Annotated in this window: 47 protein-coding genes; 14 read left to right on the top strand and 33 right to left on the bottom strand. The window is 72.6% G+C overall.

The annotated features are described in order from the left end of the window. Positions 1-28 precede the first annotated feature (28 nt). The gene (locus Psi01_RS01755) at positions 29-1,420 is read right to left on the bottom strand and encodes an LVIVD repeat-containing protein (protein ID WP_204062118.1); all 1,392 of its coding nucleotides are present in this window, start codon (positions 1,418-1,420) and stop codon (positions 29-31) included. A 266-nt stretch (positions 1,421-1,686) separates the two neighbouring features. Between Psi01_RS01755 and Psi01_RS01750 the strand changes: the two genes are divergently transcribed. Then, on the top strand, positions 1,687-2,331 hold the full coding sequence (locus tag Psi01_RS01750) for a DUF305 domain-containing protein (RefSeq protein WP_204062117.1): 645 nt from the start codon (positions 1,687-1,689) through the stop codon (positions 2,329-2,331). Between the two features lie 148 nt (positions 2,332-2,479). Here Psi01_RS01750 and Psi01_RS01745 read toward each other — a convergent pair whose 3' ends face one another. Both Psi01_RS01745 and ahcY read right to left on the bottom strand, forming a co-directional pair. Beyond that, the gene (locus Psi01_RS01745) at positions 2,480-3,727 is read right to left on the bottom strand and encodes an adenosylhomocysteinase (RefSeq protein WP_204062116.1); all 1,248 of its coding nucleotides are present in this window, start codon (positions 3,725-3,727) and stop codon (positions 2,480-2,482) included. Positions 3,728-3,820: 93 nt separating this feature from the next. Continuing rightward, positions 3,821-5,248, bottom strand: a complete 1,428-nt coding sequence (gene ahcY / locus Psi01_RS01740; protein WP_204062115.1) for an adenosylhomocysteinase — start codon at positions 5,246-5,248, stop codon at positions 3,821-3,823. Positions 5,249-5,348: 100 nt separating this feature from the next. Here ahcY and Psi01_RS01735 point away from each other — a divergent pair, with 100 nt between their 5' ends. Genes Psi01_RS01735 through Psi01_RS01725 form a run of 3 tightly spaced genes read left to right on the top strand, consistent with a single transcriptional unit; the run spans position 5,349 to position 7,605 of the window. Then, complete coding sequence (locus tag Psi01_RS01735; RefSeq protein WP_204062114.1) at positions 5,349-5,735, top strand: MerR family transcriptional regulator; 387 nt, start codon at positions 5,349-5,351, stop codon at positions 5,733-5,735. A 35-nt stretch (positions 5,736-5,770) separates the two neighbouring features. Then, a complete protein-coding gene (locus Psi01_RS01730; protein ID WP_204062113.1) occupies positions 5,771-6,934 on the top strand; it encodes a sensor histidine kinase in 1,164 nt (387 codons plus the stop codon). Continuing rightward, entirely contained in the window at positions 6,931-7,605 is a 675-nt protein-coding gene (locus Psi01_RS01725) for a response regulator (protein ID WP_204062112.1), read from the top strand. The genes Psi01_RS01730 and Psi01_RS01725 overlap by 4 nt, the downstream gene beginning before the upstream one ends. Before the next feature lie 115 nt (positions 7,606-7,720). On the opposite strand, the gene Psi01_RS01720 is transcribed toward Psi01_RS01725, so the two are convergent. The 5 genes from Psi01_RS01720 to Psi01_RS01700 are packed head-to-tail and all read right to left on the bottom strand — an operon-like array spanning position 7,721 to position 11,755. Beyond that, the gene (locus Psi01_RS01720; protein ID WP_204062111.1) at positions 7,721-8,662 is read right to left on the bottom strand and encodes a cation diffusion facilitator family transporter; all 942 of its coding nucleotides are present in this window, start codon (positions 8,660-8,662) and stop codon (positions 7,721-7,723) included. Positions 8,663-8,703: 41 nt separating this feature from the next. After that, positions 8,704-9,810 carry an SIS domain-containing protein gene (locus Psi01_RS01715; RefSeq protein ID WP_204062110.1) on the bottom strand — a complete coding sequence of 369 codons (1,107 nt, stop codon included), beginning with the start codon at positions 9,808-9,810 and terminating at the stop codon, positions 8,704-8,706. Continuing rightward, positions 9,807-9,980 (bottom strand): Trm112 family protein, encoded by a 174-nt coding sequence (locus Psi01_RS01710; protein WP_203875317.1) that lies wholly within the window; start codon positions 9,978-9,980, stop codon positions 9,807-9,809. The genes Psi01_RS01715 and Psi01_RS01710 overlap by 4 nt, the downstream gene beginning before the upstream one ends. 4 nt (positions 9,981-9,984) lie before the next feature. Then, positions 9,985-11,337 (bottom strand): phosphomannomutase/phosphoglucomutase, encoded by a 1,353-nt coding sequence (locus Psi01_RS01705; RefSeq protein ID WP_204062109.1) that lies wholly within the window; start codon positions 11,335-11,337, stop codon positions 9,985-9,987. Between the two features lie 49 nt (positions 11,338-11,386). Beyond that, the gene (locus tag Psi01_RS01700; protein ID WP_203875315.1) at positions 11,387-11,755 is read right to left on the bottom strand and encodes a DUF3499 domain-containing protein; all 369 of its coding nucleotides are present in this window, start codon (positions 11,753-11,755) and stop codon (positions 11,387-11,389) included. Positions 11,756-12,045: 290 nt separating this feature from the next. Here Psi01_RS01700 and Psi01_RS01695 point away from each other — a divergent pair, with 290 nt between their 5' ends. Next, positions 12,046-12,441 (top strand): metallopeptidase family protein, encoded by a 396-nt coding sequence (locus Psi01_RS01695; RefSeq protein WP_204062108.1) that lies wholly within the window; start codon positions 12,046-12,048, stop codon positions 12,439-12,441. A gap of 15 nt (positions 12,442-12,456) precedes the next feature. Here Psi01_RS01695 and Psi01_RS01690 read toward each other — a convergent pair whose 3' ends face one another. The 4 genes from Psi01_RS01690 to Psi01_RS01675 all read right to left on the bottom strand — a co-directional run bounded on the left by Psi01_RS01690 (position 12,457) and on the right by Psi01_RS01675 (position 19,544). Next, positions 12,457-13,878 carry a DUF5719 family protein gene (locus Psi01_RS01690; RefSeq protein ID WP_204062107.1) on the bottom strand — a complete coding sequence of 474 codons (1,422 nt, stop codon included), beginning with the start codon at positions 13,876-13,878 and terminating at the stop codon, positions 12,457-12,459. Beyond that, a complete protein-coding gene (locus tag Psi01_RS01685; protein WP_204062106.1) occupies positions 13,875-16,736 on the bottom strand; it encodes a glycosyltransferase family 2 protein in 2,862 nt (953 codons plus the stop codon). The genes Psi01_RS01690 and Psi01_RS01685 overlap by 4 nt, the downstream gene beginning before the upstream one ends. 172 nt (positions 16,737-16,908) lie before the next feature. Beyond that, the gene (locus Psi01_RS01680; RefSeq protein WP_203875305.1) at positions 16,909-17,169 is read right to left on the bottom strand and encodes a WhiB family transcriptional regulator; all 261 of its coding nucleotides are present in this window, start codon (positions 17,167-17,169) and stop codon (positions 16,909-16,911) included. 230 nt (positions 17,170-17,399) lie between these two features. Further along, complete coding sequence (locus Psi01_RS01675; RefSeq protein ID WP_204062105.1) at positions 17,400-19,544, bottom strand: sulfite exporter TauE/SafE family protein; 2,145 nt, start codon at positions 19,542-19,544, stop codon at positions 17,400-17,402. A 252-nt stretch (positions 19,545-19,796) separates the two neighbouring features. Between Psi01_RS01675 and cofD the strand changes: the two genes are divergently transcribed. Both cofD and Psi01_RS01665 read left to right on the top strand, forming a co-directional pair. After that, a complete protein-coding gene (gene cofD / locus Psi01_RS01670) occupies positions 19,797-20,765 on the top strand; it encodes a 2-phospho-L-lactate transferase (protein ID WP_204062104.1) in 969 nt (322 codons plus the stop codon). Next, the gene (locus Psi01_RS01665; protein WP_204062103.1) at positions 20,762-22,084 is read left to right on the top strand and encodes a coenzyme F420-0:L-glutamate ligase; all 1,323 of its coding nucleotides are present in this window, start codon (positions 20,762-20,764) and stop codon (positions 22,082-22,084) included. Before cofD ends, Psi01_RS01665 begins: the two co-directional genes overlap by 4 nt. 231 nt (positions 22,085-22,315) lie before the next feature. On the opposite strand, the gene Psi01_RS01660 is transcribed toward Psi01_RS01665, so the two are convergent. The 7 genes from Psi01_RS01660 to Psi01_RS01630 form a co-directional block, all read right to left on the bottom strand. Next, positions 22,316-24,016 (bottom strand): substrate-binding and VWA domain-containing protein, encoded by a 1,701-nt coding sequence (locus tag Psi01_RS01660; protein WP_239126935.1) that lies wholly within the window; start codon positions 24,014-24,016, stop codon positions 22,316-22,318. A 132-nt stretch (positions 24,017-24,148) separates the two neighbouring features. Then, positions 24,149-26,743, bottom strand: a complete 2,595-nt coding sequence (locus Psi01_RS01655) for a bifunctional FO biosynthesis protein CofGH (protein ID WP_204062101.1) — start codon at positions 26,741-26,743, stop codon at positions 24,149-24,151. 281 nt (positions 26,744-27,024) lie between these two features. Continuing rightward, the gene (locus Psi01_RS01650; RefSeq protein WP_239126934.1) at positions 27,025-27,954 is read right to left on the bottom strand and encodes a DNA-3-methyladenine glycosylase family protein; all 930 of its coding nucleotides are present in this window, start codon (positions 27,952-27,954) and stop codon (positions 27,025-27,027) included. Between the two features lie 10 nt (positions 27,955-27,964). Continuing rightward, positions 27,965-29,059: a mannose-1-phosphate guanylyltransferase gene (gene manB / locus Psi01_RS01645; protein WP_204062100.1), complete on the bottom strand. Its 1,095-nt coding sequence runs from the start codon at positions 29,057-29,059 to the stop codon at positions 27,965-27,967. A 14-nt stretch (positions 29,060-29,073) separates the two neighbouring features. Beyond that, complete coding sequence (locus tag Psi01_RS01640; protein ID WP_239126933.1) at positions 29,074-30,198, bottom strand: glycosyltransferase family 4 protein; 1,125 nt, start codon at positions 30,196-30,198, stop codon at positions 29,074-29,076. 90 nt (positions 30,199-30,288) lie between these two features. Continuing rightward, complete coding sequence (locus Psi01_RS01635) at positions 30,289-31,227, bottom strand: lysylphosphatidylglycerol synthase domain-containing protein (RefSeq protein WP_204062099.1); 939 nt, start codon at positions 31,225-31,227, stop codon at positions 30,289-30,291. Continuing rightward, positions 31,224-32,063, bottom strand: a complete 840-nt coding sequence (locus Psi01_RS01630; RefSeq protein ID WP_204062098.1) for a class I SAM-dependent methyltransferase — start codon at positions 32,061-32,063, stop codon at positions 31,224-31,226. Before Psi01_RS01630 ends, Psi01_RS01635 begins: the two co-directional genes overlap by 4 nt. Before the next feature lie 67 nt (positions 32,064-32,130). On the opposite strand from Psi01_RS01630, the gene Psi01_RS01625 reads away from it, so the two are divergent. After that, positions 32,131-33,081, top strand: coding sequence for a lysylphosphatidylglycerol synthase transmembrane domain-containing protein (locus Psi01_RS01625; RefSeq protein WP_204062097.1), 951 nt, complete (start codon positions 32,131-32,133; stop codon positions 33,079-33,081). On the opposite strand, the gene Psi01_RS01620 is transcribed toward Psi01_RS01625, so the two are convergent. From Psi01_RS01620 to Psi01_RS01600, 5 genes are all read right to left on the bottom strand, one after another. Then, positions 33,027-34,109, bottom strand: coding sequence for a glycosyltransferase family 4 protein (locus tag Psi01_RS01620; protein WP_204062096.1), 1,083 nt, complete (start codon positions 34,107-34,109; stop codon positions 33,027-33,029). The two genes, Psi01_RS01625 and Psi01_RS01620, sit on opposite strands and share 55 nt — an antisense overlap. Before the next feature lie 3 nt (positions 34,110-34,112). After that, complete coding sequence (locus Psi01_RS01615) at positions 34,113-35,042, bottom strand: glycosyltransferase family 2 protein (protein ID WP_204062095.1); 930 nt, start codon at positions 35,040-35,042, stop codon at positions 34,113-34,115. Positions 35,043-35,110: 68 nt separating this feature from the next. Then, on the bottom strand, positions 35,111-36,061 hold the full coding sequence (locus Psi01_RS01610; protein WP_204062094.1) for a permease-like cell division protein FtsX: 951 nt from the start codon (positions 36,059-36,061) through the stop codon (positions 35,111-35,113). A gap of 30 nt (positions 36,062-36,091) precedes the next feature. Then, positions 36,092-37,030, bottom strand: a complete 939-nt coding sequence (locus tag Psi01_RS01605) for a permease-like cell division protein FtsX (RefSeq protein WP_204062093.1) — start codon at positions 37,028-37,030, stop codon at positions 36,092-36,094. 91 nt (positions 37,031-37,121) lie between these two features. Then, complete coding sequence (locus tag Psi01_RS01600; protein WP_204062092.1) at positions 37,122-39,332, bottom strand: hypothetical protein; 2,211 nt, start codon at positions 39,330-39,332, stop codon at positions 37,122-37,124. 224 nt (positions 39,333-39,556) lie between these two features. Between Psi01_RS01600 and Psi01_RS01595 the strand changes: the two genes are divergently transcribed. From Psi01_RS01595 to Psi01_RS01585, 3 genes are all read left to right on the top strand, one after another. Further along, positions 39,557-41,053 (top strand): glycosyltransferase family protein, encoded by a 1,497-nt coding sequence (locus Psi01_RS01595; protein ID WP_239126932.1) that lies wholly within the window; start codon positions 39,557-39,559, stop codon positions 41,051-41,053. Between the two features lie 172 nt (positions 41,054-41,225). Further along, complete coding sequence (locus Psi01_RS01590; RefSeq protein ID WP_204062091.1) at positions 41,226-42,815, top strand: LCP family protein; 1,590 nt, start codon at positions 41,226-41,228, stop codon at positions 42,813-42,815. A gap of 222 nt (positions 42,816-43,037) precedes the next feature. Next, positions 43,038-44,669 (top strand): acyltransferase family protein, encoded by a 1,632-nt coding sequence (locus Psi01_RS01585; RefSeq protein ID WP_204062090.1) that lies wholly within the window; start codon positions 43,038-43,040, stop codon positions 44,667-44,669. Positions 44,670-44,687: 18 nt separating this feature from the next. Here Psi01_RS01585 and Psi01_RS01580 read toward each other — a convergent pair whose 3' ends face one another. Both Psi01_RS01580 and Psi01_RS01575 read right to left on the bottom strand, forming a co-directional pair. Beyond that, entirely contained in the window at positions 44,688-45,350 is a 663-nt protein-coding gene (locus Psi01_RS01580) for a response regulator (protein ID WP_204062089.1), read from the bottom strand. After that, positions 45,347-46,627, bottom strand: coding sequence for a sensor histidine kinase (locus tag Psi01_RS01575; RefSeq protein WP_204062088.1), 1,281 nt, complete (start codon positions 46,625-46,627; stop codon positions 45,347-45,349). The genes Psi01_RS01580 and Psi01_RS01575 overlap by 4 nt, the downstream gene beginning before the upstream one ends. 337 nt (positions 46,628-46,964) lie before the next feature. Between Psi01_RS01575 and Psi01_RS01570 the strand changes: the two genes are divergently transcribed. From Psi01_RS01570 to Psi01_RS01560, 3 genes are all read left to right on the top strand, one after another. Continuing rightward, positions 46,965-48,566 (top strand): alpha/beta hydrolase, encoded by a 1,602-nt coding sequence (locus tag Psi01_RS01570; protein ID WP_204062087.1) that lies wholly within the window; start codon positions 46,965-46,967, stop codon positions 48,564-48,566. A 148-nt stretch (positions 48,567-48,714) separates the two neighbouring features. Continuing rightward, positions 48,715-49,845: a glycosyltransferase family 4 protein gene (locus tag Psi01_RS01565; protein ID WP_204062086.1), complete on the top strand. Its 1,131-nt coding sequence runs from the start codon at positions 48,715-48,717 to the stop codon at positions 49,843-49,845. After that, positions 49,830-50,561 (top strand): acetoacetate decarboxylase family protein, encoded by a 732-nt coding sequence (locus Psi01_RS01560; RefSeq protein WP_204062085.1) that lies wholly within the window; start codon positions 49,830-49,832, stop codon positions 50,559-50,561. Before Psi01_RS01565 ends, Psi01_RS01560 begins: the two co-directional genes overlap by 16 nt. A gap of 52 nt (positions 50,562-50,613) precedes the next feature. Here Psi01_RS01560 and Psi01_RS01555 read toward each other — a convergent pair whose 3' ends face one another. From Psi01_RS01555 to Psi01_RS44000, 7 genes are all read right to left on the bottom strand, one after another. After that, positions 50,614-51,489, bottom strand: a complete 876-nt coding sequence (locus tag Psi01_RS01555) for a sugar kinase (protein ID WP_204062084.1) — start codon at positions 51,487-51,489, stop codon at positions 50,614-50,616. A gap of 30 nt (positions 51,490-51,519) precedes the next feature. Beyond that, positions 51,520-52,401, bottom strand: a complete 882-nt coding sequence (locus tag Psi01_RS01550) for a glycosyltransferase family 2 protein (protein WP_204062141.1) — start codon at positions 52,399-52,401, stop codon at positions 51,520-51,522. A gap of 205 nt (positions 52,402-52,606) precedes the next feature. Continuing rightward, positions 52,607-53,374, bottom strand: a complete 768-nt coding sequence (locus Psi01_RS01545; RefSeq protein ID WP_204062083.1) for a CDP-alcohol phosphatidyltransferase family protein — start codon at positions 53,372-53,374, stop codon at positions 52,607-52,609. Further along, positions 53,352-54,392 carry an iron-containing alcohol dehydrogenase family protein gene (locus tag Psi01_RS01540; protein WP_204062140.1) on the bottom strand — a complete coding sequence of 347 codons (1,041 nt, stop codon included), beginning with the start codon at positions 54,390-54,392 and terminating at the stop codon, positions 53,352-53,354. The genes Psi01_RS01545 and Psi01_RS01540 overlap by 23 nt, the downstream gene beginning before the upstream one ends. 5 nt (positions 54,393-54,397) lie before the next feature. Next, a complete protein-coding gene (locus Psi01_RS01535; RefSeq protein ID WP_204062082.1) occupies positions 54,398-55,132 on the bottom strand; it encodes a phosphocholine cytidylyltransferase family protein in 735 nt (244 codons plus the stop codon). Positions 55,133-55,235: 103 nt separating this feature from the next. Next, positions 55,236-55,886 carry a DUF5941 domain-containing protein gene (locus tag Psi01_RS44005; RefSeq protein WP_204062081.1) on the bottom strand — a complete coding sequence of 217 codons (651 nt, stop codon included), beginning with the start codon at positions 55,884-55,886 and terminating at the stop codon, positions 55,236-55,238. Continuing rightward, positions 55,886-57,493 (bottom strand): CDP-alcohol phosphatidyltransferase family protein, encoded by a 1,608-nt coding sequence (locus tag Psi01_RS44000; protein ID WP_204062080.1) that lies wholly within the window; start codon positions 57,491-57,493, stop codon positions 55,886-55,888. The genes Psi01_RS44005 and Psi01_RS44000 overlap by 1 nt, the downstream gene beginning before the upstream one ends. Positions 57,494-57,671: the final 178 nt, after the last annotated feature.

Here is a 57,671-nt window from a genome sequence, read left to right as displayed (position 1 = left end):
TCTGTCAGGGTCTACCGCTCCTCAGGGGTCACCAGCCGTGGTGGCCGTGGTAGGACTCCTGGGTCTGCACGTTCAGCCGGTCCACGCGGACGTGCCGGGCCGGGTCGGTGCGGCGGTCGTTGATCTTCACGACGTCGAATCCCTTGTGGAAGTCGCTGCCGTAGATGTAGCCGTTGTAGTAGTAGGCCGACCAGATGCCGCCTCCGCCGGGCAGGCTCTCCGGGCCGCGCTCGAAGTAGCCGATCTCCTTCGGCTTGGACGAGTCGGTGAAGTCCCAGATCGAGATGCCGCCCTGGTACCAGGCCTGGACCATGATGTCCTTGCCCTTGACCGGGATCAGCGAGCCGTTGTGGGCCACACAGTTCTCGTTGTCCGCCTGGTAGCGCGGGATCTTGAAGTAGCTCTTGAAGACGAGCTTGCCCTTGACGATGTCGTAGATGGCGTCGGCGCCCCTGTTCGGGCCGGTGGCCTCGTTGCAGGTGGCACCGCTGCCGCCGCCGAGCTCGTCGGTGAAGACGACCTTGGTGGCCGAGTTGTTGAACGTCGCCGAGTGCCAGAACGCGAAGTTCGGGTCGGTGACCCGGGCGGTCACCTTCGGGTTCAGGCGGTCGGAGATGTCGAAGAGCACGCCGTCGCCCATGCAGGCGCCCGCGGCGATGTTCTTCTCGGCGTAGACGGTGATGTCGTGGCAGCCGCTGGTGGGCAGCAGCAGGCCCGGCTGGGTCTCGTTGCCGCCGTCGGGGAAGATCACCGGAGTGGCCGCGACGGCCGCCTCCGCCGGGTTCCTCAGCGGGACCTTGATGACGGAGATCTTGTCATGCGGCGGCTGGCAGTCGGGGAAGGTCGCGTTCGGGTTGTAGGAGGAGACGTACAGGTAGACGTTGCGCCGCCGGTCCGAACCCTTGCCCGGGACCAGGGTCAGGGTGTGCGAACCGCAGTTGGTCTCGACGGACTTGATGTACTTGGGGTTGGTCTTGTCGCTGATGTCGAAGATCCGCACGCCCTCCCACGACTCCTTGACCGACGCGGGCTGCGCGGTGCTCTCACAGGAGTCGTTGTTGCGGGAGGAGTCCACGGCGCTGAACAGCAGGTTGCCGTAGACCGAGACGTCCATCTGCGAACCCGGGCAGACGACGGTGCCGACGACCTTGGCCTCCTTCGGCTTGCGGACGTCGTAGATGGCGAAACCGCCGTAGTTGCCGACGTAGGCGTAGCCGTCCTGGAAGGCGATGTCGGTGTTGATGGTGGTCGTCAGCCCGTCGGGCTTGGGCACCGTGGTCACGTGGGAGACGTTGGGGCTCGTGACGATCTGGTCGTTCGGCGGGATGTCCGCGGCCTGGGCCGGGGTCGCCGGCGCGAGCAGGACCGCGGCGGCCGCCGCGACTATTAAGGTCCGGCCGATTCTTCGGGGTGTGAGCACTCGGGACCTCCTGGCAGAGCAGATGAGGGCACACGGAAATGATCCAAATTGTCAGCCCGGACAGTCAGATCGGCCAGACGGCACCGTGTAAGGAGAAACATCTACTTTGACATCTTTACCCTGACAATCCGCAGTTGTACCGTGTAGCGTCCTGTCACCCCATCCCGCCTGAACCGTACGACAGGCGGCGGGAACGCTGTCTTTACCCGGCGGATCACCGCGGGTTAGGTTGCCAGGCACGAACCCTTTCCCGTGAAGGAGGCCGGGTGCGCGCCGCGCCGATCCCCGTGGCCATCTCCGTCCTGTCCCTCGTCGCCCTCCTCTCGGCCTGCAGCGCCCAGGCCGAGTCGCCCCCCTCCGCCAGGTCGACCGCCCCCATCGTCGTACCCGGCCGGCCCGGCGAGGCGGCCAGGACGATCAGCCCGAGCGAGGCCGCGACCATCGTGGCCGCCCCCTCCGCCAACGCCGTGGACGTCAAGTACGTCCAGGACATGATCGTCCACCACCGGCAGGCCCTCGACATGGCGGTCCTGGCCCCCTCCCGCGCCCGGTCGGCCACGCTGAAGGGCCTCGCCTCGCGCATCCGGGACGCCCAGGGGCCGGAGATCCAGTTCATGACCACCTGGCTGCAGCAGCAGGGGCAGCGGGTGCCCGACCACCACGCCCACCACGAGGGCATGCCCGGCATGGCCACGCCCGAGCAGATGGAGTCTCTGAAGGCCGCCTCGGGCGAGGAGTTCGACCGGCTCTTCCTCCAGCTGATGATCGCCCACCATCAGGGCGCGATCGCGATGTCCCAGCGGGTCTTCATCGGCGGTTCCCACATCACGATCCAGGAGCTCGCCGCCGACGTCACCTCGACCCAGAGCGCCGAGATCCGCCGCATGCTCGCCATGCAGGAGGGGATGTGACCCGCCGGACGTGACTTCGGGGACCCCGGGCGTGCCCCTCAGTCCGCCGTACGGTCCCGGAAGCACGCCGTACGGTCGGAAGCACGCCGTACGGTCCCGGAGCATGCTGTGACGGCCTCGGGGCCTCCGGCCCGCTCAGGAGCGCGCGTCAGGAACCCGCCCGCCAGGAGTGCAGATAGCGTTCCTGCTCGGGGGTCAGGTCGTCCACCTCGATCCCGGCGGCGGCCAGCTTCAGGCGGGCCACCTCGACGTCCACCTCCTCGGGGACGTCGTAGACCCCGGGCTCCAGCCCCGACGGCCGTTCCCGGACCAGCCAGGCGACCGCGAGCGCCTGGGCGGAGAAGGACATGTCCATCACCGCCGCCGGGTGGCCCTCGGCGGCCGTCAGGTTGACCAGGCGGCCCTCGGCCAGCAGCAGGAGCCTGCGGCCGTCGGCCAGGACGTACTCGTCGGTGTTCGGGCGGACCCCGCGGTGCACGGCCTGCGCCAGCTCGTCCAGGGCGCGCACGTCGATCTCGACGTCGAAGTGACCGGCGTTGGCCAGGATCGCGCCGTCCTTCATCACGGCCAGGTGCTCGCCCCTGATCACGTCGCGGTTCCCGGTGACCGTGACGAACACGTCCCCCTCCCGGGCCGCACCGGCCATCGGCCGCACGTCGTAGCCCTGCAGCGAGGCGTCCAGCGCCTTGACCGGGTCGATCTCGGTGACCACCACCCGGGCGCCCAGCCCCCTGGCCCGCTCGGCCACGCCTCTGCCGCAGTAGCCGAAGCCCGCGACCACCACCGTCTTGCCCGCCAGCAGGGTGTTGGTGGCGCGCATGATGCCGTCGACCGTGGACTGGCCGGTGCCGTACCGGTTGTCGAACATCCGCTTGGTCCTGGTGTCGTTGACCGCGACCATCGGGAAGCGCAGGGCCTCCTCGGCGGCCATCTGCCGCAGGCGGATGATGCCGGTCGTGGTCTCCTCGCAGCCCCCGAGGACCCCGTCGAGCAGTTCGGTCCGCTCGGTGTGCAGGATGTTCACCAGGTCGCAGCCGTCGTCGAGGACGACGGCCGGGGCGATGTCGAGCGCCTGGTGGATGTGCCGGTAGTAGGCGTCCCGGTCGACCCCGGCCCGGGCGTGGACCGCGATCCCGTAGTCGGCCAGCGCGGCGGCCACGTCGTCCTGGGTGGACAGCGGGTTGGAGGCGGCCAGCGCGATCTCGGCCCCGCCGGCCTTCAGCGCGCCCATGAGCACCGCGGTCTCGGCGGTGACGTGCAGGCACGCGGCCACGCGCAGCCCCTCCAGCGGCCGCTCGGCCGCGAACCGGGCCCCGATCGCGGTGAGCACGGGCATCGCCCGCGCCGCCCAGCCGATCCGCCGTTCCCCGGACTCCACCAGCGCGCTGTCCAACATCTCCCCTTGATCCGCGAAGGCCCCCGCGCTCGCGCGGGGGCCTTTCAGGCTGAACGATCCGGCTCGGTGACCCGGTATCGGTGGCCCGGTGACTCAGTAGCGGTAGTGCTCGGGCTTGTAGGGGCCCTCGACCGGGACGCCGATGTAGTCGGCCTGGGCCTTGGTCAGCTCGGTGAGCTTCACGCCCAGGGCGTCGAGGTGCAGGCGCGCGACCTTCTCGTCCAGGTGCTTGGGCAGCACGTAGACGCCGATCGGGTACTCCTCGGTCTTGGTGAACAGCTCGATCTGGGCGATCACCTGGTTGGTGAAGGAGTTCGACATGACGAAGGAGGGGTGGCCGGTGGCGCAGCCCAGGTTCATCAGCCGGCCCTCGGCGAGCACGATGATGGAGTGGCCGTCGGGGAAGGTCCAGGTGTGGACCTGCGGCTTGACCTCGTCCTTCACGATGCCGGGGATCTTCGCCAGACCGGCCATGTCGATCTCGTTGTCGAAGTGGCCGATGTTGGACACGATCGCGTTGTGCTTCATCCGGGACATGTGGTCGGCCGTGATGATGTTGAAGTTGCCGGTCGTGGTGACGAAGATGTCGGCGATCTCGACGACGTCCTCCAGGGTGGTGACCTGGAAGCCGTCCATGGCGGCCTGGAGGGCGCAGATCGGGTCGATCTCGGTGACGATGACGCGGGCGCCCTGGCCGCGCAGCGCGTCGGCGCAGCCCTTGCCGACGTCGCCGTAGCCGCACACGACCGCGACCTTGCCGCCGATCAGCACGTCGGTGGCCCGGTTGAGGCCGTCGATGACCGAGTGGCGGCAGCCGTACTTGTTGTCGAACTTCGACTTGGTCACCGAGTCGTTGACGTTGATCGCCGGGAAGAGCAGCGTGCCGGCCTTGAACATCTCGTACAGGCGGTGGACGCCGGTGGTGGTCTCCTCGGTGACGCCCTTGATGCGCGAGGCGATCTCGGTCCACTTCTTGTCGGCGGTGACCGTACGGCGGAGCAGATCGAGGATGATCTTCCACTCCTCCGGGTCGTCCTCGGCGGCGCTGGGGACGGCACCGGCCTTCTCGTACTCGGCGCCCTTGTGGACGAGCAGGGTGGCGTCGCCGCCGTCGTCGAGGATCATGTTGGGGCCCTCACCGCCGGGCCAGTTCAGGGCCTGCTCGGTGCACCACCAGTACTCCTCCAGGGTCTCGCCCTTCCAGGCGAAGACCGGGACGCCCTTGGGGTCGTCGACGGTGCCGTCGGGGCCGACGACGACGGCCGCGGCCGCGTGGTCCTGGGTGGAGAAGATGTTGCAGCTCACCCAGCGGACCTCGGCGCCGAGCGCGACCAGCGTCTCGATGAGCACGGCGGTCTGGATGGTCATGTGCAGCGAGCCCATGATCTTCGCCCCGGCCAGCGGCTGCGCGGCGGCGTACTCCTTGCGGACGGCCATCAGACCGGGCATCTCGTGCTCGGCGAGCTGGATCTCCTTGCGCCCGAAGGCCGCAAGGGAAAGGTCGGCGACCTTGAAGTCCATGTGGTTACCCCTCTACCGGAAAGTCAACGCCTGCGAGTCTAAACGCGGCCGGAGGGCGGACGCACCGCGAGGAGGGGTAAAGTGACATAAGATTGTCAGAATGCGGATTACCGAGGCCGCCAAGCGGCTGGGCATGTCTCCCAGAATGCTCCGTTACCGGGAATCGCTGGGCCTGCTCCCCCCTGTCCGGGAGCAGGGGGCGCACCGCCGGTTCGGGCCCGAGGAGCTGTCGGCCGTGGCCCAGGGCGTGGAGCTGGAACGGCGCTTCGACATCTCCCCCGGCGAGCTGTCCTTCGCGCTGCGGGTGCTGAGCGAGCCCGCGGTCGCGCAGGCCGTACGCGATCTCGGCCTGCGGATCGGCCGCCTGCAGGCTCCGCGCCGGGCGCTGGACTTCGAGAAGGAGAAGGCCCTGCGCCTGCTCCAGGGCCGCGCAGAGCCGGGCCGCGCAGAGCCGGGCCGCCACCTGCGAGATCGCTCCCAGGAGTGACGACAGCGGACTCACCGACGCCGGAGGATTCCCCCATGGACATCAAGCTGGGCCGGGCCGAGGAACGGCTGGCCTCCCTCGGCGTCGGGCGCCCCGCCTCATTACCGCTCGCCGACGCCGCCGTCGCCGCCTTCCTCGCGGTCGCCGCGTGCCTGGAGCTCATCGCGGGAGGCCACTCGATCACCACCCTGCCGCCCGCTGTGCTGGCCACCGCCCCGCTGGCGATCCGCCGCTCCCAGCCGTGGCTGGCCGTCGCACTGACCTTCACGGGGGCGGTCTGGCTGGTGCTGGCGGATGTGCGCATGCCCTCCGTCGCCATCGCGATCTCGGGAGTGCTCTCCTTCTACACGATCCTGCGCACACTCCGTCGCAGGGCCGCCTGGACCCTGACGGCGGGTGTCGGCGCGCTCCTGGCGGCGGCCGTCGCGGCCGTCGTGTACCTCTGGTCGTACGAGTACCTGCGCGAATGGGGGGCCGTGGCCCTCGCCCTGCTGGGCGTGATCGCGGCGACGGCGCTCCTGGCGGACGTACGGCGGAGCCGTACAGAGGTCGAGGAGGTGAGAGCCGACAGGCTGGAGAGCCTGAAGGAGCAGGCGGCGATGGCCGAGCGGGCCAGGATCGCCCGGGAGATGCACGACATCGTGGCCCACTCGATCTCGATGGTCGCCGTCCAGGCCGAGACCGCGCCCTACACGATCCCCGGCCTCGACGAGCGGGCGAAACAGGAGTTCGCCGACATCGCGACGAGCGCCCGGTCCACCCTCACCGAGATGCGCCGCCTGCTCGGCGTGCTCCGCGCCGACATCCCGGACGCTCCGGAGACCGCGCCGCAACCGGGGCTGGCGCGGCTTCCCGAGCTGATCGGGCAGCACGACGGCGAGGTCGACCTGGACGTGGTCGGCGAGCCGGTCCAGCCGCCGCAGGCCGTGGACGTCTCGGCCTACCGGATCGTCCAGGAGGCGCTGACCAACGTCCGCGTCCACGCTCCGGGGGCCCGGGTCTCCATCGAGGTGGCCTACCGCCCCGACATGCTGGTCCTGCGCATCGCCGACAACGGCCCGGGGCCCTCCGGCGACGACTCCGGCGGGCACGGGCTGGTCGGGATGCGGGAGCGGGCGCTCGCCCTCGGCGGCTGGTTCACCGCAGGACCGGGCCCCGGCGGCGGTTTCCTGATCCAGACGGGACTCCCGCTGGAATGACCGCCGCGGGACCCGAGACTCCGGACGGGCCGGTCCGCGTGCTCGTCGCCGACGACCAGCCGATCGTGCTGCGCGGCTTCGCGGCGGTGCTCGACGCCCAGCCCGACCTCACCGTGGTCGGCACCGCCCCGGACGGCGCGCAGGCCGTCCTGCTGGCCCGGGACACCCGTCCGGACGTCGCCCTGCTGGACATCCGGATGCCGCAGATGGACGGGATCGAGGCGGCCCGCCGGATCCTGGAGACCGGGACGACCAAGGTGATCATGATCACCACGTTCGACCTGGACGACTACGTGTACGACGCGCTCACCGCGGGGGCGAGCGGGTTCCTGCTCAAGGACGTCCGTGCGAACGACCTGGCCGAGGCGGTGCGTACGGTGGCCCGGGGCGAGGCGCTGTTCGCCCCGAGGATCACCCGGCGGCTGATCGCCGAGTTCGCCCGGCAGCGGCGGCCCCGGCCCGGCGCCGGCCCGCTGACCCCCCGGGAGACCGAGGTGCTCCGCCTGATCGCCCAGGGCCTGTCCAACGGCGAGATAGCCGCCGCGCTCGTGGTCACCGAGCACACCGTGAAGACCCACGTCGCCCGGATCCTGGCCAAGCTGGGCCTGCGCGACCGCACCCAGGCGGTGATCCACGCCTACGAGACCGGTCTCGTCGTGCCGCACTCCTGAAACGGCGGTCCGGCCGGGCCGCGCGGGCGCGCCGCGGCGCCGGGACGGCCGCCGGAACGCGAACGCCGTACCTCCCGGATCTTCCGGGCGGTACGGCGTGCGGTCGCGGACCGGGTCAGGCGGAGCCGCTGGGGGCGGCGGCGCGATCCTGCCGGTAGAGGTCGGGCTCCAGATAGATCACCCGGGCGTCCGGGACGGCCTCGCGGACGCGGCGCTCGGCCTCGTCGATGCCGCGGGCCACGTCGGCGGCCGTGTCGTTGTGCTCCACCGCGATCTTGGCGGCGACCAGGATCTCCTCCGGACCCAGGTGCAGCGTGCGCATGTGGATGATCCGGGAGACCTCGGGGGTGCTCTGCAGGGCGTCGCAGATCCTCTTCTCGACCTCGGGACCGGCGCCCTCGCCGATGAGCAGCGACTTGGTCTCGATCGCCAGAATGACCGCGATGGCCGCGAGCAGGACGCCGATCATCAGGGTGCCGATGCCGTCCCAGACCGCGTTGTCGGTCACCACGGCCATGGTCACGCCGAACAGCGCGAAGATCAGGCCGAGCAGCGCGCCGAGGTCCTCCAGGACGATGACCGGCAGCTCGGGGGACTTCGAGCGGCGGATGAACGCGACCCAGGACTGGTTGCCGCGGACCGCGTTCGACTCCTTGATCGCGGTCCGGAAGGAGAACGTCTCGGCGATGATCGCGAAGATCAACACGCCGAAGGCCCATTGCGGACTCTCGATGGCCTCGGGGTGGGAGATCTTGTGCCAGCCCTCGTACAGAGAGAACACCGCACCGATGGTGAACAGCACCACCGCCACGACGAAGGCGTAGAAGTAGCGTTCGCGGCCGTAGCCGAAGGGGTGCTCGGGAGTGCGCTCCCGGGCCGCCCGCTTGCCGCCGATCAGCAGCAGCGCCTGGTTGCCCGAGTCGGCCACCGAGTGGATGCCCTCGGCGAGCATCGCCGACGAGCCGGTGAAAGCGAACGCGACGAACTTCGCCGCGGCAATGGACAGGTTCGCGGCGAGTGCCGCAATGATCGCTCTTGTACCGCCGCCCGCGCTCACGGCAGCCTCCACTCGTTATCCGGAAAAGTCGCGACAGGATCCTATTGGGAAATTCTCGCCTTGAGTTCGTTGATCACCGACACCGGGGTCGGATCGATGCCGTACCCCAGAGCGAGGTACGTACTCGCGTAATCCCCCAGCCCGATCAGCGTCGCCAGCCGTTCCAGCGGGTGCAGTCCCTCGGCGAGGACCTCGGTGACCGGGACGCCGCGGTCCTGCGCCAGCCGTACCGACACCTCGCGCCGCCGGGCCGCCTGCGGGTGCTCCTCCACATCGCGCAGCACGACCAGTCGCAGCGTGCGACCGGCCTCGTCGGCGAAGATGTCGCGTTCGGCCAGCGGGCCGTCGAAGGTGACCACCTGGTTGTGGCCGACCTCGGGGATCTCGCCCCAGATCGCCGGGTACTTGGCGTTCTCGTTGAGCTGGCAGGCCCACCGGTGGGCCGCCACCGAGGCCGGCCCCGAGGAGCCCCAGATCATCGGCACGCTCTCGGCCAGCTCCATGGCCAGCGACTTTCCGGGATTGATGAACGAATCGCTCGCCGGGCGGCAGCGGTGCGCGATCTCCTCCAGCCGGCCCGCCGCCGACTCGAACGCCTCCTCGTCCGCCTGGACCAGGCCCAGCGCGGACGCGGCGACGATCAGCGGGACCGAGAGCGCCCAGAGCCCGGCGCGCGGCTGGCCCTGCGAGACGACGGGGACGAACAGGGCGCCGGCCTGCCGGGCGATCGCCTCCAGCGGGGAGCCGGCGCCGCCCACGGCGAGCAGGCGGCAGCCGCGGCGCACCGCCTCGGTCGCCAGGGCGACCGTCTCCTCGCTGGCGCCCGAGTGCGACACCGCGACGACCAGGTCCGTCGCCCCCACCCAGCCCGGCAGCCGGTAGGACCGCACGGTCACGATCGGCAGCGGGATGCCGTTGCCGCACACCGCTTCGAGGACGTCCCCGGCGATGCCGGAGCCGCCCATGCCCACCACCACGATGGCCCTGGGACGGCCGTCCCCGGCCACGGACGGCACGCCCGCCTCATGGGCGGCCCGGTAGGAGGTGCGCACCTGCGCGGCCGAGGCGGCCACCGCGCGCAGCATGCCCTCCGGGTCGCCGTCGTCCAGCGACCGGACGTCGTCGAGCCGGTCGGCCTCCCAGCTCACGGCTTGCGCGCCTCGTCCACCAGCAGCACCGGGATGTCGTCGCGGACGGGATAGACGAGCCCGCAGGCCTCTGAGGTGCACGACAGCTCGTCCGCCTCCGGCTCGGCGCGCAGCGGGGACTTGCAGTTCGGACAGGCCAGGATCTCCAGCAGCCAGTCGTCGATCTTCACGCGGTCAGCTCCTCACGACAGCCAGGACTTCGTCCCTGATCGCTGCCATCTGAATCTCGTCGGCCGCCTCGGCGTTCAGCCGGAGCAGCGGCTCGGTGTTGGACGGACGAAGATTGAACCACCATCCGGGACCGGACACGGTCAGGCCGTCCAGTTCGTCGAAGGTGACGCCCTCGCGGGCGGCGAAGACCTCCCTGACCCGGGCCGTCGCGGCCGCCTGGTCGGCGACGGTGCTGTTGATCTCGCCGGAGGCGGTGTAGCGGGCGTAGTCGGCCAGGATGTCCGACAGCGGCAGGTCCTGCTCGCCCAGCGCGGCCAGCACGTGCATGGCGGCCAGCATGCCGGAGTCGGCGAACCAGAAGTCCCTGAAGTAGTAGTGGGCGGAGTGCTCGCCGCCGAAGACCGCCCCGGTCGCGGCCATCTCGGCCTTGATGAAGGAGTGGCCCACCCGGGTGCGGACCGGCGTGCCGCCGCGCTCCGCGACGATCTCGGGGACGCCCCGCGAGGTGATCAGGTTGTGGATGATCACCGAACCCGGGTGCTTGACCAGCTCGCGCGAGGCCACCAGCGCGGTGATCGTCGAGGGGGAGACCGACTCGCCCCGCTCGTCGACGACCCAGCAGCGGTCGGCGTCGCCGTCGAAGGCGAGCCCGATGTCCGCGCCGGTGTCGATCACGGCCTTCTGCAGGTCGCGCAGGTTCTCCGGCTCGATCGGGTTGGCCTCGTGGTTGGGGAAGGTGCCGTCCAGCTCGAAGTAGAGCGGGACCGTCTCGATCGGCAGGCCCTCGAAGACCGCCGGGACGGTGTATCCCCCCATGCCGTTGCCGGCGTCGACCGCGACCTTCAGCGGCCGGATGCCGGACAGGTCGACCAGTTTGCGCAGGTGCTCGGCGTAGCCCTGCAGCAGGTTCTGCTCGGTGACTCCCCCGGCGCCCTCGCCGGGGCCCCCGGCCGCCAGGATCGCCGCGGCCCGGTCGCGGATCTCGGTGAGCCCGGTGTCCCCGCCGATCGGCACGGCGCCCGCGCGGCACATCTTCATGCCGTTGTAGCGGGCCGGATTGTGGCTGGCGGTGAACATCACGCCGGGCAGGCCGAGACTGCCGCTGGCGTAGTAGAGCAGGTCGGTCGAGCCGAGGCCGGCGTGCACGACGCCGGCGCCCCGGGCGGTCGCCCCCCGGGCGAACGCGGCCGCCAGCGGTCCGGAGGAGGTGCGCATGTCGTGGGCCGTCACGAGCCGGTCCGCCCCGATCACCTCCACGAAGGCGGCGCCGACGGCCTCGGCGGTCTCCTCGTCGAGTTCACCCGGTACGACGCCCCGAACGTCGTACGCCTTGAAGATCTTGGCGAGGTCGCCCACTCCAGCTCCGCCCCCTGTGTCGTTTCTGCCGGACCCCCAGCCTAGGGGGTCAGCGGTCGCGCTGGGGCTGCGCCGAGCGCAGCACACGCAGGTGTCCGCGCCGGCCGACCTCGACCGCCTGGCCGACCGGCTCGGCGCCGCCGGCCGGGGTGGGCCGGGCCGCCTCGCGCACGGCGTTGGCGAGAGCCTCCAGGTCGTCCGTGCTCGGCGACACGCCGTCGGTGGGAAGGCGGACGACCTCCCAGCCGCGCGGTGCGGTCAGGCGCTCGGCATGCTCGGCGCACAGGTCGTAACAGTGCGGCTCGGCGTACGTCGCCAAGGGCCCGAGAACAGCGGTCGAATCGGCGTAGACGTACGTGAGCGTGAAAACGGCAGGCTGACTGCACGCGGTGCGGGAACAGCGGCGGACGGGGCTCACGGTGGTGACCGTATCCGGTAAGCGTCCGAGGCGCCACTATCTGAGCGCTCTTAACGAGCGTGTCGCCACAATTCGGACACCTCTTCCGACTCTCGCGCCCCTCGTACGGCTCGCGGAACGCTCATCCGGCACGCCCCGGGAGCCCGGCCCATACCCGCGCCTAGATCTCTCACACCGTCACGTGTCGTGATCCTTCACGTTTCGCCGGTGAGCATGTCTAAGCTTGAGCCGTGAGTTCGGCACCCGGAAGACCCCGCTCCCCCCGCAGGCGCGACCGTCACGGTCGGGGCATGCGCGGCCCTCTGGCGCCCTCCCACATCCCGATCGCCAAGTCCCGCAGCGAGCGCTTCGACGACCTCGTCCTGGACGCCGTGGACCGGCTCAGGCCCCGCTGGGGGCGGCAGCTGGCGTCGGTGGAGTTCGCGGTCGAGGAGGTGCCCCCGGCCCGCGACCTCGGCGACGGCCCCGGGGCGATCACCGGTGACCCGATCCCGTTCGGCCGGGTGGAGCCCGCCGCCTCCGGCCGTCCCGCCATCGTCATCGTCTACCGGCGCCCGCTGGAGGCCAGGGCCCAGGACCGCGACCAGCTCGGCGCGATGGTGCACGACACCGTGGTGGAGCAGGTGGCCGGCCTCCTCGGCCTGTCCCCGGAGTCCGTGGACCCCGGCTACGACGACCGCGACTGACCCGGACCCTCCCCATCAGGGCAGGACGACCGCCGTCGACTCGGTGATCGGGGGGATCAGCGCCCACATGCGGGCCGCGGCCAGGGGCTGGACGGTCAGCGCGAGCCCGTCCTTGAGCTTCTCGTCCATCACCCGCCCGCCGTACACCGGCCCCGAGTCCGGCAGCGGCAGCACCACCACCGCGAAGGCGCCGTCGGTCTTGGGGAGCTTGACCTCCTCGACCCGGGCGGGGGCGATGTCCACCTGGAGCGGCTCGGGCGCCTCGCCCGAGCGGGGCAGGACCTGGACGCTCACCCGGCCCGCCGTCTCGGGCGCGGCCAGCAGCAGCCGGGAGCTCTTGTCCTTGCCGGTGCGGTTGTCGGCCACGACGCTCCCCAGGTCGAGCGCGGGCGCTCCGGCCGTGAAGGCCACGTCGGGCTTCTTGCCCGTCCCGGTGACGATCACCCCGGCCACGATGGGGCTGTCCGAGGTGAGCACGAGCGCGGCGGGCTGGCCGCCGATGCCGGTGGACAGGTCGGCCGTGGCGACCGAACCGGCGGGCACCTCGACCAGCTCGCGGCCCTTGAGCGCGTAGGTGCCGTCCGGGGTCAGCGCCCTGACCTCGACCAGGGTGTCGGCCTCGGCGGGTGAGGCGACCAGCAGCTCGCGCTTCCCGCCGCCTCCGGGCACGCCCGGCACGACGACGCTGGTGGCCGGGGGCGCTGCGGGGGGCAGCCAGTCGACGCCCTTGCCGCCGTTCATGACGGCGCGGGCCGCGGCGGCGACCCGGCCGGAGACGGCGCGGACCTCGACCGCCATGACGAGCGGCGAGGGGGCCAGCTCCTTGAGGTTGACCGCGCGGCTCTCTCCGGGCCCGACGGTGACGGTGCCCGAGGCGTCGCCGGTCACCGGCCCCTCGCCGGAGTAGACGAGGATCTCCACGACGGCCGGGGCGAGGTCGGCGTTGGTCAGGTGCAGCGTGACCTCGGCCGCGGCGGGCCCCGGTCCGACCAGCCAGGTGGAGGCGGCCGGTTCCGCGCACCGCGCCCCGGCCAGGCCCCGCATGCCCCCCGAGGTCTCCCTGCGGGTCTGGGCCGCCTCCAGGCCGGCGGCGCTGCTGCCGGTGGCGGCCACCGTGACGGGGCCGGTCTTGGCGGGGATCTCGTCGTACCAGGGCCGTCCCGGGGCGTCCACGGTGCCCAGGACCTTCTGCCCCGCGGTGACCGTCGTCGCGCCCGGTCCGGTGATCCCGCCGTCCGCCGGTGTGACGACCCCGACCTGGGCCTCGGCGGGGTCGGGGCAGACGGCCGTCACGGAGGCGACGGGGACCTTGCGGGGGCCGGGGGGCTGCTGCGCCGCCGGGCCGGGCCGGGTGGCCGAGGCCGTGCCGTACAGCGCCAGCAGCGCCACCAGCACCAGGACGAGCAGGCCGAACCGGTTCTCGATCAGGGACTTCACCGGGTCGCCAGCTCCCTCGCGGTCTCGGGCAGTTCCAGCGGGACGACCTCGCGGTCGGCGGCGCGCGAGCCGGGCGCGGCCAGGATCATGACCAGCAGCACCATCGCCGCCTGGGCCCACAGCCAGCGGGCGCGCCAGGGGTCGCCCTCGGGGGTGGGCGGCGCCGCCACGGGCTGGGTCAGCCGCCACACGCCCAGGTCGCGGGAGAGGCTCATCCTGGCCAGCGCGGGCTGGGAGTCCAGGGCGTGGCCGACCTCGGGGCTCACCGGGCGCACCACCACCACGAACCGCACGCCGTGGGCGGCGAGCACCCGGGCGTCGTCGCCCCCGCGGCCCGAGATCAGCCCGGCCGCGGCGACGCCGACCTGGTCACGGGGTCCGGCGGGGGTGGGGATGTCGGCCTCGCCGATGATCGGCGTGCGGCCGCTCAGCACCGTGAAGGTCAGGCCGGCGCCGTCCGAGCGCAGGAGCAGGGTCCGCTCGCCGTCCGTGGACCTGGCCGCCACCAGCGCGGGCACCACGTCGCGCGTCTCGCCGCCGATCGGGCCGGGCACTCCCCGGGTGACCCACATGCCCGCCGCGAGCAGCGGGGTGGAGAAGGCGACCAGCACGACCAGCAGGGCGGCGACGCGGCGCAGCCCTCCGGCCGCGCGGAACTCGGCGATGCGGTCGGCGGTGAGCGCGGCCACCACCAGCATCCCGGTGGCGGCGAAGGCCAGCGGCACGCCCGGCCACGCCGGCGCCTCGGTGTCGCCGTTGATCGAGGTGACCTGGGTACGGCTGACCAGGATGGCCACCAGCACGCCGAACAGGGCGACGCCCCAGCCGATCGCGATCACCATCCGGTTGCGGCGCATGAGCAGCGCGGCGAGGCAGGCGGCGATGAGGCCGCCGGTCACCCACAGCGGCGGCATGCCCGGGCCTCCGGGGCTGAGCAGCAGCAGGGACGCGGCGGGCAGCGCGGGGTCCACCAGGGAGGGCTGGTGCAGGCCCGCCTCCAGCAGCAGCCGGCCGGGCTCGGCGGTCACCTCGGCCAGCCAGGGCAGCAGCAACGCCACCGGCACGCCGAACGCCACGGCCATCGAGACGACGACGCCCCTGCGCGGGAAGGCCAGCGCCGCCAGGGCGCCGAGCAGCAGGGTCAGCGGGTAGACCAGCGGGGCGAAGACCGTACCGATCGCCAGGGCGAGCCCGAGGGCCCAGGCGGCGCGCCGGGCCCTGCGCGGCTCGGCGGTGAGGATCTCAGTGGCCAGCGCCGCGTAGACGGGCAGCAGGACGAAGACCACCGCGGTGCCCAGCCGCCCGGCCGCGACCACCCCGGTGGCAACCGGCAGCAGGGCGTAGGAGGAGGCCAGCCAGACGCGGGTCCACCTGCCGGGGATCATCGAGCGGGTCGCCGCATAGGCGGAGATCCCGGCCAGCGGGACGCAGCCGAGCAGCAGCACCGAGACCGCCAGCCAGGTCTTGCCGAACAGCACCGTGGACAGCGCGGCCAGCACCGCCACGTACGGCGGGGCCCAGCCGTCGCTGCCCAGCCCGGCCGTGTGGTAGCCCTCGGTGTAGAGCCGCCACAGGTCGGCCGATCCGCCGGTCACCGGCACGAGCGCGCCGCCGCCCAGCCGGACGCCGCCGATCAGGCCTCGCTCGGCGAGCAGTGTGACCAGCAGCAGGGCGATGAACAGCAGCACGCCCGGGTTGCGCAGGACGCGCCGCATCATCCCGGCGTCGTCGGTGAGCAGTTCCTCCCCGTCCTCCGCCGCGGCCATCGCGTGGTGCCGTCCGGCCGACTCCACGAACCCCGATCCGGCCAGATAGCTCTGGACCCGGTCGGCCAGGCGCCGGTAGCCCGCCCCCGGCGGGGTGAGCAGCCTGCGGATCGCGGCGTGGTTCTGCCTCCTGCCCCTGGCGCGGGCCCGGCGCGCCCTGAACATCCGCACCGGGTGGGCGAGGATGGAGCCGAGCGCGACGATCTCGTCGAGCGCGTTGGCGGGCTGTTTGGCCACCAGGAACAGCAGCGCGCGGAAGGACGAGCCGGCGATGTTGCGCAGCAGCGCCCACAGCAGGGGCCGCAGCGGCAGGTTCGCCAGGACCACGAACATGGCGTTGCGGCGGTCCAGGCGGCGGGGGTGGTCGCCGCTGACGGTGATGCGGCGCCGGCGCCGGTGGGCGGCCTCGGCGTGCCAGGCGACGGCCCGGGTGACGTTCTGCACCCGGTGCCCGGCCGAGCGGACCCGCCAGCACAGGTCCAGGTCGTCCCGGAAGATCGGCAGGAAGGGGTCGAGCCCGCCCACCTCGTCCCAGACGTCGCGGCGGATCAGCATCCCGGCGGTGGAGACGGACAGCACGTCCCGGATGCCGTCGTACTGCCCCTGGTCGAACTCGCGGGCCTCCAGCCCGGTGTCCCTGCGGCCGGTCCGGTCGACGGTGACGCCGACCTCCAGCAGCAGGCGCCGGTCCAGCCAGTCGCGGAGCTTGGGGCCCAGCACCGCCGCCTTGGGGTCCTGGTCGGCGGCCCGCAGCAGGGTCTCCAGCGCCCGCGCGTCCGGGGCGCAGTCGTCGTGGAGCAGCCAGATCCACTCGCGTCCCCCGGCCGGCTCCAGCCGGTCGAGCACCTCGGCGACGGCCTCGCCGAAACCGGTGGAGCGGGGAAGGGAGAGCACGGCGTTCGGGCCGAGGGCCTCGGTCAGCAGTGCGGCGCTGCCGTCACGGCTGCCGTTGTCGGCTCCGACGACCCGGTCCACCGGGCGGGTCTGCCGGAGCAGCGCGTCGAGCGTCTCCCTCAGCCAGCGGGCTCCGTCGTGGGCGACGACGATCGCGGTGACGATGTGGCGGGGAGAGCGGGGGTCGGTGCTGGACATGCGTCCCGGGGTTCAGAAGGGGGGTGATCAGGGCGACTACGATACGGCACCTTATATGGGGCGATATCCCCCCAACGAAAAAAGGCCACGCGGCTACGACCGCGTGACCTCATCGAGATATCGTCAAGCGCCCCGGGGGGCGCCTCGGATTTCCTTATTCGGCGTCGTCGCCTCAGACGGCCTGACGCTTGATCCGGCGGCGCTCCCGCTCGGAGAGCCCACCCCAGATCCCGAACCGTTCATCGTGCTCGAGCGCGTATTCGAGGCACTCGGCACGCACCTCACAGGAGCGGCACACCTTCTTGGCCTCCCGGGTCGATCCCCCCTTTTCCGGGAAGAACGCCTCCGGGTCGGTCTGCGCGCACAACGCGCGTTCCTGCCAGCCAAGCTGCTCTTCAGCGCTGCTGTCCTGTGCGATGACCAGGTCGGTCACTGCACACCTCCCTGCCGCCCGCCCGCATATGGAGCCCCCCTTATGAACGTCTCCCCCTTACCCACCCGGAGGAAGACGTAACAACACGCTTGTAATTACACGCGTGCTGCTGGTGTGGCGTCAAGCGGCATGCCGCTATCCGGGGAAAGACCCGCTCTCCCCGGTTTATCACGTCGCGTGCCTGCGACGACGGAACCTTCCCAGGTGACCGCGAGGATCAACCGGGGCGTTCAGTGCTCCCTGCGGTCGGAACCGTACCAGGACGTGTTCTGCTCCTGACCGGGGCCCGGCCTTTCTCTGTCACTGTTTTCCCCGTTCGTTACCTGCCCGGGACGCTCGGGCGTGTAGATCGCCGTCGGGTCGATGGGCGGCTGGGAGTCCCAGCCCTGCGGCGGGGCGGGCGCGTTGAGCGGGTCGTTCTGGTAGGCGGCCGGGTCGAACCGGAGTGTCGCGTCGGCGGCCGGCGGCTCCCACCGGGGCGCGCTCTGCGAAGCCTGGGAGTCCCATTGCGGGGCACTCTGTGACGTCTGCGGCGTTTCCCACTGGGGAGAACTTTGCGAAACCTGGGGAGTCTCCCACTGGGGGGCACTCTGCGAGGCCTGCGGCGTTTCCCACTGCGGCGAGCTCTGCGAGGCCTGGGGAGTCTCCCACTGCGGCGAGCTCTGCGAGGCCTGGGGAGTCTCCCACTGGGGGGCACTCTGCGAGGCCTGCGGCGTCTCCCACTGCGGCGAGCTCTGCGAGGCCTGCGGATGCCCGAAGGGGTCGTCGTATCCGGGCGTGCCGTACTCCGGCACCCGCAGCTGCGGCTCGGTCCCGCCGCCCTGGGTCTGCTGGTAGCTCTCGGCCTGCTGGTAGGCCTGGGCGATCTGCTGGGAACGGGCGTCCGCCGGGTCCGGGTAGTGCGGCACCTGCTCGGCCTGCCGCGCGAACTCCGCTCCGGAGTAACCCGTCAGCGGCTGGCCGTAGTTCTCCGGGGGCTTGGGGAAGGACGCCTGCGCCTGGCTGTCGAAGGGCGGGCCGGGGTGGCTGTCGGCCGGGGTGTACGGCTGCTGCTGCGACGCCGGGGCGGCCTCGGGCTGCGGCGGCGCGTAGGAGGACGGCGAGTCCTGGGAGGAGTACGGCTGAAGCTGCGGTTCGGCCTGGCCGTAGGAGGGCAGCTGAGGCTCCGTCGAGGACGGGGTGTACGGCTGCGCGCTCCCCTGCTGTCCGTACCCCGCCGGCTGCGGCTCGGCCTGGCCGTAGGACGACAGCTGGGGATCCGTCGGCGCGGGGACGTACCCCTGGGACTGGGCCGGCTGGACCGGCGGGGTCTGCTGCTCCGCGGGCGCGGCGTAGGCGTGGGCCGGGGGCTCGTAGGAGCCCGGCGGCGGCTCGTACGGCCTGGCCGGAGCCGACGGCTGGACGTCCGCCGCGACGTACGGGCTCGGGGTGTAGGCCGGCGGCTCCGCGGGCTGGGCCGGCTGCTGCTCGGCGGGCGCACCGTAGGCCGGGGCCTGCGGCTCGGCGGGCGACGCGTAGGACTGCTCGCCGTAGGCCGGAGCCTGCTGCTGCTCGGCGTACGGCTGCGCCGGGGGCCGGCCGTAACCGGCCGGCGCGCCGTAGGACCGGTCGTCGGCGGGGGCGCCGTAGCCCGGGGCCTGCGCGGCAGAGGCCTGGGAGGCGTACGCGTCACCCGGGGCGGGCGGCAGCGCGGGCGGGAGGGCCGGCTGGTTGTAGGGCGCGGAGGACTCCTGCGGAACCTGCGCGCCGTACGGGGCCTGCGGCGCCTGGTCGTGCGCCGCGGGGCCCGGAACGAAGGGGGCCTGCCCCGGAATGGGCGGCGCCTGCGGCGCGGAGCCGGGGGCGTAGGAGGGGATGGGCGAGGAGGGCGGCTGCTGCGGGTGCCCGCCGCCGAAGCCCCCGTCGGGGCGGAAGCTCTGGGGGTGGAACTCGGTCACCCGGGGACCGGAGGGGACGGCCTTCGGCAGCAGATAGAGCAGCGCGAGCGCGCTCAGCGCCAGCAGCGGCAGGCCTTCCAGCAGGAACTCGATCTTCTCGATGAAACTGGCGGCACCGCTGAACAGCCCGCCCAGCAGCCCGATGAACCCGAAGATCACCGACACCGCGAGCGTGCCCGCCGCCACGTAGACGAGGATCTTCAGCCTCGCGACGGCCGGGCCGAAGTTGCTCGCCAGCAGCACCGCGCCGACGAGCAGGGCCCAGGTCACCGGCGAGACGAGCTGCGGGAGGTACAGGGCCGCGCGTCCCGCGAAGGACGCCCCGAACGCGTCCCCGAAGAGCAGCTGTCTGACGTCGGCCAGCGTGCCGAAGCACGCCGCGGCGACCATGAGCCACGCGGCCGGTTCCCGGAGCCGACCGGCGTCGACGTTGATCACAATTACCCCCATAGGGTCCTCGGGTAAACCCGGGCCAAGTTTTGCACATGGCCGACTTAAGCGTCGGTAGACCCAGGAAGCACTTCAACCACGTAAGTATCCCACTACCCTATAGAAAGGCATACTTCCGGCATCTGCCGAGATGACGCTGCCAGCGCAGACGGCCCGCATAACGATCGAGAAAAGATGGGCCCCGGCCGGGCCCCGCCCCCTTCGACCGGGCCCCTCGTCCGGGGTGGAAGACTGTTCGCCATGCGCATCGTGTCCCTCGCCGGCGGAATCGGCGGTGCCCGTTTCCTGCGCGGCCTGCTCGCCGCGTCCCCCGACGCCGAGATCACCGTCATCGGCAACACCGGTGACGACATCACCCTGTTCGGCCTGCGGGTCTGTCCCGACCTCGACACGGTGATGTACACCCTGGGCGGCGGCATCAACGAGGAGCAGGGCTGGGGCCGGAGCGACGAGACGCACGTCGTCAAGGAGGAGCTCGCCGCCTACGGGATGGAGCCGCAGTGGTTCGGCCTGGGCGACCGCGACTTCGCCACCCACATCGTGCGCACCCGGATGCTCGACGCCGGATACCCCCTCTCGCAGGTCACCGACGCGCTGTGCGACCGGTGGAAGCCGGGGGTGCGGCTGATCCCGATGAGCGACGACCGGGCCGAGACCCACGTCGTGATCAATGACGAGCAGGGCCGCCGGGCCGTGCACTTCCAGGAGTGGTGGGTACGGCTGCGCGCCGCGGTCCCGGCCGAGCGGATCATCCTGGTGGGCGCCGACGAGGCCCGCCCCGCCCCGGGCGTGCTGCAGGCGATCGACGAGGCCGACGTCGTGATCCTGCCGCCGTCCAACCCGGTGGTCAGCATCGGCACGATCCTGCAGATCAAGGGCATCCGCGAGGCCCTGGAGCGCAAGACCGTCGTCGGCGTCTCCCCCATCGTGGGCGGCGCCCCGGTCCGCGGGATGGCCGACGCCTGCCTGACCGCGATCGGCGTGGAGACCACCGCCCAGGCCGTGCTGGAGCTGTACGGCTCGCCGCTGGTCGACGGCTGGCTGGTCGCCGAACAGGACGCCGGGGTGCACCTCGACGGCGTCCTGGTGGAGGCGCGCCCCCTGATCATGCACGACGCCGAGGCCGCGGCCGACATCGCCCGCGCCGCCGTCGACCTCGCCGTGCGGCTCTCGGAGCAGCGGGGTCCGGCCGGGGAGGGGGCGCGATGAGCAGGATCCGGCGTTTCCAGGCCGACGTCCCCGCCGAGGTCCGCATCGAGGTCTTCGCGATCGACGGCATCCCCGAGGTCCGCGAGGGCGACGACCTCGGCGCGCTGATCGCCGCGGCCCGTCCGGACCTGCACGACGGCGACATCCTCGTGGTCACCTCCAAGATCATCAGCAAGGCCGAGGGCCGCGTCCGCCGGGACACGGCCCGCGCCGAGGCCGTCGCGGACGAGACCGTGCGGGTCGTGGCCCGGCGGGGCGAGACGGTGATCGCGGAGACCTCCCACGGCTTCGTCATGGCCGCGGCCGGGGTCGACGCCTCCAACACCGAGCCGGGCACCGTCGTCCTGCTCCCGGCCGACCCCGACGCCTCCGCCAGGGCGCTGCGCGCGGGCATCCGCGACGCGCTCGGCGTATCGGTCGGGGTGGTCGTCTCCGACACCTTCGGCCGCCCGTGGCGCAACGGCCAGACCGACATGGCCGTCGGCGTCGCCGGGGTGCCCCCCATGCTCGACTACCGGGGCCTGTCCGACGACCACGGCAACGCGCTGGAGGTCACCCTGACCGCGGTGGCCGACGAGTTCGCCGCGGCCGGAGACCTCGTCAAGGGCAAGCTGGCGCAGACCCCGGTGGCGGTGATCCGGGGCATGGCCGAGTACACCACCGAGGACGACGGCCCGGGCATCCGCGAACTGGTCCGCCAGTCCGAGGAGGACATGTTCCGGTACGGCTCGCGCGACGTGGTCTTCGCCCGCCGTACCATCCGCGAGTTCTCCCCCGAGCCGGTCGACGGGGCCAAGGTCCGCCGCGCGGTGGAGGCCGCGATCTCCGCGCCCGCCCCGCACCACACGACGCCGTGGCGGTTCGTGCTGCTGGAGTCGGCGGAGATCCGCGAGAAGCTGCTCGACGCGATGCGCGAGGCGTGGATCGCCGACCTGCGCGGCGACGGCTTCTCCGAGGAGTCGATCGCCAAGCGGGTCCGGCGCGGCGACGTGCTGCGCAACGCCCCCTACCTGGCCGTCCCCTGCCTGGTCATGGAGGGCTCGCACACCTACCGCGACGACCGCCGCAACGCCGCCGAGCGGGAGATGTTCGTGGTCGCCACGGGGGCGGGCGTGCAGAACTTCCTGGTCCAGCTCGCGGTGGAGGGCCTCGGCTCGGCCTGGGTGTCCTCCACGATGTTCTGCCGCGACGTGGTCCGCGAGGTCCTCGACCTCCCCCCGGCCTGGGACCCCATGGGCGCCGTGGCCATCGGCCGCCCGGCGGCCCCGCCCCGCGACCGCGCCCCCAGAAAGGCCGCCGACTTCATCGTCACCCGTTAAGGTGCGGCGTCCGGCCTCACGGCGAAGGTCACCGGGGTGAGAGTCTGCCCGTCGACGTCGAACTGCCATGCGTAACATCGCCGGGCATGAGGAAAAGCCGGGGAACCGTCACAGCGAAGCTGTTGTGGATGTCGACCGATCGGACGAAGTCGTCGGCTTTCGCGGCCTCACCGCTCAACTCCGTCGCTCCGCTGTACTCAACCGGTCGTTCTTCCCCGGGAGGCCCGGGGGTCAGGAGGCTCGGCGGCAGGTGGGGTGGCACAGGCGGCGGGCCAGGGCGGACAGGAAGACGTCGATGATCTCGCCGGGCTGCTGGGCGACGTGCAGGGAGCCGTTGGTGGCCGCGGTGACCTGGGCGAGGGAGGACCGGTCGAGGTCGCGGCCGAAGGCCAGGACGACGATCTGGACGGGATACTGCGGGTCCCACTCGTCGCGCAGCGCCTGCAGCAGCCCGCTGTCGGAGATGCCCTTGCCGTCGTCCTTGCCCGCGGTGATGACCAGCAGGGTGTTGTTCATCTTCTCGTCGTAGGCGCCGGTCACCTCGCGGAACCCGGCGAGGATCGCGTCGTTGAGTGAGCTGGACCGCTTGGGGTCGGCGCGCAGGGTGCGGGTGAGCTCATCCAGGCGGCTGCGCCGGATGACCTGACCGCCGTCCGGCTCGGTGATCGGGCCGATCTCCACCTCCTCCCGCCGGTCGCCGGAGCCCTTGCCGTCGGCGAACTCCCACATGCCCATGTGGGTGGAGTTGGGGAACAGCTGCAGGCCCAGGCGGGCGGCGTCGAGGGCGACCGACAGCTTCGTCTTGCCCTTCTGCCCCTCGATCGGCTCGGCCATGTGCCGGGAGGTGTCGGCCAGGACCAGGATGTTGGTCGGCGGCGCCAGCCTGCTCCACGCCTCCAGCGCCTCGTCGATCGTGGCGGGCAGGATGGTCGGGCGGGTGCGGGGCGAGGTGGTCGGGATCTCCGGTCCGGGCGAGTAGGGGCCCAGGGCGCCGTCGGCCGAGCGGAACCCGGCGCGCCGTACCGCGTCCTGGGTCTCGGCGGAGCGCAGCCAGTCGGCGAAGGCCCGCGACCCGCTCGCCTTGGCCGGGTCCGCGGAGGTGACCACGTAGGGATAGTCCAGGTTGATGGTGCCCTCGCGGGGGTGGAGGGCGACCACCGGGTCCGCGGACGGGGCGCGGTTGTGGGTCCACACCGACTGCTCGGGGACGATCACGACCGGCCGCTTCCAGAAGGACCGCTCGTCGACCGCCTCGAGCATGCTCCGGTAGTCCGGCGCGGATCCCGCCTGCGCCCAGCGGACGAACGCGGTGAGAGCCCGGTCGGCCTCGGGGCCGGTGCCGACCACGTCCCTGGCCGCGGCCACGGTGGCGATGCCCGCCCCGGCGAGCGAGGGGTCGGGGACGCGGACCACGTCGGGCTCGTTCTCGTTGGGCTGGATCCGGCCCCGGGTGGTGGCCGGGAAGACCATCCGCCAGTTCATGTCGGTCTCGCCGACCGCGAACCGGTCGGCGAGGGACTTGCGGGTGGCGAAGACCAGGGGCGAGGTCGCCATCACGGTCTCGGTGCCCGCCAGGTCGTCGGCGCCCTGCTTGCGGGCCAGCCGGATCCAGGCGGAGGAGTCGGAGATCCAGCCGTCGGGACGGGCCGGCAACACGCCCGCGGTGTCGCCGATCAACGTCCGCAGCACGGTGGCCGGCGGCTGTTCCGTAACCTGTACCAGTACGCAGCGGCCGTCGACCTCCGCCTTGGCGGCGTTGAAGCGCTCGGCCGCCTCCATCGCGGTGGGCGCGATGTCCACCGCGGCGGCGACGTCGACCAGGACGGGGTCGCCTCCCGAGCACGGCCCGCCCACCCGGTCGAGCGCCAGCACTCCCGCCCCGGCCAGGGCGACCACGAGCGCGACGGCGGCGAGGGTGAGACGTTGGCGCACCTGCCGACGGCGCCGTTCGGCGCCGACGGCCACGCGATGCCGACCGGGGGTGGACACGCTTGGACCTCTCGTCAGGGGAATGACGATTCTCCCAACCCACCCCTTACACAGCGCAAGTCTGTATAGAACATGTTATAGACGATCTAGCGGGACGAAGTTACGCACGCTTTGACAAACTCCGTCACTGGCCGCCGCGGCGGCCAGCCGCTCCGCGTCCGGAACGCCGTAGGAGGTCGTCCGCTGCCGCAGCGGCCGCCCGGTCGGGGCCACCATCGCCGCGATGTCGGTGATCGTCTTGAACGAGCCGTTCTCCGAGCCGGCCATCCGGCTGATCGTCTCCTCCATGAGCGTGCCGCCCAGGTCGTTGACCCCGCCCTGCAGGACCTGGCGGCACAGGTCGTCACGGAGCTTCACCCACGAGCACTGGATGTTGGCGATCGCGCCGTGCAGCAGGATGCGGGCCAGCGCGTGCACCGCCCGGTTCTCCCGCGCGGTCGGCCCCGGGCGGGCGATGCCGGCGAGATAGATGGGCGCGCTGTTGTGCACGAACGGCAGCGGCACGAACTCGGTGAACCCGCCGGTCTCCTCCTGGATGCGGCGGATGAGCCTGATGTGCCGGACCCAGTGGGCGTGGGTGTCCACGTGGCCGTACATCATCGTGGAGGTCGTCGGGATGCCCAGCCGGTGCGCGGTCGAGATGATCTCCACCCACTCCTTGGCGGGCAGCTTGCCCTTGGTCAGCACCCAGCGCACGTCGTCGTCGAGGATCTCCGCCGCGGTGCCGGGCAGCGAGTCGACGCCCGCCTCCCTGGCCGCGGTCAGCCAGTCCTCGATGGACATGTTCGTCCGGCTGGCGCCGTTGACGACCTCCATCGGGGAGAACGCGTGGACGTGCATCTGCGGCACCCGCGCCTTGACCGCCCTGGCGATGTCGAAGTAGGCGCTGCCGGGCATGTCGGGGTGGATGCCGCCCTGCATGCACACCTCGGTCGCCCCGGCCAGCCAGCCCTCCTCGGCCCGGTCGGCGACCTGGTCGAGGGAGAGGGTGTAGGCGTCGGCGTCGGTACGGCGCTGCGCGAAGGCGCAGAACCGGCAGCCCGTGTAGCAGACGTTGGTGAAGTTGATGTTCCGGTTGACGACGTAGGTGACCTCGTCCCCCACGGCCTCCCGGCGCAGGCCGTCGGCGATCCTGCACAACTCGTCCAGGGCCGCGTCGTCGGCCCCCGCGCCGTTCTGGTCCCCGGCGAGGTCGAGCAGGACCAGCGCCTGCTCCTCGGTCAGCCCCGCCGGATCGCTCTCCGCCCGCCGCAGCGCCTCCCGGACCTCCCCCAGCCGCACAGCGACCCCGGAGGCGGCGGGCAGGCGCTCCCTGAGGGCCTCCCAGTCGCCGTAGACGTGGTCGAAGTCGTCGCGGCGGTCGGCGGTGCGGCCCTCGGTGTCGACGGCCGTGTGCAGGTCGGTACGGCCCGCGGAGGCGAAACCGCCGTCGGGCTCCTGCCATGGGCGGCCGACGATCTCGGCGTCCTCGCGGGCCAGGCCGGTCGCGGGGTCGGCCAGGGCCGCGACGTGGGCGCCCAGGCGGGGGTCGAGCCAGGGCTCGCCGGCGAGCACGTACTCCGGGTAGATCGTCAGGCGCTCCCGCAGCGTGAACCCGGATGCGGCCGTGCGGGCGGCGAGCTCCTCGATCTGCGGCCAGGGGCGCTCGGGGTTGACGTGGTCGGGCGTCAGCGGGGAGACCCCGCCCCAGTCGTCGATCCCGGCCCGGATCATCAGGTCGTACTCGGAGTCGACCAGGTTCGGCGGGGCCTGCAGGCGCACCTTCGGCCCCAGCACCAGGCGGGCCACCGCGATCGTGGCGGCCAGCTCCTGCAGATCGGCGTCCGGCATGCCGCGCATCGCGGTGTCCGGCTTGGCGCGGAAGTTCTGGACGATGACCTCCTGGAGCCCGCCGTACTCCCGCGCCACCTTCCGCAGCGCGAACAGCGACTCGGCCCGGTCCTCGACCGTCTCGCCGATGCCGATCAGGATGCCGCTGGTGAAGGGGACGTTGGAGCGTCCCGCGTCCTCCAGCACGCGCAACCGTACCGCGGGGTCCTTGTCCGGGGAGCCGTAGTGCGGCTGCCCCTTCTCCTCGAACAGCCGCCGCGAGGTCGTCTCCAGCATCATGCCCATCGAGGGCGCGACCGGCTTGAGGCGCTGCAGGTCGCGCCAGGTCATGACCCCCGGGTTGAGGTGCGGCAGCAGCCCGGTCTCCTCCAGCACCCGGATGGCCATCGCCCGCACATAGGACAGTGTGTCGTCGTAGCCGTGCGCGTCCAGCCACTCCCGCGCCTGGTGCCAGCGGTCCTCGGGCCGGTCGCCCAGCGTGAACAGCGCCTCCTTGCAGCCCATCGCCGCGCCCTGCCGGGCGATCTCCAGGACCTCGTCCGGGCCCATGAACACGCTGTCGAGCTTGTGCGGGGCGGTGGCGAAGGTGCAGTAGCCGCAGCGGTCGCGGCACAGCCGGGTCAGCGGGATGAAGACCTTGCGGCTGTAGGTGATGATCCCGCGCCGCCCGGCGGCCTCCAGACCGGCGTCCCTGACCCGCCCGGCATGGCCGAGCAGGGCCTGCAGGTCGTCGCCGCGCGCGTGCAGCAGCACGACGGCCTCGGCCTGGTCCAGGGTCTTCCCGTCGCGGGCCCGGGCCAGGGACCGGCGCATCGCGGCATCGGTGGGGTTCACGCTCATGCCCGCACACTACGGCGCGGCGGGCCCTTCCCCCGAGCCGGGTCTACCGTGCAGACCCAGAGTATTCAGTGCCTCTAAACTGATCTATGAAGAAAGTCTCGATAGACGTAAATGCTTGCGCTTGCATAGATTAGAGGCACACCGCAGGACCACTCCCCAGGAGACGGAAATGATCTGGTTCATCCTCGCCCTGTTCGCCATCGCCGCCCTCGCCCCGCTGATCGGGGCGGACACGCGCGACGGTCGTGACTGGCAACGCTCCGAGCCCGACCCCTACGAGGTCAGAACGCGCGATAGTCGCGTGCCGGCATTCGCGGCCCGCGAGCGGGCGGCCGCCCACCGGCCAACGCCAGTAGTCGGCTGACCCGGTGGCGGTGCCCCCGGTAGGGAGCCAGCAGCCGCAGCATCCCCGCGTCGTCGGTCCGCCGCCCGGCCAGCGACCAGCCGACCAGCGACGGCAGGTGGAAGTCGCCCACCGACAGGGCGTCGGGATCACCGTGCGAGCGCTGGCGCACCTCCGCCGACGTCCAGACCCCGATGCCGGGCAGCGCCCGCAGCAGCAGGTCCGCCCGTGCGCTGCCCCCGGCGTCCTCCAGTTTCGCGGCGTGCCGCGCCGCGTTGGCGATCGTCCTGGCCCGTACGGCCTCCGCCCCGGCCCGGTGCCAGTCCCACGACGGGATCGACCACCACACCTCGGGCTCGGGGAAGACCCGCATGCCCTCGGGAGCCGGTCCCGGGGCGGGCTCGCCGTAGCGGGCCAGCAGCCACCGCCACGCCCGGCGAGCCTCGGCGGTCACGACTTTCTGCTCCAGCACCGCGGGGACCAGCGCCTCCAGCACCCGTGAGGTCCGCCCGATCCTGAGCCCCGCGTGCCGCACGGCCGCCTCGCGCACCACCGCGTGCCCCGGCACGAACCCCGAGACGTCGTCGTCGGCGCCCAGCAGCGCCGGAAGCGTCTCCAGCAGCCACTGCGCACCCGCACCCCAGGCGAGACCCAGCACCTGCGCGCCGTCCCGGCCGATCCGCAGGGTCCCCGGCCCGTCGGGGGTCCGGCAGGTGCGCCAGATCGCCCCGTCCGGGGCCTTGCGCCAGGTGGGATCCGCGTTCCCGCGCCGGTGCGGCCGCAAAGTGAGCTCCAGGTCGAGCGGGCCCGGCGGCCGCCAGCGGCGCTGCCTCACGCGCGGCGGGGCCGCGACGCGGCGCAGGTCCACCTTCTCGCTCTCAGACGTCGCTGGAGAAGCGGATCGCGCGCTCGGGGAGCGTGACGCCCGGCCAGAGGCGGCTGCCCGCCAGGAGCTCGTTGCCCGGCCCGACCACCGCCCCGTCGCCGACCACCGCATCGCGCAGGACGGCGCCGGAGGCGATGCGGGCGCCGGGCCCGACGACCGAGTCGGTCACCGTCGCCCCGGAGCAGACCACGCTGTCGTCGCCGAGCACGCTCCCATTGACCTGCGCGCCGGACTCGACGACCGCGCGGGCGCCGATCGTCGTCCCCCCGTCGACCTTGGCCTCAGGCGAGATCATGGCGCCGGGCAGGGCCAGCAGCTCGCCCACGGGCCCCGGCAGGGCCGGCGAGGTCAGACGGCCCAGGACCAGGTCGCGCGAGCCCTTGACGAAGGCCGCCGGGGTGCCCACGTCGAGCCAGTAGGCGGAGTCGGGGTAGCCGAGCACCAGGGCGCCGGACTCGATCAGCCCGGGGAAGGTCTCCCGCTCGACCGAGACGACCTCGCCCTCCGGGATCGTGTCGATGACCGAGCGGGTGAAGACGTAGCAGCCGGCGTTGATCCGGTTGGTGACCGGGTTGGGCGTCTTCTCCAGGAAGGCGGTCACCCGGCCCTCGTCGTCGGTCGGCACGCAGCCGAACCGCGAGGGGTCCTCGACCTCGGTCAGGTGCAGGGTGACGGCCGCCCGCCGGGCGATGTGCCGGGCCACCTGGTCGGCCATGTCGTGCCCCGACAGGATGTCGCCGTTGAGCACCAGCACCGGCGCGTCCGGCGCGCAGGTCAGCGCCTGCGCCGCGTTGCGGATCGCGCCGCCGGTGCCCAGCGGGGTCTCCTCCGTCATGTACTCGAGGGTCAGGCCGAAGGCCGAGCCGTCGCCGAAGGCCTCACTGAACATCTCAGCCCGGTAGGACGTGGCGAACACGATCCGCCGCACGCCCGCCTGCCGGGCCTGCGCGAGCTGGTGGGCGAGGAAGGGCACTCCCGCCGTGGGCAGCAACGGCTTGGGCGTGCCGAGAGTGAGCGGACGCAGGCGCGTTCCCCGCCCGCCGACGAGGAGGATCGCCTCCAGCTCCGGCAAAGAGGTCTCCGTCATCCCGCGAGGTTAGCTCACTCTTCGGCGGCTCGCTGGTAGGCGAGCATGTGCGCCTCCGCCGATGTCTCCCAGGTGAACTCTCTGGCGCGGGCCATCCCCGCCGCCGAGAGCGTCTGCCTGCGCTCGGGCGAGGCCAGCAGCTCGCGCAGCGCCTCGGCGATGCCGGCCGCGTCGGGCTCGGTGTAGGCCACCGCGTCGCCGCCCACCTCGGGAAGCGAGGCCCTGTAGGTGGTGAGCACCGGGGCGCCGCAGGCCATGGCCTCCAGGACCGGCAGCCCGAAGCCCTCCCCGCGCGAGGGGAAGGCCACCACGAGCGCCCCGCCGAGGAAGCCCGACAGGTCGCCGAAGGGTAGGTAGCCGGGCCTGACCACGCGCACCGCAGAGGACACCTCCTCGACCGCGGCGTCCACGTCGGCGTCGTGGATCCCGCCGCCGAGCACCAGCGCGGGCGGCTCCTCGATGTCCTCCACCGCCCTGGCGAAGCCCCGGATCAGGTTCGGCACGTTCTTGCGCGGCTCCAGCGCGCCCAGGAAGGCGACGTACGGCGTGCCGTGCAGGCCGAGCCGGTCGGCCACGTGGTCGATCTCCTGCGGGGTGGGCCGGTGGAACAGCGCCGGGTCCACGCCGTGGTAGGCGACGTCGATCCGGGTGGGGTCGGCCCCGAGCACCCGCACCAGCTCGTCCCTGGTCGCCTTGGACGGGACGATCACCCGGGAGGCGCGCCGTACGGAGCTGCGGGTGGCGCTGCGGAAGAACGAGGCCTTGACCGAGCTGTGCTGGGAGGGGTCGGTGAACCAGGTGACGTCGTGCACGGTCACCACGGTCGGCACGCCGGAGCGCAGGGGGATCGAGTAGTAGGGGGCGTGGATCACGTCGGCGCCGGCCTGCTGGGCGAGGACCGGGACCCCGGTCTGCTCCCAGGCCAGCCGGGCGGCCCGGTTGGTGATCGCCGGAGGGCCCGACATGATGCGGGCGGAGGGCGCCAGCCGGGCGTACCGCTCGGCGTCGGCGCGCTGGCACACGATGGCCAGATCGGCCCCGGCGCGGGCGAGCGCGGCCAGGAGCCCGTCGACGTATCTGATCAGTGCGCCGCGATCAGCCGGGACGGCGGCCGCGTCGACGAGCACACGAGGCGTCACGAAGGATCGCTCCCCTCAACGAGCACGCGGGACCGGCAGTCCCCTCTGCGATTCACCCTATTGCCAGAATCCCCCGAAGCGTGAGACGAATCACACTGCTTTTCCCGGGATCGCATCGTTCCCGGCGTCGTCCCCGACGACGGTGCCGCGCCGGGCCGCCAGTCCCGCCGCGCCCGCGCAGACGAGGTCGCCCAGGATGATCACGACGCGTGAGCAGAGGGCCGCCGCGATGGCGGACCCGCGGTCCATCAGGGGCGCCAGCACGGCCACCATGGCCACCTCGCGCACCCCCGCCCCGGCCGGGACCACGAACGTCATGATCCCCAGGCACCAGGACAGCGCGAACGCCCCGATGCAGAACACCACCGCCGAGGCGCCCGAGGGGCCGAGCTGGTGGACGATCGCGGCCAGGTGCAGGCCGTAGGCGATCCACCCCGACAGCGCCCAGCCCAGGGCGGCCAGCATGCCCCGGCGGGTCAGCGGGCGCTCCAGCGGCGCGCGGCCCAGTTTCCGCAGCCCGAACCCGATGACCGCGTTGATCACGCGGGGCTCGAACGCCACCGCGAGCACCGGGATCAGCAGGAACATCCAGGCGTACGGCGCCGCGGCGCCCGGCCGGGCGGCCAGCAGCGTCACCGCCGAGACCAGCAGCCCGCTGCCGAGCTGGACCGGCATCGTCAGGAAGAACGCCGCGGCGCTGCGCGGGCGGGGGACGCCCAGCTCGCGGCCCATCTCCATCTGGGCGAGCACCGGCCACAGGGAGCCGGGGATGTACTTGCCGAGCTGGCCGACGAAGAAGACCTTGGCCGCGGGCCGCAGCGGCAGCGGCGAGCCGAGGTCGGCCAGCAGCGACCGCCACGTCATCATCCCGCCGCCCAGCGCCGCGACGACCGCGAGCAGGGACAGCGTGAGCGACGACCACGACAGCCGGGCGAACCCGGCGCGCACGGCGTCCCACTGGCTCGCCACCGCCCACGCCCCGAAGCCCAGGGCCACCAGCAGGAACGCGAGGCGGACCAGCCGCTTCACAGGGTCTGGACGGGGTCGGGGGGCTGGGGCAGGCGGGGGCCGGCCGGGCGGCGGGCGCTCTTGGTCGCCACCCACAGGTAGGTCGGCACCACCGGCAGCAGCGCGCGCAGCACCGCGCGCGGCAGCCGGGACAGCACGCCCTCGGCGGCGCGGCCGGCCGCCCCCGGGAACAGCTCCGACCCGGCGAAGGCCGCCGGGGTGGCCAGCACCGGGAAGGTGTAGTCCCACACCCGGAAGCCCCGGGCCATCCTCCGCAGCCCGCGCCGGGTGCGGTAGCGCTCGTAGTAGCTGTCGGCCCGGCCGAAGAGACGGACGTAGCGGTCGGCCAGGGCGGGCGGCAGGTAGGACAGGAACGGGAGCCTGTAGTGCGGCTCCATGACCCCCAGCCGGTTGCCCAGCCCCAGGTAGAGCACGCCCTCGTCACTGAGCACCCGATGCATCTCGGCCATGATCGCGTCGGGGTCGACCACGTGCTCGTAGATGTGGTTGAAGACCAGCACGTCGATCGAGCCGTCGGGGAAGGGCAGCGCGGTGCCGTCGGCGCACACGAACGTCACCCGCTCGCCGAAGCGCGCCGACGCCTTGCGCAGGCCGGGCACGTCGATGTCCACGCCGAAGGTGCGGGCCGCGCCCGCGTTCGCCAGCTCGTCGGCGATGAACCCGGCCGAGCAGCCGATGTCGGCGACGGTCAGCCCCTTCAGGACACCTTCGTCCCGGCCGAGGAAGTGGCCGAGCACGGCCACGATCTTCGCGGCCTTCCTGCGGCGCTTGTCCTCGTCCAGCATCGCCGCCTGGAACTCGGAGTACTCAAGCTGCGCCACTCGTTTCGTGCTCACGGGGCCCTAGGCTACCGGCGCGGCCGAACCCTACCGCCGAGTAATGTCAACGTCGTAGTCTTGGCCAATGCTCAGCCGTCTGCGATCGAGCCGCCTGCTCCGCGTTCTGCTGGCGCTGGTCGCGCTGGCCTTCGTGGGCTACGGCCTGGCCCGTAACTGGGACGACACCGTCTCCGCGCTCACCCGGCTGTCCTGGTGGTCGGTGACCGGGGCCTTCGCCGTCGTGATGGCCGGGGCCGGGATCATGATGATCGCCTGGCAGCGGGGCCTGGCCGGACTGGGCTCCGCCTTCCCGCTGCGCGCCGCCGCCCGCGTGCTGTTCGTCGGCCAGCTCGGCAAGTACGTCCCCGGGTCGGTCTGGGCCTACGCCGCGATGATGGAGCTGGGCCGCGACCACGGCTGCCCGCCCCGGCGCACCTTCGGCGGCACCTCGATCGGCCTGGTGATCTCGCTGGGCTGCGCGGTCGGCCTGGCCGCCGCCACACTCCCGTTCACCGCCCGGGACGTGGCCGAGGAGACGTGGTACCTCGCGCTGATCATCCCGGTGATCCTGGTCTGCCTGCACCCGCGGATCCTCACCTGGGGGCTGAACCTGGCGCTGCGGCTCGCCCGCCGGGAGCCCTTCGACGAGGTGCTCTCCGGCCGGACCCTGCTGGAGGTCACGGCGTGGACGATCACCGGCTGGCTGGTGTACGGCCTGCACCTGTGGCTGGTCCTGGGCGACCTGACCGGTGACTTCTCGCTCTATCTGCTCGGCGCCGGAGCCTACGCCTTCGCCTGGGCCACCGGCCTGCTGTTCGCGTTCATCCCGGCCGGGGTGGGCGTGCGCGAGGGCGCGATGGTCCTGGTCCTCGCGCCGACGATCGGCACGGCCAACGCCCTCGTCGCCGCCGTGATCTCCCGGCTGGCCTTCACCTTCACCGACGTGGCCTGGGCCGGGATCGGCTTCCTGCTGGGCCGCCGTCAGCGCCCGGTCGAGCCGGCCGCCAGCAGCGCCTCGACGTACGCCGCCCAGTAGGGCTCGGGGTCCACGGCCTTGACCCCGGCGCGCAGCCGCTCGGGCTCGCCCGGCTCGTAGAAGCGCGTCAGCGCCGCGCGCAGCGCCTCCACCGACCCCGGCTCGACCAGCAGCCCGTCCACGCCGTCGGTGACGTGGTCGCCGAGCGTGCCGACCCGGGTGGCGATCACCGGGACGCCCTGCTCGTGACCGAGCCACACCTGCTGGCTGGCCGTGCCGCTCCGGTAGGGCAGCACCAGCGCGTCCACGTCCTCGAACAGTCCCGGCACGTCCTCGGCGGCGACGTAGCCCGGCCGCAGCTCCACCCGCCCGGTCAGGCCCAGCTGGGCGATCAGCGCCTTCGTCTCCTCCAGGCCGCCCCAGAACTCCCCGGCCACCCGCAGCGAGACGCCCGGGGGCAGTGCGCGGATCAGCAGGTCGAGCCCCTTGTACGGGCGGACCAGCCCGAAGAACAGCAACCGGCCCCGCGCCCCCAGCGGCAGGGTCCGCGTCGCGGCCCTGGCCGGCAGATGGGGGGCCATCTGCGCCACCGTCACCGGCGCGGGCGCCAGCTCGCGGGCCAGCGCCGCCTGCTCCTCGGAGTGCGCGAGCACCCCGTCCACCCGGCGCAGCAGCGCCCTCATCAGCGGCGCGTCGTACGGCTTGCGCTCGTGCGGGAGCACGTTGTGGCACAGCGCCACCACCGGGGTCCGGCGGCGCAGGCCGTACAGGATGCCGAGGTAGGGCGGGACCTGCACCGGGCTGAGCACCACGAGGATCACCAGGTCGGCGGTGCGCAGCCGGCGCCCGCACTCGGCCCAGCCGTCCGGGCGGCGCCAGTCCAGCCGCCGGAAGGAGCGCGGGTACGGCTCGCCGTCGGGGCTGTCCACCGTCTGCTGCCCGGGATACAGGAACGACGGGTACTGCGCCTTCCACGACTCGATGACCACCTCGTGCCCGGCGGCCGCCAGGCGGTGGGCCAGCTCGGTGGTGTGCGCGGCCCCGCCGCCCTTGTACGGGTAGGTCGGCCCGATGATCGCGATCCGCATGGGTCACTCGCTCCTGGAGCGCACGATGAGGTCGGCCAGCAGGGCCAGGGACCCGATCAGCAGGCCGGTCACGAAGATGATGATCGTGTTGTTGGCCAGGTAGAACGGGTTCTTGATGTTGTCGTAGATCCCCTTGACGATGCCGATGCCGACCAGCCAGATCGCGGGGGGCATGAGGACCTTGAGCGGGTTGAAGTACATCACCATCCGCAGCACCTGCAGGATGTAGCGGTAGGCGTCGGAGACGAAGCTGAACTTCGACTTGCCCGCCCGCTTGCTGTACTCGATCGGCAGATAGTAGACGTCGTGCTGGTTCGACAGGAACGACAGCGTGATCGTCGTGACGCAGGAGAAGCCGGGCGGCAGCAGCCGCAGATACGGCTTGGCGACCGACTTGCGGAAGGCCCGCAGGCCCGAGTTGAGGTCGGGGATCTTCTGCCCGGCCAGCCGCTCGGCGACCTTGCGGATGAACCACTTGGCGGGGACCCGCAGGAACTTGTGCGAGCCCTCCTCGGTGGTCCGCGCGCCCACGACCTGGTCGATCGTGGAGTCCTTCTCCAGGATCTGGACCAGCTCGGGGATGCGCTCGTTCGGGTAGGTCATGTCCGCGTCGGTCCACACGACGATCTCGCCGAGCGCCTCCTGCGTGCCGATCCTGCGCACGGTGCCCGAGCCGCCGTTGCGGTGGAAGGCCCTGATCCGCATGTTCGGGAAGCGCGGCGCCGCCTCCTGCAGGCGGGCGAGGGTCTGGTCGGTGGAGCAGTCGTCCACGGCCACGAGCTCGTAGGTGTAGCCGCTTTCGTCCATGGCCCGGCAGATGCGCTCGACCTCGTCGATGACGTGGTCCTGCTCGTTGTAACAGGGCAGGACGATCGTGACGTACGGCGTTGCGTCCACAGCTGATCCACTCTCGGGGGTCTCGGGCGTGCTCACGACGGGCGAGGATACTCTGCCCAGCTCGCGACCGTACCCACATCATCGGGTTCGGCCGCCCGCGAGGGCTACCGGTCGTCCCGGACGGGGGTCACCTCGCGCACGCCGGGCAGGGGCTCCAGCGCCCTGACCATCTCCGCCGTCCCGGCGGGCCCGGCCGGGCGGAAGAGCTTCACATAGAAGGTCTCATACAGCTGGTCCGGCTGGACGGGCTGGTCCCGCTCCGGGAGCCTCGGCCCGTAGTGCCCCAGCAGCCGGGCCAGGTGATCGCGGTCCTGCAGATAGACCGTCTCGACTCCGGGCAGCTCCCTGAGCCGGTCGAGGACCGCCTCCTTCTCCGCCCCGGTCGCGGCCCCCGCGATCCCGCCGGAGCGGTTCTCCGTGCACTCCTCCCTCGGCGCGTCCGCCGCCGCGCAAAGATGGACCGCGACGTCCGCCTTCCCCGCCCAGAAGTCCACGGGCACCCGGATCACCCTCTTGACCTCGGGGAACGCCGTTATCTTCGCGACCACCGCGGCGAAGTCGCCGCTCCGGCGCAACGTGCCCCGGAGATGGGCGGTGAAGGCCACCCCCTCCGTCTCCTGCGGCTCGCCCCTGGCGGCGTACAGGGCGAGCGTCTCCCTGCGGTTGTCCTCCTCGCTCACATAGGCGACCCCGGCCAGCTCGGGCATCGCCCTCATGCGCGCCGCCACCGCCAGGTGCTCGGCCTCGTCGGCCTTCCTCCGGCCGGGGCACAGGCCCTCCCCCGGGCCGTACCCGCTGCACAGCAGCACCGTGAACCGCGTCTGCTCGGGAAAGGCCACCGCCGGCGGGGGCGACGGCTCCTGGGAACGCCGGTGGAGATACCAGCCCCCGGCCCCGCCCGCCGCCAGCAGCACCGCCGCCGCGACGCAGACCGCCACCAGCCGGGGGTGCGCCCTCGACCACGCCCGCAACCGCGGCTCCCGGTCCGGGTCGCCGCCGCCGAAGGAGAGCTCCTCGTTCCGCGAGGACGACTCGTCGTGATCGGGGAAGGACATGCGACGACTATCCCAAATCGCCCGCCCGCATCACCAGGAGTACCCGACGGGGTACACGCCCCCGACCCCGGGCAGGTCCTTCACCGCCCCGGCGACCGTGGCGCGGCCGGCGGGGTCGGCGAGCTTCACGTAGAAGGTCGCGCGGGTGCGGTCCACCCGCGGGGTGGTGTGCTCGGCCGGGTCCTGCGGCTCGTACTGCCGCTTCAGCCGCATGAAGTCCTCCCGCTTCTGCAGGTAGACCGTCTCGACGCCGGGCAGGTCCCAGAGCCGGTCGAGGATCGCCTCCTTCTCCGCCTCGGTGGCCGGGGCCCCGCTCCTGACCGTCCGGCCCTCCTGGCATCCCCGCGCCGGCCGTTCCCCCTCCGCGCACAGGGCGACGGCGAGATCGGCCTTCCCCTCCCAGGCGTCCGGGAGCTCCCGGAACACGGCGACGACCCCGGGGATCTCCTTCAGCCGGTCCGCCACCCCCTTGAAGTCCTCACCGCGGCGGAGCACGGCCTCGACGCTGGCGTGGAAGAACAGCTCGTCCGCCCGCTCCGGCTCGCCGATGGCCGCGTAGTAGGCCAGCGACCTGCGGCTGTCCTCCTCCTTGCTCACGAAGGCGACGTCCGCCAGCTCGGGCATCGCCCGCATGCGCGCCGCGATCGCCTGACCGTCGGCGTCCGTGACCTCCCCCCTGCGCAGGCAGCTCCACGCCTCCACCCGCTGACCGCACAGGTGGACCACGACGCGCACCTGCCCGGAGTCCCGCGCCTCGGGCGGAGGCAACGGCTCCCGGGAGCGCTCATAGAGATGACGCCCGCCCACCACGGACGCGCCGATCAGCACCAGCACCACGGCACACGCGGTCAGCAGCCTCGTGTGCGTCCTCAACCACACCTGGAGCCGCGACTCCCGATCCGGGTCACCGTCACCGAAGGAGAGCTCCTCATACCCCGGACCGGGTTCCTGATGATCAGGGAAGGACATGGAGCGACTATGCCAAATCTCCCAGACGACGGCCATCCCGAGATATCCGTCATGCAGGGATCGGCTCGGACCGCACAACCGCCCGGGCGGCCTATCCCGTGGTCGTCCATACGTTGATCGAAAGGGACCAGGTGCCGTCGGGTGCCTCGACCAGGGAGCGTTCGTCCTGGCGGGTGCGCAGGGCCATCGTCTGGACGGGCGTGCCGTACGGCGTGAGCTGGGCGGGCTCGGCGGCGAGCAGGACGGGGACGCGGCCCGTCTCCCGGATGCGGCCGATCAGGCGGGTGACGTCGCCGGGGGCGGGTGTGTCCTCGCCGTGGGAGACCTCGACCCCGGCGGCGGGGAGGCCGCACACGCCCCGGACGAGCTGGGTGAAGCGGTCGGCGGTGACCCGCTCCACGAGCAGCACGGAGGCGTTCTCCGGCAGGGCCGCGCACATGGCCTCGACCGCCGCCCGCTCTCCCCGACCCACCGGGGTGAAGGCGGTCCCGATGGAGGTCACGGCCGGTGGGACGACCAGGAGCACCACGCCGAGGACGGCCGGCCCGGTCCGGGAGGCGGCCAGACGGGCCAGGGGTGCGATGAACCGGTCCCCGCGCCCGGTGGTCCCGTTCCGGGCGGCCTCGCGATCCCTCCGCCCGGCGATTCCGGTTCGGGCGATGTCGCGGTCGTTCTCGGCTTCCCTCTCCCGGGCCTTCTCCTCGATCCAGCGCAGTCCCCAGACCGCGAGCAGGACCAGGCCGGGGATGATCACCGGGACCAGCCGCCGGGCGGCGAAGGGGTGGTCGGGGGTGATGGCCGGGCGGTAGAGCGTGGTGACCGTCGTCCAGCCGATGATCATGAGCGGGAGCAGCCATTCGGAGGCGGCGCCCCTGACCAGTCTGCGGACCAGTACGGCTCCCGCGAGGGTGGCCAGCACCACGGCCGGGGGCCCGATGTACCAGGCCACCCAGTGCAGCGCGTCCTCGTAGTAGAGCCGCGAGCCGTCCACCGGCAGCCCGTTCGCCGCCTGGGTCTTCCCGATGAAGTCGGAGGTCAGCAGGTCCTCGGGGGTGGTCGCGTGACGGGTCACGGTCTGCAGCCACGGCCGGGCCGCGAACAGCCCCATGACGAGAACGACCGCGCCCGCCGCCAGGCCCGGCAGCCACCGGACCCGGGCCAGGCGCCCGAGCGGGCCCGCGAGCCGGGGGGCGAGAGCGGCGGCGGCCACGGTGAGGAGCAGGACGGCAGCGCAGACGGCCAGCAGGGGGAGCAGGGACCCGGAGAGATAGTCGAGGTACGGCGCGGCGAGCACGACGGCGGCGAGCAGGCCGAGCCCGGCGCCCGTCAGCAACCCGGCCAGCAACGGCACCCCGAGCCGCCCGTCCCCGCGAAGCCCGGCCCCCTCCGGGAACCCCTCGTCCCGGCGCTCGATCCGGCGCAGGGCGATCAGCAGTCCGGCGTACACCAGCACGGGCAGCACGTCCCGCAGGCCGTCGATCCTGACCAGGACGGCCAGTCCGAAGACCAGCCCGGCCAGAGCCGCCGTGGCCGTGGCGCCCTGGGCCGCGCGCAGGCGGGTGCGGGCGTCCAGCAGCAGGGACATCCCGCCGAAGATCATGATGAGGGACGGGATCTCGCTGAAGGCGGCCCGGGAGGTGTACAGGATCGGCATGCCGACCGCGAACGCCAGGGCGGCCAGGGGCGCCCGGCGGGGCCCGGCCAGGCGGGCGGCGGCTCCGGCGAACACGAGGACCGCGAGGGCGCCCAGGACCGGCGGGGTCAGCAGCAGCCCCGGCAGCCCGCCCAGCCAGTGGCCGATCGCGTGGACCATCGGGGGTCCCGGCATGAACTGCGGCACGACCGCGCCGCCGTGGTCGTAGAAGCCCACGCTGCCGAAGCTCAGCGCCGGGTCCTGACCGCCGAAGGCCGCTTCGCCGTACGGGATCGGCAGGGAGCCACGGGTGGCCAGCCAGGCGGCGTACTGCGCGTAGGTCGCGGGGTCGCGGCGGACGATCAGTTGTTCGCTGTGCAGGACGGCGTTGAAGATCCCCGAGCCCAGGGCGATCGCGGACACCCCTGCCGTCTGCCACCCGGTCGCCGGGGCGGGCTCGGGCAGGCGGCGCAGGCCGTACCGGCACAGGAGGACCGCGGCGGCCAGCCCCAGCGGGACGACGACCTGCGGCCGGAACCAGCCGAGCATGAGCAGCGGCAGCCCGGCCAGCAGCCAGCCCGCCAGCGCGAGCGCGGGAACGGCCGACGCCACGGCGAGCACCCGGCCCGCCGAGAGCCCCCGCACACGATCCAGCCGGCCGGTTGTCATGACCCCACCGAGGGTAGCGGCACCCGCCGCCGCGATGGCCCCGGGGAGGCGAAGGCCCCATGCGGTGACGGCCCCCGGGCGGCGGTGGAGTCGGGGTCGCAGGCGACCGGGAAGGTCCGCGGGGGCGGCCGGAGCCGATAGCGTACGCGCAACGTGCGAAAGGGGCGGGGTTGGGCGGGCGGGAACGGCGGTGGCGGGTCCGGGAGCGCCGGTGGTTCCCGGCGATGCCGGGGCGGGAGCGCCGGTGGTTCCCGGCGATGCCGGGGCGGGAGCATCGGTGGTTCCTGGCGGTGCTGGGCGTCGGGGCGTTCCTGCGGCTGGTCGCGATGCTGGGCTACCGGCCGGCCATCTGGTTCCCCGACTCCTACACCTACGTCGTCACCGCGTTGAAGCCCCGGCCCGACCTCGTCCGTCCGGCCGGGTATTCCATGCTCCTGCGGCTGCTCGAACCCCTCCACAGCTTCGCCGCCGTCGCCCTGGTCCAGCACCTGCTGGGCCTCCTGGCGGGCGTGCTGGTCTATCTGACCGCCCGGCGGCTGGGCGCGCCCGGCTGGGCCGCGACCGCGGCGCCGGTCCCCGTGCTGCTGGACGCCTACCAGATCCAGCTGGAGCACCTGCTGGTCTCCGACGTCCTGTTCACCGCGCTGGTCCTGGGGGCCGTCTGCCTCGCGGTGTCCCCGCGCCTCGAAGGCCGGTCGCGGGCGGCCGTGGCCGCGGCGGCGGGGATCGGGCTGCTGCTGGCGGCGGCGACGCTCACCAGGACCGTCGGCCTGCCCCTGATCGTGCTCTTCGCGGTCTGGCTGCTCTACCGGGCGCGCGGGCGGGTCCTGGCGGCGGGGGTGATGCTGGCTGCGGCCATGCTGCCGGTCCTCGGGTACGGTGCGTGGTTCTACGCGACCTACGAGCGGACCGGCATCGTGGGCGCGAACGGGGTCTTCCTCTACTCCAAGACGATGACGTTCGCCGACTGCGCGGTGATGAATCCCCCGGCGGACGTGGCCGTGCTGTGCGACCCCCGGCCGCCGGAGCAGCGCCCGCCCGCCCAGGAGTACATCTGGAGCGCCGACTCCCCCCTGGTCAAGCTGCCCGGCATCACCTTCACCGAGGAGAGCGACACGCTGGCCGGGCGCTTCGCGTCGCTGGCCATCTGGAGCCAGCCGCTCGACTACGCGGGCTCGGTCCTGTCGGAGCTGGCCCGGACCTTCCGCTGGGACCGCCCGGTCTATCCGGACGCGGAGATCTACGGCTACTACCGCTTCCCCGCGCAGCCGCCGCCTCCGCCCGGGCGCTATCCGGCCACGGTGGGGGCGGAGTTCGCCCACCGCTACGAGCAGGGGCCGATCGCCACGGTGATCGTCGAACCGTACGCCGGTCTGCTACGTATCTACCAGGACATGATCAGATTGCCCGGCACCGTGCTGCTGGTGATCCTGATGGCCCCGCCGGTGCTGGCGGGCGTACGGCGGTGGGGCGGGCGACGGGCTCGGCGGGAGCGACGGGCCGGAGAGGGCGTGCGACGGTGGCGAGCCGGCGGGGACGGCGCAGAGGGTACGGCGGGCCCCGCGGCGTGGGTGATGCCGTGGGCGACGGCGGTGGCGCTGCTCGTGATGCCGCCGGCGGTGGCGCAGTTCGACTACCGGTACGTCCTGCCCGCGGTGCCCGTCGCGTGCCTGGCCCTGGCCCTCGCGATCCGGAGGGCTTCTTTCAAGAACATTCCATGAAATGTCCGAATTTGAGTATGCTGGGCGACCGGATTATCACGACGGCAGCAGGGGGCGGTCATGACCAAATTCCGTTCATCACGGCTCCCCGCACTCGCCACGTGACCTACTCTTTGGGCGCAATGAGCCAGCTGAACCAGCGCAGCGTGTTGCCGCCAAGCGAGGAGATCGCATGAGCGACCACCGGCATGTCGCCGTGAAGGACCGCCGGGTCGAACCGACCGATCCGGGACGCAGGGCCCTGCGGCGTGCGGGCGACGACGAGCCTCCGGCGACACAGCCGAGTGTCAGGCGGCCCCGCGGCGGCAAGCGCAAGAGCGCGATCAGCGCGGGCGGATGGGTCAGCATCGTGATGACCGGCGTCCTGGTGGTCGGCACGCTGGCGGGCTACAAGTTCTACCGGGACATCGAAGGCAACATCAAGCGCCAGGACGTCGAGAAGGACCTCGGCGCCAACCGCCCGCCCGAGACCGGCGCGCTCAACGTGCTCCTGGTCGGATCCGACAGCCGCGAGGGCGACGCCAACAAGAGGTACGGCCAGCACATGCAGGGGCAGGGCGAGCGGACCGACACGATCATCCTGCTGCACGTCTCGCCGAACCGCGACAAGGTCACCCTGGTCAGCTTCCCGCGTGACTCGATGGTCCAGGCCCCCGAGTGCAAGAACCCCAAGACCGGGGCGATCATCCCGGCCGGCCTCAAGCAGATCAACTCGACCTTCAACGACGGCGGCATCGCCTGTACGTGGAAGACGATCGAGACGCTGACCCAGATCCACATCAACCACTTCGTCAAGGTCGACTTCGCCGGGTTCAAGGGCATCGTCGACGCCCTCGGCGGCGTCGAGATCTGCCTGCCCAAGGACGTCTACGACAAGAAGGCCAAGCTCGACCTGAAGAAGGGCAAGCAGATCGTCAAGGGCGAGACCGCCCTGGCCTACGTGCGCGCCCGCTACGCGCTCGGCGACGGCAGCGACACCGACCGGATCAAGCGGCAGCAGGTCTTCATGACCCAGGTGATGAAGCAGGCCACCAGCTCCTCCCTGCTGACCGACCTCGGCAAGCTGAACGACTTCCTGAAGGCGGCCACCGCCTCGGTGACGATGGACCGCAACCTCGACACCGGGCGGATCCTGGAGATCGCCCGCAGCGCCGGGTCGCTGACCGAGAAGAGCATGACGTCGGTCACCGTGCCCTGGAAGCCGTACGAGCCCAAGCCCGCGCAGGTCGAGTGGAAGCAGCCCGAGGCCAACGAGCTGTTCGAGGCGATCCGCACCGACGTCGAGGTGACCCCCGCCCCCAAGGCCAGCGCCAGCGCCCCGGCGCGGCCGACCGTGAAGAACGAGCAGGTCCGGGTCCAGGTCATCAACGGCACCGGCAAGCCCGGCCTGGCCACGGAGGTCGCCGGCAAGCTGGCCGCCCAGGGCTTCGTGGTGACCCACGTCGGCAACGCCTCCGCGGCCGGCGGCGGCCCCGTGCCCGCCACGAGCGTGCGCTACGCCAAGAAGGACGCCACCGACGGGACCGTCCACGCCGACACCCTGACCGCCCGGCTCTCCGGCGAGCGGCTCACCCCGGCCGCGGGCAAGACGAAGCCCAGCGACATCACCCCCTACCCCGCCGCGCCCGCGACGGCCTCGACCCTCACCGGCCCGGTCGTCCAGCTGGTCATCGGCGCCGACTGGAAGGGCGTGCGGGTGCCCAGCATCCCCACCTCGCTCAAGGACAAGGTCATCGACCACACGACCAACCCCTGCCAGTGACGGGTTCCGGCGCCGCGGGCCGCTCCGGGCGTCCCGTGGAATCGAAGAGTCACAATTTCCCGCTAACCCGTTCAAACATCTCGGCCTGTGCGACAGGTGGTGCGTAAGCGGTTTAGGGTGGGCAGGTCGGTGAGGCGAGTCCCACACGGCCGCGCCCCGGGGATCTTCGCCAGTGTGTCCGACGCCTGTCCCGTCTCCGACAGATAGCTGAGCATTCCCCTCGTGAGCGACACCCGATCCCCCTTCCCGGTTCCGGCATCCAACGGCGACGACGCCCCCGGCGGCGTCTCCGGCTGGTCCGCCGACCGGCAGGGCCGGAAGCCCGCCCCGTGGCCGATGCCCGAGCCGGTGCAGCCCGGATCCCATCCTTCGTGGCCGGACCCGCCCGAGCCCGCTCACTCCTCCGGGCCCCAGCCCTCGTGGCCGGAGCTGCCCGGCTCCGGGCCGACGGTCTCCGGGCGCGGCCGCAGACGGCGCGAGGAGGAGGCCCCGGGCGAGGTCACCGCGTGGGGATACCCGCCCTACCAGGAGCCCCAGCCGTCCGGTCCGCTGGATCTCGGCAGGCTCCCGGCCCCGCAGCCCGCACCCGGACCGGCGCCGTCCGGCGACAGGCCCTTCTCCTACTGGGAGAGCAACCAGGAGTGGCAGGCGGCGGCCGCTCCCCGGACCGCGTCGCACGGGCCGGAGCAGCCCTCCGGTGACGGCCGTCTTCCCGAGGAGGAGCCCCCGGCTCCCCCCGTCACGAAGAAGCGCGAGCCGTACCTCGACAACGTGAAGTTCGTCCTGATCGCCCTGGTGGTGGCCGGGCACTCGCTGGTGCCCACGCTGGACACGCACTCGGCCAAGTCCGCGTACCTGTTCATCTACACCTTCCACATGCCGGCGTTCGTGCTGATCAGCGGCTATCTGGGCCGGAACTTCTGGAACTCCAACGCGAAGATCAACAAGCTCGTCGACACCATGCTGGTGCCGTACGTGATCGTGGAGATCGGCTACGCGCTGCTCCGCTACGGGCTGGGCCAGAAGTGGACGCTCACGATCATCGACCCGGCCTGGCTGAACTGGTATCTGCTGGCCCTGGTGCTGTGGCGGATCTCCTCGCCCATATGGACCCGGATGCGGCAACCGCTGCTGGTCGCGGTGGTCATCTACATGATGGCCGGGTTCTCGGAGATCTCCGGCGACTTCAGCCTCGACCGCTTCTTCGGCCTGCTCCCGTTCTACGTGCTGGGCATGATGCTCAAGCCCGAGCACTTCGACCTGCTCAAGCCGCTCTGGGTACGGATCACCTCGGGCGTCGTGGTGGCGGGCGCCGCGGCCGTGGCGATCTTCATCGCCCCGCACGTCAGCCTCAAGCCGGTCTACTTCCGCTACAGCTTCAAGAAGATGGGCGCCGACTGGTGGATCGGGCTCGGCGTGCGCGGGGCCATCCTGGTGGCGGCCCTGATCCTGACGTTCGCGCTGCTGGCCCTGGTGCCCCGCCGCGAGACCTGGTTCTCCGACCTGGGCACCCGCACGCTCTACGCCTACCTGCTCCACGGCGTCGTGGTGCTCATCGCCAAGGACCAGGGCTGGCTGAGCTTCTCCTGGCTGCACGGGCCGCTGGGCGTGATGGCCATCATGTCGAGCTCGGTGGCGCTGGCCATAGTGCTGTGCCTGCCGGAGACCCGCACGCTCTTCAAATGGCTGCTGGAACCCCGCCTGGTCTGGCTCTACCGGCGCCCCTCCGAATCCTCCGCGCAGACGTCCTCGACCCAGACATCCTCGATCCAGGCGTCCCCCGCTCAGACGTCCTCGACCCAGGCGTCCGCGGCCGTCCCCCCGTTCGGAGAAGGGCCGCGCTCCTTCCGGTAGGGCGCGTCCCGCCGCCCCTCACGCCGGGCGGATGAGCCGGTTCTCGTAGGCGAAGACCACGGCCTGCACCCGGTCGCGCAGGCCCAGCTTCAGCAGGATCCGGCCCAGATGCGTCTTCACGGTGGCCTCCGCGAGATGCAGCTCGGCGGCGATCTCGGCGTTGGACAGGCCGCGGGCCACCTCGACGAGCACCTCCCGCTCGCGGGCCGTGAGCCGCTCCAGCCGCCCGTCACCGGCCGGGGCGGCTCCGGTGGGGAGCTGGTGGGCGAAGGTCTCCAGCAGGCGGCGGGTGACCCGCGGGGAGACCACGGCGTCGCCGGCGGCGACGTTCCGGATCGCCGCCAGCAGCTCCTCGGGCAGGGCGTTCTTGAGCAGGAAGCCGGAGGCCCCGGCGCGCAGCCCGGCGAAGGCGTACTCGTCGAGGTCGAAGGTGGTGAGGATCAGGACACGGGTCCGCCGGCAGTCCCGGACGATCCGGCCGGTCGCCTCGATCCCGTCGGTTCCGGGCATGCGCACGTCCATCAGGACGACGTCGGGGCGCAGCCGCCGGGCGAGCCGTACGGCCTCGGCCCCGTCGCCGGCCTCGCCGACCGCCTCCATGTCCGGCTGGGCCTCGATGACCATGGTGAACGCCATGCGGAGCAGGGGCTCGTCGTCGGCGAGCAGGATGCGGATCGTCACGCGGCACCGTCCGCGACGGCGCCGAGGCCGAGGGTGGCCGAGACCCGCCAGCCGCGTCCCGGCAGGGGCCCCGCCTCCAGGGTCCCGCCGTACGCCGCGGCGCGTTCGCGCATGCCGGCGATGCCGTGCCCCGGGGGCCGCTCCCCCTCGCCGGAGACGCCGCGCCCGGAGATGTGCTCCCGCAGGCCGGAGAGGCCGCGTCCGGGCGGCGGATCGGCGGCTCGCGCCGTACGGCCGTCGTCGGTGACCTCGACGGTGACCGCGCCGGGAGCGCAGCGGACCCGGACCTCGGCGCGGGTGCCGGGCGGCGCGTGCTTGAGGCTGTTGGTCAGGGCCTCCTGCACCAGGCGGTAGACGGTCAGCTGGGCGGCGGCGGGAACGGGGGCGGGGTCGCCCTCCAGGTCGAGGCGGGTCGCCAGCCCGGCCGCGCGCATCTGTCCGGCGAGGGACTCCAGCTGTGCGATGCCGGGCATCGGGTGGCGCAGCGCGTCCGGCTCGTCGGCCCGCAGGACGCCCAGAGAGCGCCGCATGTCGGTGAGGGCCTGCCGCCCGGTGCCGGAGATCTGGCGCATGGCGGCGCTGGCCCTGTCGGGCGAGCGCTGCTGCGCGAAGACCGCCCCGTCGGCGAGCGCGACCATGACGGACAGGTTGTGGGTGACGATGTCGTGCATCTCGCGGGCGATGCGGGCCCGTTCGTCGGCGACCGCGAGCCGGGCCCGCTGGTCGCGTTCGCGCTCCAGGCGGACCGCGCGGTCCTCCAGGGAGGCGAGGTAGGCGCGCCTGATCCGGGTGTTCACACCGATGACGGCGACGGCCGCGGCCACGGCCGTCAGGAAGACGACGCTGGTGAGGAACCCGCCATGGGGGGCCGCCCAGCGCGCCGCGGCCAGCAGGATGCCGGTCTCGACGACGGCCGCCGCGGCGAGTGCGCGGCGCCAGGTGGAGTGCGCGGCCACCGTGTACAGGGCGACCAGCAGCGCCGCGTCGGTCAGCAGCTGGATGTCGGCCAGCCACTGGGCGAAGGCCGCGCCGGCCACCGCGCAGAACACCGTCAGGGGCGCCCGGCGCCGCCACGCCAGCGGCGCCGCCAGCGCCGTGTGCAGGATCAGGGGTCCCGGTGGACCCTGGTAGACCGCGCCGTTGAGGCCGACGCCCAGAAAGAAGATCACAACGGCCAGCAGCGCGTCGAACACCACGGGCGGCAGCCGGGCGCCCTCCCGCAGCAGGCTCCGTACCCGCCGCGTCGTCTGCGCGGAGGCGAAGGCGGCGTACCTCATGCGCCGCCGCGTACGAGCGGGAGGCGGTGTGCTCGGACCATGGCGTCAAGATAGTCGGCTCCCGGCGTTCCGGGCGGGCCGCGGATCCGCGCGGAACCGGGCCGCATCCCCCTGGAGTCGTAGGTCTCCCCCTCCTGCGGCACGCCCTTCCGAAGAGAAAGCGCTGATCAGAGGCGTGATAGCCGGCGGCACACCGCGCAGGCCCGGGGACGCGCGCGGGCCCGGCGAACCCGACCGGAGGCTGACGCGCCGGGCCGGCCGTGCCGCCTAGCTTCGTACGGGTCGTCGCGCGGCCCGTGATCCGGTCGCGTTCCGGACAGTACGAGAAGGAGATTCGATGCGTGGACGGACAGTGGCCGCGGCCGGGCTCGCGGTGGCGGCCCTGACGGGTGCGACGGTGATCGGCGCGCCCGCCTCCGCAGGGACGGCCCGCGGGGACGGCGTGCCGGCGGTCACCGGGGCGGCGGCCGGGGGCGGGGGGCTGGAGCGGTTCCGGGAGCAGAAGATCACCTGGCACCGCTGCCGGACCGGTCCCGACGACGCCGCCGGCAAGGAGCTGGACGAGGCGAAGGCCCAGTGCGCCGAGGTGACCGTGCCGCTGGACTACGCCCGTCCGGACGGGCGGACCGTCACGGTGGTCCTGTCCCGGCTGAAGGCGGCCGACCCCGGACGGCGCCGAGGGACGCTGCTGTACAACCCCGGCGGTCCGGGCGTCCCCGCGATGTCCCTCGTGCTCCAGGTCAAGCAGGCCGCGCCCGCTGTCGCGGCCCGCTACGACCTGGTCGGGATGGACCCCCGGTTCGTCGGCCGCAGCACCCCGCTGGACTGCCGGTGGCCCACCGGCGCCGTCGGCTCCGCCGGGCCGGACCGGCGCACCTTCGAGCGGAGCGCGGCGGTGGCCAGGGACCTGGCCTCGCGCTGCGCGGCGCACCGGGACGTGCTGCCGCACATCTCCACCCGCAACACCGCCCGGGACATGGACGTGGTCCGGGCCGCCCTCGGCGAGCAGCGGATCTCCTATCTCGGCTCGTCGTACGGCACCTACCTGGGCGCGGTCTATCTCCAGCTGTTCCCCCGCCACGTCGACCGGGTCGTCCTCGACAGCGTCCTGGACCCCGCCCGCTACGGCCCCGACCTGACGCGGACGCAGGGCCCGGCCCTGAACGCGCTCCTGAAGGACTGGGCGGCCTGGACGGCCGCACGCCACGACCGCCACGGCCTGGGCTCCACCACGGCCGAGGTGCTGGCCACCGTGAACCGGATCAACCGGGCGGCCGGCCGCGCCCCGCTGCGAGTCGGCCGTCACCGGGTCGACAGCCGCCTGCTGCCCATGGCGCTGTTCCACATCACCGCCGGGGACAGCCCGCAGGCCTACGCCGGTTTCGCCGCCGACGTCCGGGTCCTGCGCGATGCCGCACGCGGGCGTGCGGTCACCCCCACCCCGACCCTGGAGGCGGTCCTGAGCGGCCTGTCCGCCCCGGACGACGGGACCACCGCGGTCCAGACGGCGATCATGTGCGCGGACCGGGCGGCCTCCCGCGACCCGCGGGCCTACTACCGCGACATCCGGGCCCACCGCGCCGACGAGCCGCTGTTCGGCCCGCTGACCCGCAACCTCACCCCCTGCTCGTTCTGGCCGGTCTCCCCCGCCGAGCCGCCCACCGAGGTCCGCAACGACGTCCCGCTCCTGATGGTGGGCGCCACCGGCGACCCGGGCGCCGTCCACCGGGGGCAGCTGGCCGCGCACCGGGCCCTGACCGGTTCCCGCATGGTCACCCTGCGGGGCGCCTTCCGCCACACCGTGTACGGCGGGCTGTTCTCCCCCCGCGACGCCTGCGTCGACAGGTTCGTGAACCGCTATCTGGCCGAGGGCGTCCTGCCCGCCGGCGACGTCTCCTGCCCCGGCGGGCCGTCCTCGGGCGGCCGATCCACGCGGTGACCGTGCCCGCCCGCGGGTCCGGCGGGTGGAATGCCCCTCAAAGGACTGGAGTCGTTCATATGGGCGACACTTCCGCTTCCGCCCGTCGTGCCAGCTCACACCTAGCATCGCTGCTGAACCGCACCCCTTCCGGAAGGCAGGTTCACGCATGCGGGTATGTGTCGGGACGATCGTTCATCACCCGGAAGATGCCCGGATCATGCACCGGCAGATCCGGGCGCTCCTGGAGGCCGGGCACGACATCACCTACGTCGCCCCCTTCACCGACTGCAACGTCACCCCGGATCCGGGGATCCGGGCCGTCGACGTGCCGCGGGCGACGGGACGCCACCGGCGGCGCGCGCTCAACGCCGCCCGCGGGGCGCTGAAGCGCGGGGTCCAGGGCGCCGACCTGCTGGTCGTCCACGACGTCGAGCTGCTGTCCCGGCTGCCCCGGCGCCGCCCGGCCACCGTCTGGGACGTGCACGAGGACACCGCCGCCGTGATCGCCGCCGATCCCGGGCTGCCGCCCGTCCTGCGGCGGACGCTGCCCGCGCTGGTCCGCCGGGCCGAGGCCCGCGCCGAGCGCCGCCTGCACCTGATCCTGGCCGAGGAGGCCCACCGGGAGCGGTTCGCCCTGCCCCACCCCGTGGTGCCCAACACCACCTACGTGCCCCGCCGCCTTCCCGCCGCCCCCGGCCGCAACCGGGTGATCTACGTGGGCCGCGTCTCCCGTGCCAGGGGCGCGGCGGAGCTGGTCGAGCTGGCGCGGCGGCTGCTGCCGCACGGGATCAGGCTGGACCTCGTCGGCGCCGCCGACGAGGAGGTGCGGCCGCTGCTGCGGGACGCGCAGCGGGAGGGCGTGCTGGACTGGTACGGGTACGTCCCCAACCGGCACGCGCTCCGGATGGCCGAGGGCGCCCTGGCCGGCCTGTCGCTCCTGCACGACACCCCCGCCCACCGGCAGGCGATGCCCGCCAAGGTCGTCGAGTACATGGCCAGGGGCGTGCCGGTGGTCACCACCCCGCTCCCGGCCGCGGCCGCCCTCGTAGGCGGGACGGAGTGCGGCCTCGTCGTGCCCTTCGGCGACGTGGACGCGGCGGTGGGGGCGGTGCTGGGGCTGCGCGAGGATCCCGGGGCCGCCGCGGCGATGGGGGCGCGAGGGCACGCCGAGGCGTCGCGGCGTTACGACTGGCCGGAGCAGGCGGGGGAGTTCGTCGCCCTGCTGGAGGAATGGGCCGGCAAAACCGTGACGACGGGCCGCGGGGTTGGTCTACTTGAACCATGGCACGCCATCTGATCCAAGGCCGCGACGTGACCATCCCGGTGCGGGTCCGGCAGGCCACGGTCTGCACCGCCTCCTATCTGGTGCGGGCCGACGCGGCCCGGGCGGTAATCGCCTACTCGGGGCTGGACGTCGCCGAGGTCCTGCCCGGCCGGGCCGTCTGCGCGCTGGCGTTCGTCGACTACACCGACGGCGACCTGGGCGCCTACCACGAGTTCGGGGTCACCTTCCTGGTCCGGCCGCCCGAGGCGGGTCCCGCGCCGCGCAGGGGCCTGCTCGCGGGATTCTCCGAGCTGCGTACGGCCGGCGCGGGTACCTTCGTCCACTGGCTCCCGGTCGACCAGGGCTTCACCCTGGAGGCCGGCCGGACGATCTGGGGCTTCCCCAAGGAGATGGCAGGCATCGACCTGCGCCTGAGCTCGCCGTACAAGCGCTGCATCGTGCGCAAGGACGGCCGCCTGGTGCTGGACCTGCTGATCAAGCCCGGCGTCCCCGTCCTCGGCAGGACGGCCCGCCTCGACGCCTACAGCCACCTGGAGGGCGTCACCCGCCGCATCCCCTGGTCGCTCTCCCCGCACCGGGTGCGGGCCCGCCCCGGCGGGGCGCTGATCCGCCTGGGCAACCACCCCGTCGCCAAGGAGCTCAGCGAGCTCGGCCTGCCCAAGCGCGCCCTGGTGACCGCCACGGCCTCGCGCACCTCGATGTCCTTCGGCGAGGCCAAGGAGCTGTGATCGGGGAAACCCGGGGCCGGGAGGGAGCCGTGACCGGGAGACCCGAGGGTCGCTAGCGGTCGACCTCCAGCAGGGGCAGTTCCTCTCTGGTGGGCAGCGACTGCCAGTCGCTCGGCCCCGAGGCCGCGAAGGCGGCCACCAGCGCGCCGCGCCGCAGGCGGTCGGCCGGGTGCAGCTGCTCCAGCAACGCGCTGAGATAGCCGGCCACGAAGGCCGGTCCGGAACCGCCGGAGTCGACCATGGGCGCGTTCAGACCGGGCGCGTCGTGCCGCACGCCGTTCACCCGCACGCTCGCCCCCCGGATGCCCCGGTTCACGATGACCTCCCGGTCGCCGGTGAGGGCGGGCTTGACCAGGTCGAGCTCGTTCTGCCGGACGAACAGGACGTCGGCGGCGCAGGCCAGCACGTTGAGGACCTCCTCGGCCTCCCGCAGGTCGGGCCAGAGCCGCTCGTCGTAGTCGACGGACACCGAGACGGTCACCCCGGCGATCCGCGCGGTCCGCACCGCGGCGTTCATGGCGTCACGCGCGTTCAGCGCGGCGGTGACGCCGCTGACGTGCAGGATGGAGGCCTGGGTGATCCGGTCCACGGGGACGTTGCCCTGCGCCAGCCGTACGGCCGTCGGATAGTAGGTGAGCCTGGTCGCCTGCCCGGTGCGCGACTCCTTCAGGATCATCCCGGTCGGGGAGCCCTCCTCCACCCGGGCGTCGGAGACGTCCACGCCCTCGCCGCGCAGCGCCGACAGGATCCGGCAGCCCAGCTCGTCGTCGCCCACCTTGCCCAGCCAGCTCACCGTGTGCCCGAGCCTGGCCAGCCCGACGGCCACGGGGATCTCGGCCCCGGTCACATCGAGTCGCGCCTCGTGCTCGTGGCGGATCCGGCCGCTGGTGACGACGCCGAAAGCCTCGCCGAGGGTGTAGACGTCCACGCCGAGACCCTTTCGCGCCAGCCGTACCGATCAGACGATGGGCGGCCGCCCCAGCCGGAGCATGCGCCAGGCCGTCTTCCAGCCCATGGGCCGGCGCTCCCCCGCGGGTTCGCGCAGTCCCTCGCGGAAGCCCTTGAACCAGGCCCGCAGGGCCGGCAGGGAGCGCTCGCGCAGCAGAGTGAGGACCACCCAGTTGAGAAGATAGAGGACCGCCAGGGACCATGGCAGGTTACGACGCGCCAGCCACACGCGGTTGCGCGCGTTGAGGCGGTAGAAGTCGGCATGGCGGGTCGGGGGGACCTGCGGGTGGTACATGACGGTCTGGGCGTCGTATTCGATGCGGTAGCCCTCACCGAGCAGCCGCCAGGCCAGGTCGGTCTCCTCGTGGGCGTAGAAGAACCGCTCGGGCAGGCCGCCGACCTGGAGGAAGGCGGAGCGCCTGATCGCGCAGGCGCCGCCGAGGAAGGTGGTGACCGGGGAGGAGCGCTCGGGGTCGCCCGCCCGCAGGCGGGGGACGTGGCGGCGCTGGCCGACGCCGCCGTCGGGGTCCATCACCCGGAAGGAGACCACCGCGAGGTCGTGCTCGGTGGAGAAGCGCTCACGCAGGTGGGAGACGACGTCCATCGCCCCGTACCAGCCGTCGTCGTCGAGGAAGAGCACCACGTCACCGGAGCACTCCTCGACGCCGCGGTTGCGGCCGGCCGGGATGCCGGCGTTGTGCGCCAGGCGCACCGTCTTGATCGTGGCCGAGGAGCCGGGAGGCACGGTGACCGACAGCTCCGGGACGTCCGCGCCGTTGCCGACGATGACCACCTCGACGTCGCCGTCGTCCTGGTTCAGGGCGGACTCGACAGCCCGGCCCAGCTCGGGGACCCGGTTGCCCATGGTGAGGATGACGCACGAGATCTTCAACGGGTCATCGCCTTGACGCGTCGAGAGCACGTGCGGAACATACTTTCATGATCACCGAGTCTGCTGGATCGGGGAATGCTGGCGGAGGTGCGGGTCTCTGATTTACCAGAGGACAAGCGTATCGGAACCGTCAACGAACACCCACCGAACAGTGAACTGCGAGGGATGTTCGCACCTACGACGCACCGGGACGCCCTCCGGTTCCTCATGAGAGCCGCCGGGACGCCAGGATGCTGACGAGGTGCAGGACCATCTGGAGCACGGCGACCACCACGCAGGCCACCATCAGTACCCGGGTCGCGGTCAGCCCGCCGCTGACGGCGTCCCAGACCGCGGCCGCCACCACCAGGAGCGACAGCTCCACCGCCTGGACGATCCGGTGGAAGCGCAGCGCCGCCGCGGCCTTCCTGGCCAGGCCCAGCCCCCGCGAGCGGAACTGCTCGGCCGAGGACTCGGTCGCCGCCACCAGCCCGGAACGGGCCCGCGCCACGTCGACCAGGTCGGTCTCGGCCTTGATCAGGATCGCGCCGAGCGCCGCGGCGAAGCCCGCCACGGTGTACCAGTCGGGCAGGGCCGCCGAGGCCCGGAAGCCCAGCCCGATCAGCAGGGCCGCCTCGGCGAAGTAGTGGCCGACCCGGTCGAGGTAGACGCCGGTGATGGAGGTCCGCCTCGTCCACCGGGCCAGCTCGCCGTCGGAGCAGTCGAGCAGCAGGTAGAGCTGGACCAGCAGGGCCGCGCCCACCGCCGCCCACAGGCCCGGCAGCGCCATGACGCCGCCCGCCGCCAGGCCGCACAGGATCATCAGCCAGGTGGCCTGGTTGGGCGTGATCGGCGTCTTGGCGAGGAACCAGGTGACGTAGATCGACAGTTTGCGCATGTAGAGCACGCCGGCCCAGTGCTCTCCGCTGCCGCGCTCCATGGTCGAGGGCGGCTGGGCGACCGCGCGCAGCTCAGCGACCGACGGCCCGGACATAGTCCTCCACCCGATCCCTGATCTCCGACTCCGACAGGCGCAGGTGCTCCAGGATCGTGTAACGCCCCGGACGGGTCGAGGGCGCCAGCATGACGGCCTGGGTGAACTGCTCGGCGGTCAGCCCGATGTCCACGGGGGTGACCGGCAGCTCGTGCTGACGCAGGCAGTCGGCGACCTGGGTCAGTCTCCGCTGGTCCTCGCGGAGGAAGAAGCAGAAGGCGGCACCGATCCCGGCGAGCTCGCCGTGGTTGGAGGTGCCGGGGAAAAGCTGGTCCACGGCATGAAGGATCTCATGATCTCCGCCGCTGGAGGGACGGGATGACCCGGCGATGACCATCGACATCCCGGACAGGATCAGCGCCTCGGCCAGCACGGTCAGGAAGGCGTCGGACTCGATCGAGTCGCGCCTGCCGACCACCGCCTCGGCCGCGGTGCGGGCCATCGAGCAGGCCAGGCCGTCGATCGGCTCGCCGCGCTCGGTGTTGCCCAGCTGCCAGTCCTCGATCGCCGACAGGTTGCTCACCACGTCGCCGACCCCGGAGCGGACCAGCGACGGCGGCGCGTCGTGCACGAAGTCGAGGTCGACCACGATGGCCAGCGGCATGGGCACGCCGAAGGAGCCCTTGCCGCTCTCGTGGGTCAGCGACGCCACCGGCGAGCAGATCCCGTCGTGCGACAGGTTGGTGGCCACCGCCACCATCGGGATCCCGGCGAGCGAGGCGGCGTACTTGGTCGCGTCGATCGTCTTGCCGCCGCCGATGCCGACGAGCGCCTCGTAGGCGCCCTTGCGCAGGTCGGCGCCGAGCGTCACGGCCGCGTCGACCGAGCCGTCCGGCACCCGGAAGACCTGGGCCTCCCCCAGGGAGGGCGCGATCACCGAGGCGATCCGGTCTCCCTGGCCCGCGCCCACCGCCACCGCCACCCGGCCGGAGGTCGCCACCCGGCTGTCGGCCAGCAGTGAGCCCAGCTGCGCGATGGCGCCCCGCCGTACCTCCATGGTCAGCGGGGCGGGCAGCATCCTGGCTAGTATCGGCACGCGATCTCCCGCGCCTTGGCGAGGTCGTCGTGGTTGTCGACCTCGACCCAGGAGACGTCGCCGATCGGGGCGATCGCGATCTTCTCGCCGCGGTCGACCAGCTCCTGGTAGCCGTCCTCGTAGTACAGCTGCGGGTCGCGCTCGAAGGTGGCCTGGAGCGCGTCGGCCAGACGCCCGCCGATGCCCGGGCGGATCAGGGTCGCGCCGATGTACTCACCCGCGGCGGTGGCGGGGTCCATCAGCTTGGTGATCCGCTGCAGGTGGCCGTCGCCGTCGAGGGTGACCTTCATCTCCTCGTCGGCGAGCTTCTTGACGTCGTCGACCGCGAGCAGGATGTCGCTGGTGGCCGGCGCCGACAGGAGCGTGTGCTCGACCGAGACCGGGTGCACGGTGTCGCCGTTGACCAGCAGCACGCCCTGGTCGAAGTAGTCGCGCGCGCACCACAGGGAGTAGGCGTTGTTCCACTCCTCGGCCTTGTCGTTGTGCACGAGGGTGAGCTTCACACCGTGCCGCCGCTCCAGCTCGGCCTTGCGCTCGTGTACGGCCTGCGCCTGGTAGCCGACGATGACCACGACGTCACGGAGGTCGGCCGCCGCGAGGTTCCGCAGCGAGATGTCCATGATCGTGGTGTCACCGTCGACCGGCACGAGCGCCTTGGGCAGCGTGTCGGTGTACGGCCGCAGGCGTCGTCCGGCCCCGGCGGCCAGCACCATTCCCAGCAACGTGCACTCCTCGTTCGAATGAGCCCCTCGGCGGGCACTCCTGGCCCCAAAGGTTAGTTGCCTTTGGACCCTGATCGTGTAATCCGGGGTTTGCCGGGTGTTCTCAATCGTGTGCTCCGAGTTCGGCGGAGTCCACTCCGGAGCGCGGGGTGGCCAGCCAGCAGGTGAGGCTCTCCCAGCCGAACAGGGCCCACAGATAGAGCGCGAGAAGGGCGAAGACCAGCGTCATCTGCCCGCTGAGGCCGCCCAGCGCGAGCACGAACATCCGCCCGTCCCAGCCGAGACCGGCCGTGGCCAGCCAGGCCGGCGGGTAAACGTGCTGGCGCACCCGGTAGACGACGTCGTAGTGGTGGAAGACCAGCGCGCCCAGCAACAGGAAGATCAACCAGGGCGGAACCCCGTGCGCGAAGCCCGCCATCGCGGCGAAGCCGTACTCGGTCAGGCGCAGGATCGGCGGGATCATCCAGTCGAGCCGCCCGTCGTGCGGGTGGGAGCTGCCGGGCCCGGCCAGCAACAGCGCCACGGCCGGGGCGAACACCGCCAGCCCGTCGTCGGTCCCGGCCACCCCGACGCTCAGCAGCACGGCGGTCACGAAGGTGCCGACGAGCACCGGCGGCAGCGGCGGCAGTTGCCCGGCCACCAGCGCGCCCATCGCGCGGGAGGCCACGCCGTCGTCGCGGTAGGCCACCACGGCGCCGCGCGGCACCGGCGTCATGCGCACCGACAGCTTGGGCGTCCCGGAGAACTCCGCCATCACCCGAACGACCTGCCCATCCTGCCGACCAGCGTGTAGAGGGCGGCCAGGCCGCCCCAGCCCAGGAGGGCGACGAACGTCACCCTCGCGTCGAAGAACGCCGCGGTCACCGCGATCAGCGCCATCCGCTCCCCGATGGGCAGGATGACGATCTTCTTGATCCAGCGGGTGAAGGCGTCCTGCTCCAGCCGGCGCGAGAGCCGTACGACGACACCGGTGCGGCCGGGGACGTCCGGCGCGGGCGGTGCGGACGGCGCGGGCGGCGGGAGATGCTCCTGCTCGGCGGACTGCGCCTGGGCCGGGACCAGCGGGCCGCGCGTGTCGCCCGGAGCGGTCAGCGGGACGGCATCCGCCGTCCGGGCGGCGCGCGCCCGGTTCACGTCGGCGCGGGCGTCGGCGTAGGAGAAGTCGATCATGTGGCGGAGCGCCTGGAGGATCATCGCGGCCACGGCCAGGGCCCAGATCTCGGTGGTCACGGCGGGGCCCGCGGCGGCGACGTAGCCGAAGGCGAGACCCGCGTAGACGGTGTACTCCTTGACCCGGTCGGAGGTGGCGTCCAGCCACGAGCCGAGCGGAGAGAAGGTGCGCGTGTAGCGGGCGAGCTGACCGTCCACGCAGTCGAAGACGAAGGACAGGTAGAGCAGGATCGCCCCGGCCACCAGCGCGGCGCGGGTGCCCGCGGAGAACCAGACCGCCGCCAGCAGGGCCAGCCCGGCGGAGATCCCGGTGACCGCGTTCGGGGTCAGCCGCAGCCAGGCCGCCAGCGCGACCAGGTGGCGGGACCAGGAGCTGACGAAGTAGGTGGTGAAGAAGCCGTCGTCGGACTTGATCGCCTCGTCCAGCCGGGCGCGGGTCTCGTCGATCTCGGCCACCCGCTGCAGGGCCACGTCCGCGGCGACCTGCCCGGCCACCCTGTCGCAGTGCAACCGCCCCAGCCCCGCCGCGCGGACGGCCACGCCCGCGCGCACCAGCCCGACCAGGAGCAGGTCCCCGGCCTCTGCGCCGTCGGTCGCACCGAGGTCGCTCGCGTCGGCCAGCTCGGCCAGCCTGTCGGCGATCCGCGCGAGGCTGCCCAGGTCCGTCTCGCCGATCTGGAGCACGCCCCTGAAGGTGCCGTTGGCCCCGGTGACCTGGTGGAAGGAGCTGCCCGCGGCGACCACCCGGTCGTCCTCGACGCGGACCGGCGGGCGCAGCGGGCCGGAGTCGTCGCCGTCGGCGGCCACCACGGCGCCGGTGCCGCGCGACGGATGGGCCAGGAGCGCCGCGAGCGCCCCGTCGTGGGCCACCAGGTCGCCCACCAGCACCGCGACCGGTCCGCTGGCCGTCCTGGCCAGCCGGGCGATCCTGCGCAGGTCGTCGGAGACCCCCCGCGAGCCGTCCGACCCGATCATGTAGGACCCGTCGGCGGAGCGGACGAAGTCACCGGAGCGCGCCACCACGTGCACGTCCCGGATCGGGAAGGCGGCGAGCTGGCCGGTCAGCCGGTCGAGCAGGGTGCCGTCGGCGCAGCGCAGCTTCGCCGCGGCGGTGGTGGCGAGCACGACGACGGCCGTCCGAGGGGTGTCGGACTCGGGAGGGACGGATAAGGAAGACGTGGTGTCATGCAAGCGTGTCTCCTTCGCATCCGGCGGAATCGCCGCGCGAATCGGGGAGTGCGCACCCAGCGTAGCGAGATCCTGACGCGATATCACGGGAGCGCGGCCGTGCGGCGTCGCGTGAGCGCGTCGTGTCGTGCGGTACCGCGTGAGCGCGTCGTGTCATGCGGTACCGCGTGAGTGCGCTGTA

The sequence above is a fragment of the Paraplanobispora siamensis genome, from assembly GCF_016863175.1.
Classification (GTDB): domain Bacteria; phylum Actinomycetota; class Actinomycetes; order Streptosporangiales; family Streptosporangiaceae; genus Planobispora; species Planobispora siamensis.
Note: the sequence above shows the minus strand (reverse complement) of the source record. Positions and strands in the feature narration are given on the sequence as shown.

Excerpts from the sequence above, each read along its gene's own strand:
- Psi01_RS01745 (WP_204062116.1), bottom strand. The coding sequence starts at position 3,727 with ATGTTGGACAGCGCGCTGGTGGAGTCCGGGGAACGGCGGATCGGCTGG.
- ahcY (WP_204062115.1), bottom strand. The coding sequence starts at position 5,248 with ATGGACTTCAAGGTCGCCGACCTTTCCCTTGCGGCCTTCGGGCGCAAG.
- Psi01_RS01735 (WP_204062114.1), top strand. The coding sequence starts at position 5,349 with ATGCGGATTACCGAGGCCGCCAAGCGGCTGGGCATGTCTCCCAGAATG.
- Psi01_RS01730 (WP_204062113.1), top strand. The coding sequence starts at position 5,771 with ATGGACATCAAGCTGGGCCGGGCCGAGGAACGGCTGGCCTCCCTCGGC.
- Psi01_RS01725 (WP_204062112.1), top strand. The coding sequence starts at position 6,931 with ATGACCGCCGCGGGACCCGAGACTCCGGACGGGCCGGTCCGCGTGCTC.
- Psi01_RS01695 (WP_204062108.1), top strand. The coding sequence starts at position 12,046 with ATGCGCGGCCCTCTGGCGCCCTCCCACATCCCGATCGCCAAGTCCCGC.
- Psi01_RS01685 (WP_204062106.1), bottom strand. The coding sequence starts at position 16,736 with ATGTCCAGCACCGACCCCCGCTCTCCCCGCCACATCGTCACCGCGATC.
- cofD (WP_204062104.1), top strand. The coding sequence starts at position 19,797 with ATGCGCATCGTGTCCCTCGCCGGCGGAATCGGCGGTGCCCGTTTCCTG.
- Psi01_RS01665 (WP_204062103.1), top strand. The coding sequence starts at position 20,762 with ATGAGCAGGATCCGGCGTTTCCAGGCCGACGTCCCCGCCGAGGTCCGC.
- Psi01_RS01655 (WP_204062101.1), bottom strand. The coding sequence starts at position 26,743 with ATGAGCGTGAACCCCACCGATGCCGCGATGCGCCGGTCCCTGGCCCGG.
- manB (WP_204062100.1), bottom strand. The coding sequence starts at position 29,059 with ATGACGGAGACCTCTTTGCCGGAGCTGGAGGCGATCCTCCTCGTCGGC.
- Psi01_RS01625 (WP_204062097.1), top strand. The coding sequence starts at position 32,131 with ATGCTCAGCCGTCTGCGATCGAGCCGCCTGCTCCGCGTTCTGCTGGCG.
- Psi01_RS01620 (WP_204062096.1), bottom strand. The coding sequence starts at position 34,109 with ATGCGGATCGCGATCATCGGGCCGACCTACCCGTACAAGGGCGGCGGG.
- Psi01_RS01610 (WP_204062094.1), bottom strand. The coding sequence starts at position 36,061 with ATGTCCTTCCCCGATCACGACGAGTCGTCCTCGCGGAACGAGGAGCTC.
- Psi01_RS01605 (WP_204062093.1), bottom strand. The coding sequence starts at position 37,030 with ATGTCCTTCCCTGATCATCAGGAACCCGGTCCGGGGTATGAGGAGCTC.
- Psi01_RS01600 (WP_204062092.1), bottom strand. The coding sequence starts at position 39,332 with ATGACAACCGGCCGGCTGGATCGTGTGCGGGGGCTCTCGGCGGGCCGG.
- Psi01_RS01595 (WP_239126932.1), top strand. The coding sequence starts at position 39,557 with ATGCCGGGGCGGGAGCGCCGGTGGTTCCCGGCGATGCCGGGGCGGGAG.
- Psi01_RS01590 (WP_204062091.1), top strand. The coding sequence starts at position 41,226 with ATGAGCGACCACCGGCATGTCGCCGTGAAGGACCGCCGGGTCGAACCG.
- Psi01_RS01575 (WP_204062088.1), bottom strand. The coding sequence starts at position 46,627 with ATGAGGTACGCCGCCTTCGCCTCCGCGCAGACGACGCGGCGGGTACGG.
- Psi01_RS01570 (WP_204062087.1), top strand. The coding sequence starts at position 46,965 with ATGCGTGGACGGACAGTGGCCGCGGCCGGGCTCGCGGTGGCGGCCCTG.
- Psi01_RS01565 (WP_204062086.1), top strand. The coding sequence starts at position 48,715 with ATGCGGGTATGTGTCGGGACGATCGTTCATCACCCGGAAGATGCCCGG.
- Psi01_RS01560 (WP_204062085.1), top strand. The coding sequence starts at position 49,830 with ATGGCACGCCATCTGATCCAAGGCCGCGACGTGACCATCCCGGTGCGG.
- Psi01_RS01545 (WP_204062083.1), bottom strand. The coding sequence starts at position 53,374 with ATGTCCGGGCCGTCGGTCGCTGAGCTGCGCGCGGTCGCCCAGCCGCCC.
- Psi01_RS01540 (WP_204062140.1), bottom strand. The coding sequence starts at position 54,392 with ATGCTGCCCGCCCCGCTGACCATGGAGGTACGGCGGGGCGCCATCGCG.
- Psi01_RS44005 (WP_204062081.1), bottom strand. The coding sequence starts at position 55,886 with ATGGCGGAGTTCTCCGGGACGCCCAAGCTGTCGGTGCGCATGACGCCG.